Here is a 57671-nt window from a genome sequence, read left to right as displayed (position 1 = left end):
CCCCGGTCACCGGGTCGGCGACCTTCACCTCGATGTGGGGCAGGACGCGGCCGACGGTGCCGGTGCGGTGTTCGAGGTCGTCGTCCATCCGGGTCTGGAGGGAGACCGGGGAGGTCTCGGTCATGCCGTAGCAGATGGAGACCTGCTCCATGTGCATCTCGGCGACCACCCGCTTCATGACCTCCACCGGGCAGGGCGAGCCCGCCATGATGCCGGTGCGCAGCGAGGTGAGGTCCCAGGAGGCGAAGTCCGGGTGGTTCAGCTCCGCGATGAACATCGTCGGCACGCCGTACAGGGACGTGCACTGCTCCCGCTGCACCGCCTCCAGCGTGGCGGATGGATCGAAGGACGGGCCGGGGATGACGATGCAGGCGGCGTGGGAGGTGGCGCCCAGGTTGCCCATGACCATGCCGAAGCAGTGGTAGAAGGGGACGGGAAGGCACACCCGGTCCTGCTCGGTGTAGCCGACCGTACGGCCCACCCAGTAGCCGTTGTTGAGGATGTTGTGGTGGGAGAGGGTGGCGCCCTTGGGGAAGCCTGTCGTGCCGGAGGTGTACTGGATGTTGACCGGGTCGTCGCAGCTCAGCTCGGCCGCCGCCGCGGTCAGTCGCTCCGGCGGCACGGAGGCGGCGGCCGCCGTCAGCGCCTCCCAGGACGGGTCGCCGATGTAGACGGTCTCGCGCAGCGCGGGGCAGTCGCCGCGGACCTGCTCCACGATCGCCCGGTAGTCGCTGCTCTTGTGGGCGAGGGAGGCGACCAGCACGGAGATGCCGGACTGCTTGAGGACGTACTCCAGCTCGTGCGCCCGGTAGGCGGGGTTGACGTTCACCATGATCGCGCCGATGCGGGCGGTGGCGTACTGGACGAGGACCCACTCGGGGCAGTTGACCGCCCAGATGCCGACCCGGTCGCCCTTGGCGACGCCCTTCGCCAGCAGTCCGCGCGCCACCTCGTCGACGTCCGCGCCGAACTCGGCGTAGGTCCAGCGCCGTCCGGACGGTACGTCGACCAGGGCCTCGCGGTCCGGGTGGGCGGCGATCGCGCGGTCGAGGTTGGCGCCGATAGTGTCGCCGAGGAGGGGTGTGGTGCTGGTGCCGTGGGCGTAGGAGAGTCCGGTCACCGGAAGTCCTCCTCGCGGTACTCGTCCTGGGAGCCGGCCGCCGTGGCCTCGCGCAGTTCGATGCGGCGGATCTTGCCGGAGACGGTCTTCGGCAGCTCGCCGAACTCCAGGCGCCGCACCCGCTTGTAGGGGGCGAGGGTCTGCCGGGAGTGCTCGAAGAGCACCTTCGCGGTGTCGGGGCCCGGCTCCCAGCCCGCCGCCAGCACGACGTACGCCTTCGGCACGGCCAGGCGCAGCTCGTCCGGGGCCGGTACGACCGCCGCCTCGGCGACCGCCTCGTGCTCCAGCAGGGCGCTCTCCAGCTCGAAGGGGCTGATCTTGTAGTCGCTGGCCTTGAACACGTCGTCGGCCCGGCCCACGTAGGTGAGGTAGCCGTGCTCGTCGCGGGCGCCGATGTCGCCGGTGCGGTAGTAGCCGCCGGCCATCGCCTCCGCCGTGCGGTCGGGGTCGCCGTGGTAGCCGGTCATCAGGCCGACGGGGCGGTCGGCGAGGTCCAGGGCGATCTCTCCCTCGGCGGCGCCGGGCGCGCCGGTGACCGGGTCGAGGAGTTCGACGCGGTAGCCGGGGCTGGGGCGGCCCATGGAGCCGGTCTTCAGCACCTGGCCGGGGCTGTTGGAGACCTGGACGGCGGTCTCGGTCTGGCCGAAGCCGTCCCGAATGGTCCGGCCCCACACCCGGCGGACCTGCTCGATCACCTCGGGGTTCAGCGGCTCGCCGGCGGCGACGACCTCGCGGGGCGGGGTGGCGAGCTGCGCCAGGTCGGCCTGGATGAGCATCCGCCACACGGTCGGCGGGGCGCAGAAGGTGGTGACGCCCGCCCGGTCCATCTCGGCCATCAGGCGGGTCGCGTCGAACCGCGTGTAGTTGTGGAGGAAGACGGTCGCCTCGGCGTTCCAGGGCGCGAACAGGTTCGACCAGGCGTGCTTGGCCCAGCCGGGCGAGGAGATGTTCAGGTGCACGTCGCCGGGCTTGAGCCCGATCCAGTACATGGTCGCCAGGTGCCCGACGGGGTACGAGACGTGGGTGTGCTCGACCAGCTTGGGGCGGGCGGTGGTGCCCGAGGTGAAGTACAGCATCAGCGGGTCGCCGGCGGCGGTGGGGCCGTCGGGGGCGAAGGCGTCGGAGGCCGTGTACACCTCCTCGTACGCCCGCCAGCCCGCCTGAGCCGTCCCGCCGACCGCGACGCGCGTGTAGTCGCCGGGCACGTCGGCGAACTTGCCGGTGTCCTCGGAGCGCACGATCACGTGCCGCACCCGGCCCCGGTCGACGCGGTCGCGCAGGTCGGCGGGGCCGAGCAGCGGGGTGGCCGGGATGACGACGGCGCGCAGCTTCATCGCGGCGAGCGCGGTCTCCCACAGTTCGGCCTGGTTGCCGAGCATGACGAGGATGCGGTCGCCGGGGCCGACACCCCACTCGCGCAGCCGGTTGGCGACCCGGTTCGAGCGGGCGGACATCTCGGCGAAGGAGACGCGGACCTCGCTTCCGTCCTCCTCGACGATGTGCAGCGCGGTGCGCCCGTTGCCTTCGGCGATGGCGTCGAACCAGTCCAGGGCCCAGTTGAAGTGCTCGGGCCGGGGCCACCGGAAGCCCTCGTAGGCGGCGGTGTAGTCCTCGCGGTGCTCCAGCAGGAAGTCCCGTGCGCTGCGGAACAGCTCCGTGGCCGTCGTCATCTGTCCTCCTTCGTGCCGGACCTTGCCGGGCGGCTTGCTGCCATCGTGTAATCCGTGATGCAGGTCTCACTACCGTTTCTGACCAGCGCCAGGAGTGGATCTTTGACCCACTCCTGCACACTGCGGGCACCCCGAACGGTGTTGGGTGCCCTGGTCGCCCGCGTTCGCTCCGTGTCCGGTGGCACGGATCGTGTCCGTGGTCCGGGGATACGGGGGCGGGGTCCCTCACGCCCAGGGGCATGCCGGTCGGCCTGGACGGTCCGATGCCCGCATCCATCGCTCCGGTGGGTGCGGGGCGGTGCCGTCCGACGCCGGACCGGAAAGCCCTGGGCGCGTCGCCCGATCGCGATGCTCGCCGCATCGTGCCGGGTAGTCCTACGGGTGGAGCTGGTGAGGGGCTTCTGCCAGTGCTGAGCGCCCCACTTGCTGGTGTAGGCGGGGTCGACGGCGATGACGGCGATGCCGGTGGCGTCGGCCATGGAGGTCAGACGGGCACGGAGCCGTCCGGTAGGCATCCCGGAGACCAGCTGCCTGAACCGCTTCCTGCCACCGTGTTTCTCACGCGTCTTCTCGGCGGTGAAGTCCAGATCCTCGACCGCGATCGCCTTCACCCCACAGGAGTTGGCCCAGTGCAGCAGGCGGGTGAGGGCCTGGCGGACCTGGGCGTCGCGGCGGTCTGCCGGTCCGGTCAGGTCGTAGGTGAAGCGGTGCGGGTTGCCGACCGGGTTGCCGTGGACGTCGAGGCGCCAGGCGGCGAGGTGGTCGCCGTTCATGTCGACCCCGACCACCCCTTCCACCAGCGCCGCAACCAGGGGGATGGTGCGGGTGACGGGCTTCTGCCAGGACGCCGCCACATACCAGCGACCACGGGAGACATCATGGTGAATGCGGTAGGCGACGGCACGGTTGGCCGCGACACGGTCGGCCCACTCCTGCCCCCGGTGCGCGAACCGGACCCGCCCGGTCAGAACGTACCGGCCGTGCGCCGCGTTGGCCAGATGGGCGAGCGGGGCCGGGAGCCGGATGCTGACCTCACCGTCCGGGCTGATGCGGACCGTCTCGTTCCCGAACCGCTTCCCGGACTCCCCGTCCGCCTGCGGAAACCAGCGTGCCGCCTCCCACCGCGCACGCCACGCTCTCTCGGTGAGCCCGGCAGCCGCCAGGTGATGCCGGGTGCGGGCCAGCCGTTTGCCACCGCGCACCACACGCACCCGCCCGGCCGTCCAGTCGGCACGTGCCCGTGCCAGCCGGTCCTCCAGAACGTGCAGGCGCCGGGCCTTGGCATGCCACTCCCGCCGACTGCGATACCCACCCGGCCCGCGTCTCGGCCCCTTCTCGCAGACAGGAAGCGACAGACGGTGGCGCAGGGCCCGCACTCCCGCCCCGGCGACTGAAGGTGCGCGTGGGCGTTGCGTCGGGCCAGCGCCCACTGATCATGCGACGCCTTGGTGATTGCACCCGCCCACCGGGCCGACGACAACGGCGTCAATTCCCGCTTACGCAGTGCCCACGCCCCGGCGTCATGGTCCAGCCCGTCACGACAGCGCGCTGTGAGGTCACGGGAGGCCGGCGTGCCCAGATGTGCGCCGACCTGTCGCAGCACCTCCACGTCTCTGGCGGTGAGCTGCTTGAGCCGGGTCCGCACCGCTACTCCCGACGGTCCCGGCACGACGAACGGTGCCGCGAGCGCCCGCAGACCACCCATCCCGCACCCCCTAGTCAGCCGTCCGACACCCCGCCCACCACCTCAACGACGACCACCCGCCACAGGTCACGCATTCGACAGACGACCCCCTGTTCCCCATCAGCACGAGCAGGCGCGGGAGGCGCACGCGGCGCTGCGGGCGTGCGGGCTGCCGGCGCCCGGGACCGGCCCGGCGCGCCCGAGGTGCGGTTGACGCCACGCGAGGTGGACGTGCTGGCCCTGCGTGGCGGCGGGGGCGACGAACGCGGCGGCGGCCGAGCGGCTCGGGGTGGGCCCGGAGACCGTCAAGTGCTGTCCGCGCTCGACCATGCGCAAGCTGGGGGCGCGGACGCGCGGCGAGGCCGTCGCTGCCGCGCGCCGGGCGGGGCGAGTGGCAGGGAAGCGGGACAGCGGGACAACGCCGTTCGCGGCGTGGCTCGTCTGGCTGCCCCTTCGCCGTACGCCGTACTCGGTTTTGCCGCCTTGTTATTTCCCTCACCTCGTCGTCCCGCCGTCATGCACGCGACGTTTGCCTAACATTGCCCGGGACACGACATGCGGAGGGAGCGGTCACCGTGCGACGGGACTTCGCGGAGTCTGCGGGGCGCCGTTCCGACCTGGTCATCGGGCGGGAGGAGTCGTTCGGCGCGGCGCGCGAGCAGCTCGCCCGGGGCGGAAGCGTGCTGCTGCACGGCCCCGCCGGGATCGGGAAGTCGACCGTGCTGCGGACGCTGGCCGCGGAACACGCCCGCACCACGCCCACGGTGCTGCGCTGCTCCGCCACCGAGTCCGAGTCCCACCTCCCCTTCCTCGCCCTCGCCGACCTCCTGGGCGTGGTCCTGGACCAGGTGTCCGACGCCCTGCCCGCCGCCCAGCGCACCGCCCTGGAGTCGGCGCTCACCGGCCGCGGCGAGTCCACGCTCCAGCGCGACGGGCTGGCGCTGCGCCTGGCCGTGCTCTCCGCGCTGCGCGCCCTCGCCGCCGAGGGACCCGTGCTGGTCGTCGCCGACGACCTGCAGTGGCTGGATCCGGCCAGCGCCGAGCTCCTCGGCTTCGCCGCCCGCCGCCTGGGCGACACCCCGGTACGGCTGCTGTGCGCGGTGCGCACCGAGGAGCCCCGGGCGGAGGGCGCGGAGTACGACCGCCACCTGCGCGCGTCCCCGCCGGACACCCGTGCGGTACGGCTCGGTCCGCTGACCCGCGCGCAGGTGTCGGCGCTGCTCGACGAGCGGGGCTACTCGGGCCTGCCCCGCTCCACGGTCCGCGACATCCACCGCACCAGCGGCGGCAACCCCCTGTTCGCGCTGGAGCTGGGCCGGGCGCTGGCCGAGAGCCCCACCCCGCCCCGGCCGGGCGAGCCGCTGCCGGTGCCGACCTCGCTGCGCGCCCTGGTCCTGACCCGCCTGGAGATGCTGTCGGACGAGGCGCGCCGCACCCTCCTGGTCGCGAGCGCCGGCGCCCGTCCCACCCCTGCGCTGCTGCACGCGGCCGGCCGGGAGAACGCCGAGGCCGAGACGGCGCAGGCGGCGACGCTGGGTCTGCTGGCGACCGACTCGGAGGGGCCGGCCGTACGGTTCGCGCACCCGCTGATCTCGGCCGCGCTGTACGCGGAGGCGCCGGCCCCGGAGCGGCGGGCCGCGCACGCCGCGCTGTCCACGGCGGCCTCCGACCCGATCGAACGCGCCCGGCACCTCGCCCTGGCCACCACCGGCACCGACCCGGAGGTGGCGGCCCGGCTGGCCGAGGCCGCCGCGCTGGCCCGGGACCGCGGAGCGCCGTCGGTGGCCGCGTCACTGGGGCTGCTCGCGGCCCGGCACACCCCGCCGGACAGCGTGCCGGGCCCGGACGAGCGCCGGGTCACGGCCGCCGAGGACGCGATCACCGCCGGCGAGCCGGACCTCGCCCGGGACGTCGCCCGCGAGGTGCTGACCCGGGCCGGCGCGCCCGGCGAGCGGGTCCGGGCCTGGATGGTGGTGATCGAGGCCGCCGGGCAGGCGATCGGCGACGTCGACGCCGCCTTCCCGCAGGCCCTCGCCGACGCGGGCGACGACCCGCGCCTGCTCGCCCTGGTCCACTACCAGCTGGCCTGGCGTTCCCTGGTGGTGCAGGGCGACTTCGCGCAGGGCCGCGAGGAGGCCGCGCACGCCGCCCGGCTGGCGGCCGAGGCCGGGGACCGGCGCACCGAGCTGCTCGCGCTGGCGTTCCAGGCGCAGGCCGAGACGCTGATGGGGCATCCGAGCGCCCCGGCGACCATCGGGCGGGCCCTGGCGGAGCCGCAGGACGCGCGGGTGGCCTGCCATCACAACGGGGCCGGTTCCTCCCGGTTCCGGTGGCTGGTGATGAACGACCGGCTGGCCGAGGCGCGCACCGCCGTCACCGGGCTGCTGCGCGAGGTGCGCCGGCGCGGCATGGCCGAGAGCGAGGTCCACTACCTACGCTTCCTGGCCGAGACCGAGCTGCACTCCGGGCACTGCGGCCGGGCTCTGGAACTGGCCCGGGAGAGCCTCACGCTGGCCCGCGACGCGGGCATCGGGGAGGGCGCGGGCGCGATGCAGGCCGCGCTCGCCGAGGCGGCCGGCGGGGACGTGCGGCGGGCGGTCACGCTGGCGCGGGAGGCGGTGCGGCGGACCGAGGAGGACGGCGACGCCGTGTACCTGTCGCGGGCGCTGGCCGCGCTGGGGCACGCGAGCCTGGTCGCGGGCGACGCGGAGGGGGCGGTGCGGGCGCTGTGCCGGGTGCGGGAGCTGGAGGCGGGCGCGGGCATCACGGACCCGGCGCGGGGCCGGTGGCAGGGCGACCTCGCGGAGGCGCTGGTGCGGACCGGGGCGCCGGCCGAGGCCCTGGACGTCATCGAGGTCACGCGCGCGCACGCGCTGCGGCTGGGGCGCGGGAGTGTGCTGGCGGTACTGGACCGGGCCGAGGCGCTGGTGCGGGCGGCGCGCGGCGAACACCGGTCCGCCCTCACGCGGTTGGCGTCGGCGCGGGAACGGCTCGCCGGGCTGGGCTACGGCCTGGAGGAGGCGCGGGCCGCCTTCGCGCTGGCGGAACTGCGGGCGGAGCGGCCGGGACGGGCCCCGGGGGCGGGGACGGGGACGGGGACGGGGTCGTACGACGAGGCGGCACGGCTGTTCCGGCGCTGCCGGGCGCTGCCCTGGCTGCGGCAGGTGGAGGCGGCGGTCGCGGCCCGGTCGGCCGAGCCGCTCCCGGCGCCGCCCGCCGTTCCCGACGCGCTGGCGGGGCTCGCCTCGATGGAGCGTCAGGTGGCGGCGCTGGTCATGGAGGGCGCCACCAACCGGGAGATCGCCGGCCGCCTGTTCGTCAGCGTCAAGACCGTCGAGGCGACGCTGACCCGGGTCTACCGCAAGCTGGGGATCCGTTCCCGGGTCGACATCGTCAGACTGGCGGCGGGCCGGCGGGAGGAGTGACGCGCAGGGGTGACCGGCCGGGGTTTGGGGCGCGCCGACCGAGGGTTTTCCCTGCCGGGCTCACCTAGGGGGTTCCCTCATTGGGTGGTCTCCGCCGCCGGTTCTAGCGTGTGCACGTGCCGCTCGCCCGGGCATACGGGGGTCTGTCCCGAGACCCCCGTGCAACCCCCCACGCCCGTGCGACCCCCCACCGGCAGAACTTGAGGAGACTCATGTCCGGGATCGTCCGCAGCAGATCCGCGGCTCCCTCCGCCGCCGCTTCCACCACCGCCGCGCCCTCCGCCGTCGCGCCCGCGTGCCCGGCGGGGCCGCCGGCAGCGGGCCGGCCGCGCACGGCTCCTGAGTAACCCTCAGGCGACAGACCGGGGGGCGCTGCGGGCCTCCACGAGCGGCCCGCAACGCCCCCTCTCCATGCAACCGCTCCCCCTGGCCGTGGCCCGGACGGCTTCGCTCATCGGGCACGCCGGCGTCCCGGCTCCGGTCCCGGTGCGGCGCCGGGCTCCAGCAGCAGACGTACGCGGGCCCGGGACCGTTTCGCGCCGGCGGGCAGCGTCACGTGGGCGCGGGCGGCGCCGGGGGTGGCCGGTGATGGCCGCCGCGACGTGCCTGGGCGAGGAGCCCGGCGAGGCACAGCAGCAGCGCGCGCCGTGCCGGTGACGGCCACCGGGGCCCGCCGGCCGTGGTCGCGGAGGTCAGCGAGGCCGTCCGCCGCCCCGCGTGGGCCGGCCTCGCCGCCGGTGATTGCCGGACCCGCCCCGGGGCACCCGTGCGCACTGTGCACGGACGAGACAGGATCCTGGTGACCGGCTGGTTCAGCTTCCTGCACGGGGAGGCGACCGCCGGGGACGTGTTGGCGCTGCGGCGGGTGGAGGAGGTGCTGGGGGGCGCCGGGCTCGCGTACGACGTCGTGTGGAGTCCCGGTTTCCGGGCGGAGGGACTGCACTTCGCGGACGTGGACGCGGCGGCGTACTCCCGGCTGGTCTTCGTGTGCGGGCCCGCCCACGGAGCGCAGGTCGAGGAGTTGCACCGGCGGTTCGCGCACTGCCTGCGGATCGCCGTCGGCGTCTCCGTGGTCGACCCCGGCTCCCCGGCCGTCACCGGGTTCCACCGGGTGCTGGCACGGGACGCCGCCGGCACCGCTGCGACCCTGGACCTCGCCGCCCGCGCGCCGGCCCTGCCCGCCCGGCCCGTGGTCGGTGTCGTCCTCACCCACGGCCAGCACGAGTACGGCGGTCAGCGGCGGCACGAGGAGGTCGCCGCCGGGCTGACCGGCTGGCTGGCCGGCAAGGACTGCGCCCGGCTGGAGCTGGAGACCCGGCTCGACGCGCACGACTGGCGGCTGTGCGGCACACCGGCCCAGCTGGAGGCCGTACTGGCCCGGCTGGACCTGGTCGTCACCGACCGGCTGCACGGGCTGGTCCTGGCGCTGCGGGCCGGGACCCCGGCGCTGGCCGTGGACCCGGTCGCGGGCGGGGCGAAGGTGACGGCGCAGGCCCGCGCCTGCGGCTGGCCGGCGCTGGTCGCCGCCGAGGAGCTGACGGACGGGGTGCTGGAGCACTGGTGGGACTGGTGCCTGACCGGCGGGCGGGAGGAGGCCCGGCGGATCGGCGCCGGGTTCCGCGCGGCGGACGCGGCCGGGGACGCCGCGGACGGTCTCGTGACGGCGCTGGAGGCGGCGCGGCCGGCCGGTTGGACACCGGCCTCCGGGGGCACTCGGCGGTCGTCGGTCCGCCGCCGGGAGGAGACATCGTGAGCATCGGCCGACTCCCCGAGCACGAGCAGCGCATACTCGACGAGGTGGAGCGGGCGCTCAGCCGCGACCGCCGGCTGGACCGGCGCCTGCGCACCCTGCGGCTGAGCCGCCGCCCCGACCTCGCCCACCTGTTGTCCTACCGCCCGCGCACCCTCACCGTCCTCCTGCTTCTCGCCCTGTCGGTCACCTTGCTGATCACCGGCATCGTCACGTCCGCGCCCGGCGTGATCTGGGCGTTCGCCGCGGTGTGGCCGGTGACGCTGTTCGCGTCCTTCCGGCTGCTGTGCAGGTGGACGGAGGGTTAGGGCCGACCCTGCGGCGGTTTGCCCCGCGGCGGGGCCGGGGACCCGTGCGGCACAGGAGGTGATCGTCGTGCCCGAGCCCGGAAGCAAGAAGTACGACACCCGGCGGGCCCGGCTCCGCAAGGAGGCCGAGCGGTCGGGAATCTCGGATCAGGACGCCAACCGGGCGGCCAACGAGGAGCTCCAGGAAGGCGACGACTGGGGCAGCCGCGGACCGCGCACGGAACGCGGCCGGGGTCCGAAGGGCGAACGTCCCTCAGGCTCCGACTGACCCCCCGGAACCGGCCCCGCGTCCCCTCGGCGCGGGGCCGGTCCGTGTGGTGGCCGGCTGTGAGGGCCGGCGGCCGGGTCAGCCGGCGGCCGGGTCAGCCCGTGTAGCTGCGGGCCTTCGAGTCGCGCTGGGCAGGTTCCAGCGAGCGCAGGCGTGCCTCGACCTCGGGCGGCACTACCCGGCGTTCCCGCAGCACCCACGGCAGGGCGGCCGTCGCCTCGGCGAAGGCGCGCAGGGAGGCGGCGTCGCGGGGGACGGTGCGGGCCAGGTGGAGCGTGCGGCGCAGGGCGGGACCGGCCGGGCGGCGCAGCCAGGTGAACCACAGGGTGTTGCGGATGCCGTGCGCCCGCCGCAGCGTCGAGTCCCTCACCACGGACGGGTGGTGGTGGATCGTCAGGTCGTCGGCGTACGTCAGCCACCAGCCGTCCGCCGCCAGGTCGGCGGCGAGCAGTTCCTCCTCGCCGCCCAGCCACAGCCGGGGGTGGAAGCCGCCCGCGGCCCGGAAGGCGTCGGCGCGCAGCACGGTCGCGGCGGCCAGGAACGACCCGAGGGCCGGTCCCGGGAGCCAGTCGGGCCGGGGTACGGGCGAGTCGCGCAGTTCCTTGACGATGGGGTCCTCGGTGCCGTCCGGTTCGACGAGGATGCGGGCGGTGACCGAGCCGACCGCCGGGTACCGGTCGAGCAGGTCGGCGGCCCCGGACAGGGAGCCCGGCGCCCACCAGGAGTCGTCGTCGCAGAAGGCGACGTAGGGGGTGCGGACCTGTCGGACGGCGAGGTTGCGGCCCACGGCGCCGAGGTTGCGGCCGGGGCGCAGGAGTTTGACCCGCGGGTGGTGGCGGGCGACGGCGGAGGCGGTGCCGTCGGTGGAGTCGTTGTCGGTGACGATCACCGGGGGCCGCTCAGGGAGTTCGGCGAGGCGGTCCAGGGTGCGCAGGAGTTCGGGGCGGCGGTTGTGGGTGATGACGACGACGGTGGTGCGGTTGTCCGTCATGGGGTGGCTCCGTTCGCTCCGTCCAGCAGGCGGGCGGCGCGCTCCACGTGCGGGGGCAGGGGCCTGCGGGCGCGCAGGGCGGCGGGCAGGCGGGTGAGCGTCTCGCGCAGGGCGCGCCGGGCGTGCGGGTCGTGGCGGGCGTCGGCGGCGAGGTCGCGGGTGCGGGCCAGCGCGTGCGGAAGGGGGCGGCGCAGCCAGGCGGTGAGCAGTTCGTTGCGGCGCACGACGGCGGAGCGGCCGGCGCGGGGGCCGGGGTCGGGGTGGTGGTGGGCGGTGACGTCGGGGCAGTGGGTGACGCCCCAGCCGCGGGCGGCGAGGTCGTAGGCGAGGAGGGTCTCCTCGGCGCCGAAGAAGAGCAGGGGGTGGTAGCCGCCGGCGTCGAGGTAGGCGGTCCGGCGGGCGACGGCGGCGCAGCCGAGGAAGCCGAGCACCTGGGTGCCGGGCAGGTCGGTGGCCGTGCCGAGGGGCGAGCCGGCGAGCAGGTCGTTGAGGGGGTCCGCGTCGTCGCCGGGCCCGACCAGGGTGCGGGCGGAGAGCAGGCCGAGCCTCGGGTGGGCGTCGAAGTGCCGGGCGGCGGCGGCGAGGGCGCCGGGTGCCCACCAGGAGTCGTCGTCGCTGAACGCCACGTACGGGGTGTCGAGGGCGCGGACGCCGTGGGTGCGGGCGAGGGCGCCTCGGTTGAACGGCAGGGAGACCACCCGGACCTGCGGGAAGTCGCGGGCGAGCATGGTGGTGGTGTCGTCGGTGGAGGCGTTGTCGACGACGAGGACCTGGGGCCGCTCGGGCAGGGCGAGCAGGTTCCGTACGGTGACGGCGAGGCTCGCCGAGCGGTCGCGGGTGGCGATGACGACGCCGACGGGGGCGGCTTCGGTGCGGTCGGCGCGGGTTCGTTCACGGGTGGTCGAGGGGCCGTGGCCGGTGGCGTGGTTCATGGTGCCTCTTCCAGGGCGTCCAGGGCGTCGAGCGCGTCCAGGACGTCGTCGGTGCCGATCCGCAGCAGTGCGGGGTCGGTGTCGTGGCCGTGCGGGTCGCCGTCGGGGCCCGGGTGCCACAGGGCGCGGTGGCGGGGGTGGTCGGGCGGACCCCAGCGGCTGGGCGGTACGGGGCCGAAGAGGGTGACGGAGGGCGTGGCGTGGGCGACCGCGAGGTGAGCGATGCCGGTGTCGCCGCTGACGACGGCGCGGGCGCCGGCCACCAGGGCGGAGAGCCGGTCGTAGGGCAGGCCGCCGCCGAACACGTCCGTGTCGGGCAGGCCGGCGAGCTTCACCAGCCGGGCCACGAGGTCGCCCTCGTCCGCTCCCCCGGTGACGACGACCCGCCGGCCCCGTGCGCGCAGCCCTTCCGCGACGGCCGCGTACCGTTCCACGGGCCAGCAGCGCGAGGGGGCGCCGGCACCGGGGTGCAGGACGACGGCGCCGGGGGCGGGGGACGGCGCCTGCGGCCGGGGCAGGCGCAGGTCGGCCGGGTCGGCCTCGATGCCGTACGCCTCCAGCAGCCGGCACCACCGGTCCCGCTCGTGTTCCTCCGCGTACCAGGGCGGCCCGTCCACCTCCGGCGTCTGGGGGTGCGCGAAGGCCAGCAGTTCGCGCGGGCGCAGTGCCATGAGCAGGCGGTGGCTGGGCGGCCCGTTGCCGTGCAGGTCCACGGCGACGTCGGGCGGCGGGCCGGTCCAGTCGAGGGTGCGGGGAACGGCGCGGCCGGGCTCGGCGGCGGGCAGCAGCCGGTCCACGGCGCCGGTCGCGGCGGCCACGGGTGCCAGCTCGGCGGGGGTGGCCAGCACCAGTTCGTGCGCGGGGTACGCGCGCCGCAGCGCACGGAGCGCCGGCACCCCGGCGAGCAGGTCGCCGAGCCCGAGGGCCCGCAGTACGAGCACCCTGGGCCGCGAGCCGCCGCCGGTGGCTCCGTACGCCGCACCGGTCGGCGCCGCGCTCCGTCCCGCCGTGCCCTGGGTCATCGCACGCCCTCCGCCGCGCGGGCCATCAGGGCCGTCGAGGAGCGGCCGTCCAGGTAGGGCAGGAGGACCGCCTGGCCGCCCCATTCCTGGAGGAGCGCGGCCTCGGGGAGGTCCGCGCCGGCGTAGTCGCCGCCCTTGACCCACACGTCGGGGCGCAGGTCGCCCAGGAGGCGTTCGGGGGTGTCCTCGTCGAAGACGGCGACCGCGTCGACGCAGGCGAGCGCGCGCAGCACGCGGACGCGGTCGGCCAGGGGGTTGACGGGGCGGCCGTCGCCCTTGCGGCGCTGGACGGAGGCGTCGGAGTTGACACAGACGACCAGGCAGTCGCCGAGCCGCCGGGCGGCCTGGAGGAGGCCGACGTGTCCGGCGTGCAGCAGGTCGAAGCAGCCGCCGGCGGCGACCACCGTGCCGTGCTGGGCGCGGACGCGGTCGGCCAGGGCGTGCGGGTCGTCGGTGTCGGGGGCGGCGGTCGCCGGGCCGTCGGCGGCGGGGGGCAGGGCGCCCGCGCCGCCGGCGGCGACGAACGCCGTCGCGGCGGCCACCGCGCCCTCGACGGCCTCCCCCACCAGCGCCCCGTCGGCGAGCAGCCCGGCCGCGGTGGCGGCGAAGCGGTCGCCGGCGCCGCAGGAGTCGCCGTGGTGGGCGGCGGGTGCGGGGACGAGCAGCGGGTGTTCGCCGTAGGAGAGGAGGGCGCCGCGGGAGCCGAGCGTCACCGTCACCGCGGCCACCCGCCAGTCCCGTACGAGGGCGGCGGCGTTGTGCGCGGCGGCGCGCAGGCCGCCGCCCGGGTGGCCGTCGCGGGGTGCGAAGCCGTGCGCCTCCTTCTCGGCGGGCGTCACCAGCCGGGTGCCGGCGACCGGCGGACCGCCGCGCGGGTGCGGGTCCCAGACGAGCGGCGGGCGCTCGGCCAGGACGTCCCGCAGGGCGTCGGCGGCGCCGCGGCCGTAGTCGGAGACGAGCACGGCCCGGGCGGAGCGCAGCGCCGCGCGGGCCTCGTCGGTGGCCTCGCGGACCCGGCCGCCGCCGCGGTCGAGCCGGACGACGGGACGGTCCTGAGCCAGGACCCGGGTCTTCTCGGGCAGGGTGCCGGCCAGGGGCAGCGGGATCAGCGTCAGCCAGGGTTCCAGCAGTTCGCGCAGGGCCCGGCCGGCCGGGTCGTCGCCCAGGCCGGTGATCAGCGTGACGTCGCGGCCGTCGCGGGCGGCGAGGTACGCGGCGAGGGCCGCGCCGCCCGGCCGTACGCGTTCCGCGCACTCGGCGACCACCGGGACCGGCGCGTCGGGGGCGAGCCGGTCCGCGGAGCCGGACAGGTCGCGGTCGAGCAGAGCGTCGCCGACCACGACCAGCGGGGCCTTGCCGGTCGTGCGTCCCGTCGTCGTGCGTCGCGTCACCGTCCCGGCCCCTTTCCGCTCGCGCCCCGTTCCAGGGCCGCGTCGAAGGCCGCGCAGATCATGTGGACGGCGACCAGGTGGATCTCCTGGACGGTGGCCGTCGAGGCGGCGTCCACGCACAGCGACTCGTCGCTGCCCGCCATCAGCGGGTTGGGCGCGCAGCCGGTCAGCGCCCACACCCGTACGCCGGCCGCGCGGGCCGCGTCGGCGGCGGACAGCAGGTTGGCACTGGCGCCGGAGGTGGACAGCAGCATCAGCACGTCGCCCTCGCGGCCGTGGGCGCGGACCTGGCGGGCGAAGACCTCGTCGACGCCGTAGTCGTTGGCGATGGCGGTGGTGGAGGAGGTGTCGGCGTGCAGGGCGATGGCGGAGAACGGGGGCCGGTCGTCGCGGTAGCGGCCGACCAGTTCGGCGGTGAGGTGCTGGGCCTGGGCGGCGCTGCCGCCGTTGCCCGCGGCCAGCAGCCGGCCGCCGCCGCCGAGGACGGCCGCGAGCCGGTCGCCCCAGCGCTGGGTGACGTGCGCGGAGGCGCGGAACGCCGCCAGCGCGTCCTGGAGTTCGTCGCAGTGCCCCACGACGGGCGGGTGCACGGTCATCACGCCACCTCCTTGGACAGTGCGTGGTCGGCGAGGGTCAGGCGGTACACCTGTTCCGCGCCGTCGGCGACGCGCGTCCAGGTGTAGTGCCGAAGGACGCGTTCGCGGCCGTTCCTGCCGTACTGGCGGCGCAGCCGTTCGTCGGCGAGGAGTTCGCGGGCGGCTTCGGCGATGGCGCCGGGGTCCTGCGGGGTGACGAGGCGGCCAGTGGTGCCGTCGGCGACGGAGTCGCGGTGGCCGCCGACGTCGGTGGCGAGGACGGGCACGCCGCAGGCCATCGCCTCCAGCGGCACGATGCCGAAGGGCTCGTAGAGAGGGGTGCAGAGCACCACGTCGGTGCTGCGGAGCAGGGCCGGCATGTCCTCGGGGTCGACGGCGCCGAGCAGCCGGACCCGGTCGGCGACGCCGGTGCGGCGGGCGAGCGCGGTCAGGCGCTGGGCCTCGGGGTCGGCGTCGAGGCCGCCGGCGGGCGGGCCGCCCGCGATGAGGAGTTCGGTGTCGGGGACGTCGGCCAGCGCGCGGATGGCCTGGTCGTAGCCCTTGCGCGGCACGAGCCGGCCGCAGGCGAGCAGCCGGTGGCGCTGCTTGCGGTCGGGGGTGCGGCCGGTGTCGGCGGTCGGGCTGAAGTGCTCGGCGTCCACCCCGCAGGGCACGACGGAGACCTGGCGGGGCGGTACGCCCATGTCGCCGAGTTCCACGACCTCGTCGGTGCAGGTGGCCAGGACCCGTTCGCAGGAGCGGCCGATCTGCCGTTCGATGCCGATGCGTTCGTAGGGGCTGGTGTCGCGCATGCCCTGGTGGCGGCGCTTGACGGTGCCGAGGGCGTGGAAGGTCTGCACGAGCGGGATGCCGAGCGGCCGGGCACCGATCTGGGAGGCCATCCCGGACATCCAGAAGTGGGCGTGCACGACGTCGGGCCGCTCCCGGGCCCAGGCGCGGGCCAGGTGGGCGCCGAAGGCGGGCATGTGCGGGAAGAGTTCGTCCTTGGGCACCGCCGCGGGTGGTCCGGCAGGCACGTGCTCGACGACCGCGCCGCCGGGCAGCGGCACCCGGTCGGGCAGGTCGGTGGCGTCGCGGCGGGTGTAGACCGTGACGTCGTGGCCGCGCTTGGCCAACTCCTCGGTGAGGCGGGCCACGTAGACGTTCTGTCCACCGGCGTCGACGCCGCCGAGCGCGGCGAGCGGGCTCGCGTGCTCGGACACCATGGCGATCCTCATCGGGTCACCTCCTTCAGCAGCCGCTCCCAGTCGTCCAGGAAGCGGGACAGCCCGTAGCGGGACAGGGCCGCCGCACGGGCCCCGTCGCCGACGGTCCGCGCGTGCAGCGGGTCGGCGAGGAAGTCGCGTACGGCGTCGGTCAGTACGTCGATGCGGTTGGAGACCACCCCGGCGCCCGGGGGCACGGCCTCGGTCACCTCGGTGGTGGCGAGGGCGACCACGGGCATGCCCAGGTGCATGGCCTCCAGCAGGGACAGCCCGAGGGACGTCCAGCGGACGGGGTGGACGTAGACGCGGCGGCGGGCCAGCTCGGTGTGCAGGTCGCTCTGGGGGACGTCCTGCGTGCGGCAGCGGCCGGGGTCGACGCCGATGTGCTCGGCGAGGCCTTCGGTGCGCATGCCGAACACGTCGAGCGGGGCCGCCCTGGAGAACTCGGGCAGCAGGTCGGTTCCGGTCGTACGACCGCGCCGGATCGGCTCGTTGACCACGACGGCGGCGCGGTCCAGCTCGCCGGTCCAGCGGTGGCCGGGGTCGACGATGCCGTGCTCGATGACGGTGGTCTCGGCCGTCCCCGCGTCCCACATCAGCCGGTTGAAGTGGGTGACGTGGACGAGGGTGACGCCGGGGAGGCCGGCGGCGGGGTGCCGGGTGTCGGGCACGTCGCCGTCGGGGGCGTTGTGCTCCAGGTACACGAGGGGCGGCCGACGTCCCAGCCACTGGTCGACCAGGGCGATCTCGTGCGGCCGCTGGACGATCACGAGGTCGACGTGCTCGTCCCGCAGCCGCTCCGGCGGTACCTCGATCACGGAGTCGGGCCAGTCCCAGGTGCGGGCGCGGCCGAGGCCGTCGGGTCCGCGGTCCGGGGTGACGGGGACGAGGTAGGTGTGCGGGCCCTGCACGAAGGCCGTGGTCCACGACCCGTGCACGTGCCAGATGAGGATCCTCATGCCTCCCCCAGGAGTTTCTCGACGGCGGCCGCCACGTCGGTGGCCGTGACGGTGTTCAGGCAGGGGTGGCCGGGGACGGGGCAGTCCCGGGCCCGGCTGTCGGCGCAGGGCGCGTCCTGGTCGCCGAGCAGGACGTACGGGACGCCGTACGGCCGCCAGCGTTCCGCCGGTACGACGGGGGCGAACAGGGACACGACCGGGGTGCCGACGGCCGCCGCGAGGTGGGCGGGCGCGGTGTTGCCGGTGACGACGACGGACGCGCCCGCGAGCACGCCGGACAGCTCCGGTGCCTCGGTCCGGCCGCCGAGGTCGGTGCCGTGCTCGCCGGCGACGTACGCGGTGAGGTCGCGCTCGTCGGGGCCGCCGGTGACCAGGACGCGGTGCCCGGCGGCGGCCAGCTCGCGTACCGCCTCGGCGCAGCGCTCGGCGCTCCAGGCCCGGGCGGGGACGCTGGCGCCGGGATGCAGGACGACGTACGGGCCGGGGCCGGTCAGGTCGTCGGTGCGGGGCGGTGTGCGCACCCGCAGCCGTCCGTCGTCGGGCCGCGGGAAGCCCGCCGCCTCGGCGAGGTCCAGCGCCGCCTCGGCCTCGTGGGCGTGCGGGGCGCGCTGGTGGCGCAGGTCGAGCAGGGAGCCGGGGTAGTCCACGCTGTCCGCGGCGATGTGACGGACCCCGGCGAGGCGCAGCACCAGGGCGGTGGGCAGCGGGGACTGGTGGAAGGAGGTGAGGACGAGTGCCGCGTCGGCGTCGATCCGCGCCACCAGCGCGTCGATGTCGGCCCGGTCGACGTCGGGCGGCCGGAACCCGCCCCACGGCGCGTCCCACACCAGCACCTCGTCCACGCCGGGCAGCAGGCGGGCGGCGGGCGCGCCGCGCGATCCGCACAGCATGGTGACGTGGCCGGCGCGGGCGGCGACGGCGCGCACGGCGGGCCCGGCGAGCAGCACGTCGCCGAAGCTGTCGAGCCGGGTGACCAGTGCCTTCATCGCGGCCTCCCACGGGTGTCCACGGCGGTACGCGTGCGGGCCGCCTCGGCGCCGGGGGCCGCCCGGCGGGGGTGGTGAGCGGAGCCCTGGGTGTCCGGGGTGCCGCCCCCGCCGGTGCTCACGCTCCCGTCCGGCGCGGTGGCCGAGCGGTCCGCCGCGCAGTCGCGGCCGTCGGTACCGGGGGCGGCCTCGCGGCCTTCCGCACGGTCGCCGGCAGGCCCGCCCGGCCCTGCGACGTCGCCGCCCGCATCAGGGGCGGTGGTGCAGCCGCCCGCACCCGGTGCGAGCCCGCCGCCGTGCAAGTCACGGCCACCCCGGTCGGGACCATCGGCCCCCGGGGCACCATCGAGACCGACAGCCACCGCAGCGGCCTCACGGCCTTCCGCACGGTCACCGGCAGGCCCACCCGGTGGTGGAACGTCGCCGCCCGCATCAGGGGCGGCGGGCGATCGACGGCCGACGCCACCCGGCTCGTGCGGGGCGGGCACTTGCCCGTCCAGGTCGTACGCGGCTCCCCCGGAGCCCTCGTCCACGAGGACGTGGCCCGTGGGCGGGCCGGCCAGTACCGCGCGTACCGCGGTCAGGAGGTCGGGGGCGACATGGGCGGCGGCCCTCGTCTCCTCGGGGCGGGTGCGGTCGTTGGGGACGAGGATGCCGTGGGCGCCGGCGCGTTCGGCGGCCTCCATGTCGGCGGCGATGTCGCCGATGACGACGCAGTCGGCGGGGCCGGCGCAGACGCGGCCGGCGGCCCAGAGGATCATGCCGGGACTCGGCTTGCGGCAGTGGCAGCCGTCGTCGGGGCCGTGCGGGCAGACGGCCCACACGTCGAAGGGGCCGACGAGTTCATCGATCCGCCGGTTGACGTGGCGGACGTCGGCGTCGGTGATCAGGCCGCGGGCGACGCCGGACTGGTTGGTGACGACGCCGACGCGGATGCCGTGTTCGCGCAGCAGCGCCACCGCCTCGCGGGCGCCGTCGACGGGGCGGACCCGGCCGGGGTCGCCGTTGTAGGGCACGTCGTGGACGAGGGTGCCGTCGCGGTCGAAGAGGACGGCCTTGACGGGGCTCATGCCGCCACCTCCCGCCAGGCGGGCGCGGAGCGGTGCCGCCACTCGCCGGTCAGCCGGTGCCAGGTGGCGGCGGGCGGGATGAGGGCGCTGGTGGTCAGCATCGTGACGATCTCGTCGCGGCTGCGCGGTCCGGGCGCGATGCGGGCCCAGGCGAACTCGGCGGTGCCCGCGGCCCAGCCGAGCCCGGCGACCGCGGCGACCCGGGGGCGGCCGGCGGCGGCGAGGGCGAGGGCGGCGAGTCCGGCGGCGGTGATCGCCGCGTGGCGGCGGATGCGGCCACGGGGGGCCACCGCCTTGGCCCACCAGTCGGGGCCGTGCAGCCGGCGCATCAGCGCGTCGTCGGCGTTGCCGCGCTGCTGCTTGAGGGACACCCAGCGGGAGGCGTCGCGCACGGGGTGGCGGGTGGTGCGGCGGCCCCGCCGGATGCGCCAGCCCGCGTCCAGGACGCGCAGCGCCAGGTCGGCGTCCTCGCGGAAGGCGCGGGGGAAGCGTTCGTCGAAGCCGCGCACCTGCTTCAGCACGTCGGTCCGGTAGGCCATGTCGGCGGTGATCCACCGGGCCTGCGCGAGGCCGGCGGTGCCGCGCTCCCAGTCGGTGGGGCGGCGTTCACCGGGCAGCGGCACGGCGATCACACCCTGCACGGCCCCGGTGTCGGGGGCCGCCTCGGCGAGGTCCTGGACCAGTTGGTCGCACCAGTGCGGGCCCACCTGGACGTCGTCGTCGAGGAAGGCGGTCCAGGGCGAGGTCACCGCGCGGATGCCGGTGTTGCGGGCGGCGGCCGGACCCCGGCCCCCGCTGCGCAGCACCACCGTGCGCTCGCGCAGGTCGCCCAGGACGCTCAGGGGGTGTTCCAGCGCGGCCGGGTCGGCGTCGGGTCCGGGCCGGTCGTCGACGAGGACGATCTCGTCGGGGCCGGGACCGGTCGCGGCGGCCAGCGCGGCCAGGCAGTCGGCCAGCGTCTGGCGGGCGAGCGTGGGGACGACCACGGCGTAGCCGGTCATGGCGCCGCCGGTCACGGGATCGCCGCTCATCCGAACGCCCTCCCCCGGCGCACCGCGAACGGGCCGATGGCCAGCAGGTCCACCGGCGCGGAGCCGAAGCACTCCAGGGCGTCGCGCGGGTCGTCGACCATGGGCCGCCCGGCGGTGTTGAGGCTGGTGTTGACGACGACGGGCAGTCCCGTGCGCTTCTCGAACGCGGCCAGCATCCGCGCGACCAGCGGCTCGCGGCGTTCCTCGACGGTCTGGATGCGGGCGGTGCCGTCGACGTGGACGACGGCCGGGATGCGGTCCCGCCAGGCGGGGGCGACGTCGTGCACGAAGAGCATGTACGGGCTGGGGACCGGGCCGGTGAAGATGTCGGTGGCGCGGTCGGCCAGCACCATCGGCGCCACGGGCCGGAACTCCTCGCGTCCCTTGACGTGGTTGAGGCGTTCCAGGTTCTCGGCTCGGCCGGGGTGGGCCATCAGGGAGCGGTGCCCGAGGGCGCGGGGCCCGAACTCGCTGCGGCCCTGGAACCAGGCGACGACGCCGTCGCGGGCCAGTTCCTCGGCGACCGTCTCGGCGATGTCGTCGGGCTCCTCGTAGGGGATCGCGGCCGTCTGAAGCCAGGCGCGGATCTCGTCGTCGCTCCAGCCGCGGCCGAGGTCGGCGCCGGGCATGGGTTCGGGGGCTGCGCCCTCCTGGGCGGCGGCGACGTGCAGGGCGCCGCCGAGGGCGGTGCCCGCGTCACCGGCGGCGGGCTGCACCCACACGTGGCGGTACGGGCCGCGCGCGGCGATCTTCGAGTTGGCGACGCAGTTCAGCGCGACGCCGCCCGCCATGGTGAGGGCCTGTCCGCCGGCCTCGCGGTGCAGCCAGTGGACGAGTTCGAGGAGCAGTTCCTCCAGGACGGCCTGGGTGCTCGCGGCGAGGTCCGCGTGGTCCTTGGTCCAGTCCTCGCCCTTGGCGCGCGGCGGCGCGAGGGCCGCCCAGTCGACGCCGTGGGCGCGAAAGCCGCCGTCGCCGGTGGCGTGGACGCGCTCGCGCAGCTGGTCCGCGAACCGGGGTTTCCCGTAGGAGGCGAGGGCCATCACCTTGTACTCGTCGCTGCTGCGCAGGAAGCCGAGGTGCTCGGTCAGTTCCTCGTAGACGAGGCCCAGCGAGTGCGGGAGCGCCTGCGTGGCGAGGGTGTCGAGCTTGCCGTCGCGGTAGCGGCCGGCCAGGTGGGAGGCGGACTCGCCGCGTCCGTCGAGGACGAGGACGTCGTTGTCGGGGTGCGGTGAGGCCGGTCCGGCGGAGGCGGCGTGTGCCACGTGGTGCGGGACGAAGACCACCTGGTCGGGGTCGAGGCCGGGCAGCGCCTCGGCGAGGAACTCGGGCGCCCGCCGGGCGTACTCCAGCCGCAGCGGGTCCCAGGGGTCGTCGAGGCCCATGTCGCGGGCGGGCCGGGCGAGCCCCGGGTCGAAGGAGTACGCGACGGCGTCCAGCTCCTCCGGCCGCACCCCGGCGTGCTCCAGGCACCACCGCGCCGACAGCTCCGGCACCTCCCACGCCGAGAACGGCACCGGCCGCTTGCCGTGCTTGCGGCGGCTGAAACGCTCTTCCTCGGCGGCCGCGACGGTCCGGCCGTCGACGACGAGCGCGGCGGCCGGGTCGTGGAACAGGGCGTTGATACCAAGGATGCGCATGGGTGGTGCTCCGTCCCGGGCGACTGCTGGGGTCTCTCCGACTTCTGTGGTCTCTGCCGTCTCGCGGGTGCCGCAGGGCGGCTGGGTCAAACACTTGGAGACAGCTCACTTCCAGGAATGAACGGACATGTCACGCAGTGTGATGGTCTGCGGGTCCGCTCCAGGGGCTTACGCGGCGACGGAGTGCGCGAACCAGCCGATGGTCCGCTCCAGCCCTTCGCTCCAGCCGACCCGCGGCTGCCAGCCGAGCCGTTCCCGGGCCAGGGTGGTGTCGGGCTTGCGTCGGCCGGGGTCGTCCACGGGGCGGTCGACGAAGCGGATGCGGGAGCCGGAGCCGGTGAGCTCGACGACGCGGCGGGCCAGCTCCAGCATGGTGATCTCGTCGGCGCCGCCGATGTTCACCGGCCCGGTCTCGCCGGACGCGGCCAGGGCCAGGACGCCCTCGACGGTGTCGTCGACGTAGCACAGGGAGCGGGTCTGGCCGCCGTCGCCGGCGACGGTGAGCGGCATGCCGTCCAGGGCCTGGGCGATGAAGGTGGGCACGGCACGGCCGTCGCCGGTGCGCATGCGGGGGCCGTACGTGTTGAAGATCCGCACGATGGCGGCGTCGGTGCCGTGCACCTGGCGGTGGGCGGTGACCAGCGCCTCGGCGAAGCGCTTGGACTCGTCGTAGACGCTGCGCGGGCCGATCGGGTTGACGTTGCCCCAGTACGTCTCGCGCTGCGGGTGCTCCAGCGGGTCGCCGTAGACCTCGGAGGTGGAGGCGAGCACGAAGCGGGCGCCGTCGGCGCGGGCCCGCTCCAGGGCGTTGCGGGTGCCGGTGCTGCCGACGTCGAGGGTCTGAAGCGGCAGCCGCAGGTAGTCGGCGGGCGAGGCCGGGCAGGCGAAGTGCAGGACCAGGTCGAAGCGTCCGGGCAGGCGGCGCAGGGCGGCCGGGTCGGTGGCGTCGGCGTGGACGAACCGGAAGCCGCGGTGCCGCTCCAGTTCGGCCACGTTGGCCCGGGAGCCGGTGGCCAGGTTGTCGAGGCACACGACGTCCGTGCCGGCGTCGAGCAGCCGGCCGCACAGGTGGGACCCCACGAATCCGGCGCCGCCGGTCACCAGGGCCCGTCGCCAGAAGCTTCCGCTCACCGGGCCGCCGCCCACGGGGCTCTCGCTCACGAGGTCCTCCTCACTCTCGGCGTCACTTGCGTGTCGCCTGAGTAACCCGGTGAGGACCCCCACTACCTCGAACACACATTCGACAGGGTCACTATAAACTGCGTATATACTCGCTGTGTATAGTCCTCGCATGCTTTCGCTGACCAGGAAGATGACGAAAACGGGGACCGGGTTGCGCGCCGCCGCGACCTTCGCGGCGGCCGCCTCACTGACGCTCGCGCTGAGCGGCTGCACCAAACTGGAGACGACCTCGCCCAGCTCCGTCCGGGGCGCGGCCGGTCCTCAGGCGCGGGCGGCCGAATTCGGCACCGTCGACTGCCGCCGCACCAAGTGCATCGCGCTGACCTTCGACGCCGGACCGAGCGAGAACTCCGCGAGACTGCTCGACATACTCAAGGAGAAACAGGTCCCGGCGACCTTCTTCCTGCTCGGCAAGCGGCACATCGACACCTATCCCGAACTTGTCAGGCGCATGGCCGACGAGGGACACGAGGTGGCGAGCCACACCTGGACCCACAAGATCCTCACGGACGCCGAGCCGGAGGAGATACGCGAGGAACTGGAGCGCCCGAACAAGGAGATAGAGCGCCTGACCGGGAAGCGCCCCACCCTGATGCGCCCGCCGCAGGGCCGCACGGACGACACGGTCCACGAGATCTGCCGCGAGCTGGGGCTGGCGGAGGTGCTGTGGAGCGTGACCGCGAAGGACTACAAGACGAACGACTCCGACCTGATCACGGAGCGCGTGCTGGACCAGTCGTCCCGGGACGGCATCATCCTGCTGCACGACATCTACGACGGCACCGTCCCGGCGGTGCCCGGGATCATCGACGCGCTCAAGGAGCGGGGGTACGCGTTCGTGACGGTGCCCCAGCTGCTGGCGCCGGGGAAGGCCGAACCGGGCAAGGTCTACCGCTAGAACCAGGGCCTGTCCGACAATCCCCGTCGTCGCCCGAAGGGCGGCCGCGCGGCGTCAGGTGCGTGCTCTGGGGCCCCGGCCGGAGGCTGAGGAGTGCCGGCCCCAGACCCGCGTACTGGCCGTGCTCGGGTCTGGGGCCGGTGCGGCGAGAGTGCGTGCACGGCGTCGCGCGGCAGACGGCATTTGTCCGACAGGCCCCAGGGCACGCCGGTCAGGGCGTGGATTCGCCGGTCGCGGTCCTTACGATCGTCGCGTGGTCATCTTCTCGCTCGAACGCACCGCCCCGCTCCCCCTGGGCGAGGCCTGGCGCAGGCTCACCGCGTGGCGGCGGCACGGCGACTCCGTGCCGCTGACCCGCGTCACCGTCGCCACGCCGGGCCCCACCCGAACGGGCACGGTGATCGTGGCCCGCACCGGCGTCGGCCCGCTCGCCTTCGACGACCGGATGGAGGTGACCGTCTGGGAGCCGCCTCAGGACGACTCCCCGGGCCGGTGCCGGCTGGACAAACGCGGCCGGCTGGTCGGCGGCTGGGCCGAGATCGAGGTGCGGCCGGGGCCCGGCGGACGCAGCCGGGTCGTGTGGCGCGAGGAGCTGACGGTCCGTCTTCTTCCGTCCGCCTTCGACGGTGTCCTGGGCCGCGCGGGACGGTACGTCTTCGGCCGCACGGTGAACCGGCTGCTCCGGCACCCGTGAACCACCGGTGGCGCACGGGGGACGGGACACGGTCGGGCCGGCGCCGCACGTCCCGCGACGACCGTTTCCCGCGTACCGTGCCGGCATGTCTCTCAGAGCGCGCACTTGCGTCCAACTGTCTCTCTCGGGTGCCCTGTTGAGCCTGGCGGTGGCGGCGCCGCCGGCCTCGGCCGGGCACGGGCACGCCGTGCCGCTGCGCGTCGCCACGTACAACATCCACGCCGGAACGGGATCGGACGGAGTCTTCGACCTCGACCGCCAGGCCGCCGCGCTGCGCGCCCTCGACGCGGACGTGATCGGCCTCCAGGAGGTCGACGTGCACTGGGGCGGGCGCAGTCAGGGCCTCGACGTCGCCGAGGAGCTCGCGCGGCGGCTCGGCATGCGGGTGTCGTTCGCGCCGATCTACAGCCTCGACCCGGTGGAGGCGGGCGGCCCCAGGCGTGAGTACGGCGTGGCGGTGCTGTCCCGCTTCCCGGTCCGCTCCGCGGAGAACCACGAGATCACGCGTCTGTCCACGCAGGACGAGAACCCGGTGCCGGCCCCGGCGCCCGGCTTCGGGGAGGTCACCCTCAAGGTGCGCGGGGTGCCGGTGCAGGTGTTCGTGACGCACCTCGACTACCGGGGCGACCCGGCGGTGCGGGTGGCCCAGGTCGCCGACACACGGCGGATCATGGCGCGGGAGCGGGCGGAGCTGCCAGGTGCCCGGCAGGTGCTGCTCGGCGACTTCAACGCCGAGCCGTCGGCGCCGGAACTCCGGCCGCTGTGGCGGGAGCTGGACGACGCCGGGGCCGGGACCGGCGGCACGTATCCGGCCGCGGCTCCCGTGAAGCGGATCGACTACGTGGCGGTGGGCGAGGGCGTGCGGGTGCGGGGCGCCTCCGTGCCCGAGGAAGCGGTGGCCTCGGACCACCGGCCGGTGGTCGCTGACCTGACCCTCACCAGGAAGGGACCGGGACGGGACTGACGTGCCGGAGGGGGCGGCCTGACGAGGGGCGGCCTGACGGGGGGCGGCCTGACGGGGCGGGCTCAGGCCACCGAGCCGATGCGGCCCGCCGGGGACGCCGGACCGTCGTGGTGGATGGGGGTGCGGGCGCCGGTCAGTGCGGCGCCCGTACCGCCGCGGCGGGCCGCGACGATCTCGGCGGCGATGGACAGGGCCGTCTCCTCCGGGGTGCGGGCGCCGAGGTCGAGGCCGATCGGGGACCTGAGGCGGGCCAGCTCCAGGTCGCCCACGCCGGCCTCCCGCAGGCGTGCCTCCCGGTCCAGGTGGGTGCGGCGGGAGCCCATCGCGCCGACGTACGCCACCGGCAGCCGCAGCGCCAGCTCCAGCAGCGGTACGTCGAACTTGGCGTCGTGGGTCAGGACGCACAGCACCGTACGGGCGTCCACGGACGTGTGCGCCAGGTACTCGTGCGGCCACTCGACGACGATCTCGTCCGCGTCGGGGAAGCGGGCCCGCGTCGCGAAGACGGGGCGGGCGTCGCACACGGTGACGTGGTGGCCGAGGAACTTGCCGGCCCGTACCAGGGCCGAGGCGAAGTCGATCGCACCGAAGACGATCATGCGGGGAGCGGGTACCGACGACTCGACCAGCAGGGTGAGCGGTGCCCCGCGGCACGAGCCCCGCTCACCGGTCTCCAGCGTGCCGGTGCGGCCGGCCTCCAGGAAGGCGCCCGCCTCGGCGGCCACCGTGCGGTCCAGCTCCGGGTGGGCGCCGAAACCACCCTCGCGGGAGCCGTCCGGGCGGACGACGAGCGCGCGGCCCGTCAGCTCCGCCGGACCGCTCACGATCCGCGCCACCGCCGCCGCCTCCCCCCGGGCGGCGGCGGACAGCGCGGTCGCGAGCACCGGCCTGGCGGGAGAGTCCGCCCGCACCGGCACGACCAGGATGTCGACGGCCCCACCGCAGGTCAGGCCCACGGCGAAGGCGTCCTCGTCGCTGTATCCGAACCGCTCGAGCACGGTCAGGCCGTCCTGGAGGGACCGCCGGCACAGCTCGTACACGGCCCCCTCCACGCAGCCGCCGGAGACCGAGCCGACCGCCGTGCCGTCGGCGTCCACCGCGAGGGCGGCGCCGGGCAGGCGCGGGGCGCTGCCGTCGACGGCCACCACGGTGGCCACGGCGAAGTCGCATCCCTGCTCGACCCACCGGTTCAGCTCCTCGGCGATGTCCAGCATCCGTCGGTCTCCTCGCACTGCTCGTACTGCCCGACTCCTCGTACGGCGGTGGTGGAAGGGTTCCCGCCGAGGCGGCTAGTGCACCCCCATCCAGCTCTCGATCGGGTTGAGGGCGAAGTAGACGATGAAGATCACCGTCAGGCCCCACATGAACGCGCCGATCTCCCGGGCCTTGCCCTGGGCGACCTTGATGGCGACGTAGGAGATGACACCGGCGGCGACACCGGTCGTGATGGTGTACGTGAACGGCATCAGGACGACGGTCAGGAAGACCGGGATCGCGGTGGCCCGGTCGGCCCAGTCCACGTGCCGGGCGTTCATCATCATCATCGCGCCGATGACGACCAGCGCCGCCGAGGCGACCTCCTGCGGCACGATCGCGGTGATCGGTGTGAAGAAGAGGCAGGCCGCGAAGAACAGGCCGGTGACGACCGAGGCGAGCCCGGTGCGGGCGCCCTCGCCGACGCCGGTCGCGGACTCCACGAAGACGGTCTGGCCGGAGCCGCCCGCGACACCGCCGATGGCACCGCCGGCGCCGTCGATGAACAGCGCCTTGGACAGGCCCGGCATGCGGCCCTTCTCGTCGGCGAGCTTGGCCTCGGTGCCGACGCCGATGATGGTGGCCATCGCGTCGAAGAACCCGGCCAGCACCAGCGTGAACACGATCATGCCGACCGTCATCGCGCCGACGTCGCCCCAGCCGCTGAACTCCAGCTCGCCGAAGAGCGAGAAGTCGGGCATGGAGACCGCGCTGCCGTGCAGCTCGGGGGCTCCGTTGGCCCACTGCTTGGGGTCGATGACGCCGGTGGCGTTGAGCAGGGCGGCGACGACGGTGCCGGTGACGATACCGATCAGGATGGCGCCGGGGGTGTTGCGCGCCTGGAGCATGAAGATCAGGAGCAGGGTGCCCGCGAAGAGCAGCACGGGCCAGCCCGCGAGTTCGCCGACGGGGCCGAGCTGGAGCGGGGTCGCCTTGCCGGCGTGGACGAAGCCGCCCTTCACGAAGCCGATGATGGCGATGAACAGGCCGATGCCCATGGTGATGCCGTGCTTGAGCGCCAGCGGGATCGCGTTCATGATCATCTCGCGCAGCCCGGTGACCACGAGCAGCATGATGACCACGCCGTACATCACGCACATGGCCATGGCCTGGCCCCAGGTCATCTGGGGGACGACCTGTCCGGCGAGCACGCCGGACACCGAGAGTCCGGCGGCCAGGGCGAGCGGCACCTTGCCGATGAAGCCCATGAGGAGCGTGGTGACCGCCGCGGCGAGCGCCGTCGCGGTGATCACGGCCTTCTGGCTGAGGGTGTTGCCCGCGACGTCCTCGCCGCCGAGCAGGATCGGGTTGAGCAGGACGATGTACGCCATCGCCATGAAGGTGGTGATGCCGCCGCGCACCTCACGCGCGACCGTCGATCCCCGGTGGGTTATGTGGAAGTACCGGTCGAGCCAAGACCGGCCGGAGGGGACGCGGGAACCCGCGCCCGCGTCCTCGGCGGTGGTCTTGGGCTCCACGGACTGCTGGGTCATGGGGCCGTCTCCCAAGGTTCATAGGGGCACCCGCGCGAGCCGCTGGGGCGGCCGCGGGATTTGGGATGTGCACGACGACCCGGGGGACGGCCCGAGACGAACGCATGGTGTGGTGCTGGGTCCGCGAGCGGTGCGGACCCGGGTTGTGCTCCGGGCGGCGCGGAGTGTGTGACGTTCCGTGCGCCGCCCGGAGGTCTGGTCACGCCGTACCGGTGAGGTGTTCCGGCCGTACCGGCGTGCGGTCGAGCGCCGGCCCGGTCGCCTCCCCGACGGCCGCGAGGACCGTCGGGGTGGACGAGGGGGCGGGGGTCTCGCCGACGCCGCGCGGCCCGTACGGCACGTGGTCGTCGGCGAGTTCGAGCACGTCGACCGGGATCGTCGGCGTGTCGAGGATCGTGGGAGGCGGGTGGTCCGTGACGGAGGAGTTCCTCACCTCGGCGGTCTGCGGGTCGGCGACGATCTCCACCGTCACGTCCGTGCCACCCGCGATCGGCGCAGCGGCGGGGTGCTCGGCCTTCGCGCCGAGCACCACCACCCGGCTGGCGGGGCGAAGGAAGTCCATGACCGGCTCTCTTCATCGTCGTCTGGCGGGTGTACGGATCAAGCCAATCCCGGTGCTGCGGGCCCGGCTCGTTCATGTGCTGTTCATGTGGAGTGGGCCCAGTACACCGCCCGCCGCTCCACCAGGGTCAGTCGCAGAAACACTGAAGGAGTTGGCTGGCCAGGGAGGTCATCTTGTAGATTCGTATGAATGGAGGCTCTCGGTAACCTCCTCGCTTTCCTCCGGAAACGGGCGACACAGCCGCGTGACCTGGAACACTTCGAGACAAAGAACGGCGGCGACGAGAATGCGGCTGCGCGCACTGCTGGACACCGACGCGCTGGGCCTCAAGCTGCTCGGCGGCGAGGGCGAGCTGGACCGCTCCGTGCGGGGCGTGATGACCACCGACCTGCGGGACCCCAGCCGCTATCTGTCGGGCGGCGAGCTGGTCCTGTCCGGCTTGGCCTGGCGCCGGGACGCCGACGACTCGGAACCTTTCGTGCGCATCCTGGTGCAGGCCGGCGTGGCCGCGCTCGCCGCCGGTGAGGCGGAGCTGGGGAGCGTGCCCGAGGATCTGGTGGTGGCGTGCGCGCGGCACCGGCTGCCGCTGTTCGCGGTGAACGAGTCGGTGGCCTTCGCGACCATCACCGAGCACGTGGTCCGGCAGGTCTCGGGCGAGCGGGCCGGGGACCTGGCGGCCGTGGTGGACCGGCACCGCCGGATGATGACCTCGGGCCCGGCGGGCGGCGGCCCGGACGTGGTCCTGGACCTGCTCGGCACCGACCTGGACCTGCGCGCCTGGGTGCTGTCGCCGACCGGGCGGCCGGTGGCCGGCCCGAAGGACGCGGGCCCCGCCCTGCCCGCCGAGGTGTGCGCGAAGCTGGCGGCGGAGCACCTCGCCGCCACCCGCGCGGGCCGGCGCGCGCCGCACCGGGTGCCGCTGGGCGGGACGACGTACAGCCTCTTCCCGGTACGCGGCTCGGGGCATCCCCCGGCGACGGCCGCCGCGGGGCGCGCGCCGCAGGCGGCCGTGCCCGGACGGGACGTGCGCGAGACGGTGCTCTCCGACTGGCTGCTGGTGGTGGAGGCGGACGCCGGGGACTGGGCCGAGGAACGGCTCGACCTGCTGTACGGCGTCACCCAGCTGATCGCCGTCGAGCGGGACCGGCGGGACGCGGCGCGCACGGTGCGGCGGCGGCTCGCGCAGGAGGTGCTGGAGCTGGTGCAGACGGGCGCGGCACCGGCCGAGATCGCTGCCCGGCTGCGGGTGGCGGCGCCGGTGCTGCTGCCGGGCCTGGGCGCGGCCCCGCACTGGCAGGTGGTCGTGGCCCGCGTCGAGTGGGAGGAGGACGCGGAGACCGGGGCGGTCGCCCAGACGCTGCTGGAGGAGATCCTCGTCGACCCGCTGGCCACCGGACCCGAGCACTCCGACCGCATCGCGGTGGCGCACACCGGCGGCGAGGCCGTCGCCCTGGTGCCGCTGCCGGCGGTCTCCACCGAGCACGACGGCTCGGAGACCGGCATCCTCGCGGACGCGCTGCTGGAGTCCGTGCGGGAACCGCTGTCGGCCGGGCTGGACGGCGACGGGCGGGTCACCCTCGGCGTCAGCGCGGCCGTCCACTCGGCGGAGGGGCTGCGCGGCGCGCTGGAGGAGGCCCGGCACGCGCGCCGGGTCGCCGCGGCCCGCCCCGGCCGGGTCTGCGCGGCCGGCCACCAGGAGCTGGCGTCGCACGTCCTGCTCCTGCCGTTCGTCCCCGACGACGTCCGCCGGGCCTTCACCGCCCGGCTGCTGGACCCGCTGCGGGACTACGACCGCCGCCACCGCGCCGAGCTGATCCCGACGCTGGAGGCCTTCCTCGACAGCGACGGCTCCTGGACGCGCTGCGCCACCCGGCTCCACCTGCACGTCAACACGTTGCGCTACCGCGTCGGCCGGATCGAGCAGTTGACGGGGCGTGACCTGTCGCGCCTGGAGGACAAGCTGGATTTCTTCCTGGCCCTGCGCATGAGCTGAGGCGCGAGCCGCACAAGTCGGCTTCCCGGCCGCCAAACCTCGGCGCCGGGAAGTCCCACGACTTTGTGAAATCTTTCACCCATCCCCTTGGCCGGGCCACCGCATCCGTGCTGAGATGCCGCCACCACTCGTGAGCTCGATGGCGTGCTAAGGGGAGGGCGACGTGGCGCATTCCGCCATGGCTGGTTCTGGTTGGGGAACGACCGAAGGTGACGATCCGCTCCAGACGGCCGTGTGGCGGTTGCGTTCGCGCGCCTGCTGGGCCGACGCGGCGGCACTGCTGGAGCCGGTGACCGCGGCGACCGCGTTGCAGCGGACGGCGCTGCTGGTGGAGCGGTGTCTGTACACCGAGCAGGGGTGGGCGGACGCCGAGGACGCGCTGCGCACCGCCGAGGCACTGGCCCACAGCGACGACGAACGCGGCGCCGCCGCCTGCGAACGCGGGCAGCTCGCGTACGCCGCGACCGTGCACGGGGTGCGCGACCGCTCCGACGAGGCGCGGGCCGCGCTGGGCCGGGCGGCGGCGCTCATCCCTCCGGGGGCGGCGGGGCGGGCGCTGCTGGACTTCCGCCGCGGGCTGCTCGCGGAGAACCTGACCCGGTCGCCGCAGGCCGCCCGCGCGGCCTACCGGCGGGCCCACGCCGGCGCGACCGCGCACCCCGATCCGCTGCTGCAGTCCTTCACTTGGCGGCACCTGGCCGGACTCGCCCTGCGGGAAGGGGAGTTGGCCGAGGCCCGGCACGGCTTCGCCGAGTCGCTGCGGATTCGGGAGGAACTGGGCTACCTCGTCGGTACGGCACCGGCGCTGGTGTCGCTGGCCGACGCGGAGTCCGAACCGGAGGCGTCGCGGCTGAGGGAGGAGGCGCGACGCCTGTTCCGGCTGCTGGGCGGGGTACCGACATGGCTGGCCCGACACCTGACACCGCCGGCGACCGGCGCGGCGACGGCCTGACCACGGTGGCGGCGGGTACGAGGTCCGTCAGTGGCATCTGCTTGTTCACCACTTCACCGTTTCTTTCCAGTGCGCAGGAATGGGTCTTGGACCCATTCCTGCGCACTGCGGGCACCCCGAACGGTGTTGGGTGCCCTGGTCGCCCGTGTTCGCTCCGTGTCCGGCGGCACGGATCGTGTCCATGGTCCGGGAATACGGGGGCGGGATCCCTCACGCCCGGGAGCATGTCGGTCGGCCTGGACGGTCCGATGCCCGCATCCATCGCTCTGGTGGGTGCGGGGCGGTGCCGTCCGACGCCGGACCGGAAAGCCCTGGGCGCGTCGCCCGATCGCGATGCTCGCCGCATCGTGCCGAGTCGTTTTACGAGTAGTGCTGGTCAGCGGCTTCTGCCAGTGGTGGGCGCCCCACTTGCTGGTGTAGGCGGGGTCGACGGCGATGACGGTGACGCCGGTGGCGTCGGCCATGGAGGTCAGACGGGCCCGCAGCCGTCCGGTGGGCATGCCGGAGATCAGCTGCCGGAACCGCTTCCGGCCGCCGTGCTTCTCCCGGGTCTTCTCGGCGGCGAAGTCCAGGTCCTCGACCGCGATCGCCTTCACACCGCATGTCCGGGCCCAGTGCAGGAGCCGGGTCAGAGCGTGGCGGACCTGCGCGTCACGGTGCTCGGCCGGTCCGGTGAGGTCGTAGAAGAACCGGCGGGGGTTGCCGGTCGGGTTGCCGTGGACGTCCAGGCACCAGGCGGCGAGGTGGTCGGCGTTCATGTCGACCCCGACCACCCCCTCCGCCAGCGCCGCAGCCAGGGGGAGGGCGGGGGTGGCGGGTTTCTGCCAGGACGCGGTCACATACCAGCGGCCACGCTGGACGTCGTGATGGATGCGATAGGCAACAGCCCGGTTCGCCGTGACACGGTCGGCCCACTCCTCCCCCCGGTGCGCGAACCGGGCCCGCCCGGTGAGGACGTACCGGCCGTGCGCCGCGTTGGCCAGATGGGCGAGCGGAGCTGGGAGGCGGATGCTGACCTCACCGTCCGGGCTGATGCGGACCGTCTCGTTCCCGAACCGTTTCCCGGACTCCCCGTCGGCTTGCAGAAACCACCGTTCGGCTTCCCACCGCGCACGCCATGCCGTCTCGCTGAGTCCGGCTGCCGCCAGGTGATGCCGTGCGCGGGCCAGCCGCTTGCCGCCCCGCACCACACGCACCCGCCCAGCCTTCCAGTCCGCGCGCGCCCGCTGAAGACGGTCCTCCAGCACCCGTAGGCGCCGGGCCTTGGCATGCCACTCCCGCCGACTGCGATACCCACCCGGCCCGCCCTTCGAGCCCTTCTCGCCCACGGGCAGAGACAGCCGGTGCCGCAGGGTCCGCACCCCCGCCTCCAAAGACTGGAGGTGCGCGTGGGCACCACGGCGGGCCAGTGCCCATTGATCATGAGTGGCCTTGGTGATCGCACCCGCCCACCGGGCCGACGATTGAGGTGTCAGCGCCCGCTTGCGCACCGCCCAAGCCGCAGCGCCATACCCCAGGCCGTCATTGCAGCGCGCCTTCAGGTCACTGGACGCCAGCGAGCCCAGATGCGCGCCGACCTGCCGCAACATCTCCACATCCCTGGCGGTGAGCTGCTTGAGCCGGGTCCGCACCGCCACCCCCGACGGTCCCGGCACGACGAACGGCGCCGCAAGCTGCCGCAGACCACCCATCCCACACCCCCGCTCAGCCGTGTCCCCGCGCCTGCTCCACTCAACGACGACCACCCACCACAGGTCACGCATTCGACAGACGGACTTCCGTTCCCGCGGGACATGGAGCCCTCTGGCCTAACCTCCGTACTCACTCATTCAAGCCAAGACACACTCGTGCGCAGTCAATGTCAGCGACTCCCGCCCTCTCGGGCAGGGCGGGAGACGAAGACTGGACGGACGACGGTCAGAAGGCGGCGCGGCGCTGGCAGGCCACGCAGTACCGCGTGTAGGGGAGGATCTCCAGCCGCTCCCCCGGCACCGGCTTGCCGCAGCCCAGGCAGGCACCGTAAGTGCCGGCGTCGATACGGGCGAAGGCCGCGTCGATCTCCTTGAGCACCCGCGCGATCGCGTCCTGCTGGGCGGACATCAGCTGGTCGTCCGCCTGGCCGCTCTCCCGGAGGGCCTGGAGCTGGGTCATACGGGTGCTGCGGGCGTGCTCGAGGCGCTGGCGTGCCTCGTGAGCGGTCAGCCGCTCGGGGCGGGGTTCGATGCGGGAGGCGTCGAGCGACACGGTGCGTCCTTTTCTCGCAAGGTTCTGCGGGTACTTCCCGGAAGGTTCTGCGGGTACTTCTCGCAAGGTTCTGCGGGTACTTCTCGCAAGGTTCCGCGGGTACTTCTCGCAAGGTTCCGCGGGTACGGCGAGCGCCGGGCCGATCGGACCCGGTCAGCCTCAACCATGGCTGCGGCTGCCGGAGAAACCCATCGGGCGCAGACCCCATTTGCCGGGGGCCGCGGGATCCACTCGGCGGTGTGCCGGGACCCACGTATGGGTGTGCCGCAGCCCGGAAATGGGGGTCGGACCCCATCGACCCGGCGGCGCCCGGCGAGGGACGCTGGTCGCTTGCTCGGTCGCGACCAGGGTCCGCTTCGCCGGACGGGTCCCTGGACCGCGGCTCCCACCGAGGGTGCGCGATGACCGACAGTGGAGGCGTACCAGTCGACGCGTCGCAGAAGGAGGCGTACCCCCCGGTGTCCCTGTTCTGGCGGATCTTCGGGCTCAACTCGGTGGTGCTGGGCTTCGCCACGGCACTGCTGCTGTGGGCACCCGTGACCGTCTCCGTGCCGGTGCTGCTGACCGAGGCGGTCGTCCTGGTGGGCGGCATGGCCGTCATGCTGGTGGCCAACGGCGCCCTGCTGCGCTGGGGTCTGGCGCCCCTGGACCGGCTCACGAAGCTGATGACCACCGTCGACCTGCTGCGTCCCGGCCAGCGGCTGCCGGTGTCCGGCGGCGGCGAGGTGCCCGAGCTGATCCGCACATTCAACGCGATGCTCGACCGGCTGGAGCACGAGCGGGCCACGAGCAGCGCCCGGGTGCTGCTCGCCCAGGAGGCGGAGCGCCGCCGTATCGCGCAAGAGCTGCACGACGAGGTCGGGCAGAGCATGACCGCGATCCTGCTCGTGCTCGGCCGCGCCGCGGACGACGCCGACCAGCCGTTGCGCGAGGAGTTGCTGCAGGCGCAGGAGATCACCCGGGAGAGCCTGGACGAGGTGCGCCGGCTGGTGCGCCGCCTGCGGCCCGGCGTCCTGGACGACCTCGGGCTGATCAGCGCGCTGTCCTCGCTCACCCACGACTTCGCCACCCACACCGGGCTGCGGGTCGTGCGCCGCTTCGACGCCGGCCTGCCCGCCCTGGACCAGGAGACCGAGCTGGTCCTCTACCGCGTGGCGCAGGAGAGCCTGACCAACGCGGCCCGCCACGCGGACGCCGAACGCGTGGAGGTGAGCCTCGGCCGGGCCGACGGCGCGGTGGCCCTCACCATCACCGACGACGGCCGGGGCACCGCCGAGGCGGTCCGCGAGGGCGCCGGCATCCGCGGCATGCGGGAGCGGGCCCTGCTCATCGGCGCCACCCTCGACGTCACCTCGGCAACCGGCGCCGGCACCAGCATCCGGCTCACCGCACCCGTCCCCAGGAAGCAGCCCTGACCATGTCCGACCCCTCCCTGTCCGACCCGTCGCTGCCGGAACCGGCCCCGTCGGCCCCCTCCGGCACGTCCTCGCCCGACCCGTCGAGGATCCGCATCCTGCTGGCCGACGACCACGCGCTGGTGCGGCGCGGGGTGCGGCTCATCCTCGACCGGGAGCCGGACCTGGAGGTCGTCGCCGAGGCCGGGGACGGGGCGGAGGCCATCGGCATGGCCCGGGCGCACGCCGTGGACCTCGCGGTCCTGGACATCGCGATGCCCCGCCTGACCGGGCTCCAGGCCGCCCGTGAGCTGGCCGCGCTGAAGCCGGGGCTGCGCATCCTGATGCTGACGATGCACGACAACGAGCAGTACCTGTTCCAGGCGCTGAAGTCGGGGGCCTGCGGATACGTCCTGAAGTCCGTCGCCGACCGCGATCTGGTCGCCGCCTGCCGGGCCGCGGTGCGGGACGAGCCGTTCCTGTACCCGGGTGCGGTGACCGCCCTGATCCGCAACTTCCTGGACCGGGTCCGGCACGGCGAGGAGAACGCCGACCACATCCTCACCCCCCGGGAGGAGGAGGTCCTCAAGCTCGTCGCCGAGGGCCACTCCTCGAAGGAGATCGCGGAGATCCTCTTCATCAGCGTCAAGACCGTCCAGCGGCACCGGGCGAACCTCCTCCAGAAGCTCGGCCTGCGCGACCGCCTGGAACTGACCCGGTACGCCATCCGCGCCGGGCTCATCGAGCCCTGACCCGCCCAGCCGACCGCCCCAACTCACCAACCCGCCAACCCACCAACCACACGAAAAAGGGACGGTGCATGCGCCCCACACCTCGCACCGCCCCCGGTCACCGCCTCGCCGCGACGCTCACCGCGCTGCTGGCCGTCCTGCTGACCCTGGTCCCGGCCGGGCCGCTGGCCGGTGCGGGCCTGGCCCTGCCGGGGACGGTCCCCGCGGCGACGACCGTCCCCCACCCGGACACCGGTTTCCACGCCGACGACGGGTGCGCCACCTCCTGTGCCACCCAGGCCAGGCCCCGGCACGACCACCTCGCGGAGCGCACGGCGCCCCCGGACCGCCTCGCGACGGCCGCGCGCCCCGCGGGCGTCGCCCCCTCCGCTCACCGGCGGACCACGGCGCCGTCCGGCTCCGTGTCCGTCTCCCCCGGCCGCACGAGCCACGACCGTGGACGGGCGCCTCCCGCCTCCTCCGGCACCTGAGGCACCCGTACACCCCATTCCTTCTCTCGCCGCCGGCCGCGCTGGGCCGCTGCCGCGGCGTGCCTGCCGGAGGCCCGTGTTGAAACGTTCCCGTCCCCGCTCACGCCCCAACTCCCTGAGGGGCCGGGCGCTCGTCGCCCTCCTCGTGATGGCCGGCGCCGTGGCCGTCGCCCTGACCATGCCGGTCCGCCTCGGGCTCGACCTGCGCGGCGGCACCCAGATCGTGCTGGAGACCAAGTCCACCAAGACCACCAAGGCCGACCGCGAGGCCACCGACCGCACCGTGGAGGTGCTGCGCGGCCGCATCGACGCGCTCGGCGTCGCGGAGCCGACCATCGTCCGCTCCGGTGACAACCGGATCGTCGTCGAGCTGCCCGGCGTCCAGGACCCGAAGCAGGCCGCCGACGTGCTGGGCCGCACCGCACAGCTCACCGTCCACTCGGTGCTCGGTGCGGCCGAGGGCACCGAGAAGGACCCCGGGTCCGGGTCCGGTGCGGAAGGCGAGCGCGTGCTGCCCGACGAGGACGGACAGCCCCTGCGGCTGAAGACCGCCTCGCTCACCGGTGAGGACGTCAAGGGCGCCGACGCCCGCTTCGACCAGCAGGGCGGCGCCGGCTGGCTCGTCACCGTGGACTTCAAGGACGCGGGCGGCGACCGCTGGGCGAAGGTGACCGGCGAGGCCGCCTGTCACCCGGCCGGCGACCCGCAGCGCCGGGTCGCCATCGTGCTCGACGACAAGATCATCTCCTCGCCGCAGGTCGACCCCTCGGTGACCTGCGGGGCGGGCATCGCCGGCGGCTCCACCCAGATCACCGGCTCCTTCGACGACGCCGAGGCCCGCGAACTGGCGCTGCTCATCAAGGGCGGCGCCCTGCCCGTGCCGGTCGAGACCATCGAGCAGCGCACCATCGGCGCGACCCTGGGCGACGAGGCCATCTCGGCCGGTGCGTGGGCCGCCGTCATCGGTACCGCGCTCACCGCGCTGTTCATCATCGTCGTCTACCGCCTGATGGGCGCCCTCGCGACCCTGGCCCTGCTCTGCTACGGCCTGATCTCCTACGCCGCGCTGGCCGCGGTCGGCGCCACCCTCACCCTGCCCGGCCTGGCGGGCTTCGTGCTGGCCATCGGCATGGCGGTGGACGCCAACGTCCTCGTCTTCGAACGCGCCCGCGAGGAACAGGCCTCCCGGACCCGCCCGAGCACCCGCTCCTCGCTGACCGCCGGGTTCCGCAGCGCCTTCAGCGCGATCGCCGACTCCAACATCACCACGCTGATCGCCGCCGCCCTGCTCTTCTTCCTGGCCTCCGGGCCGGTGAAGGGCTTCGGCGTCACCCTGGGCATCGGTGTCCTCGCCTCCATGGTCAGCGCCCTGGTGATCACCCGGGTGCTCGCCGAGTTCGCGGCGAGCCGTCCGGCGGTCTTCCGCCGTCCCCACATCACCGGCATCTCGACGACCGGTCCGGTCCGGGACGCGCTGCTGCGCCGCGACCCGTTCCTGATGCGCCGACCGCGCCGCTGGCTGGCCGCTTCCGCGCTGGTCATGGTGGCGGCCGGTGCCGGCATCCTGGTCCGCGGCCTCGACTTCGGCATCGAGTTCACCGGCGGACGGCTGATCGAGTACTCCACGGCCACCCAGGTCGACGCCGACCGGGCCCGGGACGCCCTCGCCGACGCGGGCTTCCCCCGCGCCGTCGTCCAGTCCTCCGGCGACGGCGACCTGTCGGTACGCACCGAGGAGCTGACCGACGCCGAGGCGGAGAAGGTCACCGAGACCGTCGGCGGGCTGGGCGGTGAGACCGAGAAGGTCCGCGACGAGCTGATCGGCCCCAGCCTCGGCGAGGAGCTGAGACGGGACGCCCTGATCGCCCTGGGCCTGGCCCTCGGCGCGCAGTTGCTGTATCTCGCCGTCCGTTTCCGGCTGCTGTTCGGCACGGCGGCGGTGGGCGCGCTCGCTCACGACGTGGTCATCCTGGTCGGCGTCTTCGCGTGGCTGGGCAAGCCGATCGACGGGGTGTTCCTGGCCGCGCTGCTGACCGTGATCGGCTACTCGGTCAACGACTCGGTGGTCCTCTTCGACCGCATCCGGGAACTGCTCGCCGGCAAGGACCGCAAGACGCCGTTCGCCCGGCTCACCAACCGGGCGATCCTGCAGACCCTGCCGCGCACGGTCAACACCGGTATGGGCGCGGTGCTCATCCTCGCCTCGCTGGCCCTCCTGGCCGAGGACTCGCTGACGGACTTCGCGCTCGCGCTGCTGATCGGCGTGGGGGTCGGGACGTACTCCTCGGTGTTCACCGCGTCCCCGCTGGCCGTCGAGATGTACGACCGAGGCAACGGGTCCCGTCGCTCCCGCCGCAGGGGACGGACCGCGGAGAAGACGGTGCCGGCGAGCCGCACCGAACGGCAGGAGGTGTCGTAGGCGGCCCGCCCCTGCCTGGGGGAACGCTCAGGGCACCGCCCTCGAGCGCTCCCCCACCATAGCCCGCACCACATCCATGATCAGCGGCGACCAGCCCGGCCACCGATGGCCCCGGCCCACGGCCACCAGATCACCAGCCACACCAACGAGCTGTTCGTCACCCGGCCCACCCTCCCCGGGGGTAGGACTCAGGGCGCCGCGCCGAAGTGCTCCCCCACCAGGGCCCGCACCACGTCCTGGTCGCCGGCGATCAGCGCGTCCAGCAGTGCCGTGTGTTCGTGCGCGTCGGCGATCAGGTCGGCCCGCCCCCGCCCCGCGGGGGTCCCGGCCCGCGGCCACTGGGCGCGACGGTGCAGGTCGCCGGCGACGCCGACGAGCTGTTCGTTGCCGGCGAGCGAGAGCACCGCGCCGTGGAAGGCGCGGTCGGCCTCGGCGTAGGTCGCCGGGCAGCCGGACGACGCGGCCCGGACCGTGGCCTCGGCGAGCGGCCGCAGCCGCGCCCACCGCTCGGCGGGCACCGTGCGGGCCAGGCGGAGCCAGACCGGGGCCTCCAGCAGCGCCCGGACCTCGGCGAGCTCGGCCAGTTCCCGGTCGCCGCGCCGGACGACGCGGAAGCCGCGGTTGGGGACGACCTCGACGGCGCCCTCCACGGCCAGCTGCTGCATGGCCTCGCGCACCGGCGTGGCCGAGACGCCGAACCGTTCCCCGAGCGCGGGCGCCGAGTAGACCTCGCCGGGCCGCAGCTCCCCGGCCATCAGCGCGTCGCGCAGGGCGTCGAGTACCTGACCGCGCACGGAGGAGCGCTGGACGAGGACACGTGGCCGGGGCGCGGGGGGTTCGCCGTGCGTGTGCTCACCGCGCACGGCCCCGCCCGGCTCCCCGGCACCGCGGGCCCGCCCGTCACCACCGTCCCGGCGCTCACCGCCGTCCCGGCCCGGCTCCCGCTGCTCCCGGTCCACGTCCACGGCACCGGGCTGCGCCGGGACCCGCGCCGCCCCGGACGCTCCCGACGACGCCACGGACACCGCCGACGCCCCCGACACGGCGGACGCCCAAGACCCCTGCGCGCTCGGCTTCACGGGTCCTCCCGGGGGACGTGTCGGTACTTGAGGTCATTACGGCGGGTTGTCACTTGTCCGTCAAGCACCATAAAGGCACCGGCCGCCAGTTCAAATCCCGAGGATCTTCGGTAAGGTAAGGCTTACCTCAAGTTGCCCGTTCGTTCCGACGTGGATCGGTGGTCCCGCATGCCTGTCACCCGCACGGCCCTCACGGACGCCTACGCGCGCCTGACCGAGGTCCTTCCGGGGCTGGGCGTCACCGAACTGGACCCGGCCGGCGAGGTCCCGGCCGGCGGCGGCTGGGTCGCGGCCGGCTCGCTCGCCGAGGGCGGCGCGGAGCTGGAGGCGTTCCTCGCCTGGGACGACGCCCAGGTGCTGCGGGACTACGGGCAGCGGGCCCGCCCGGACGTCGTGGCGAGCTTCGGTCTGCACCGGTACGCGTGGCCGGCCTGCCTGCTGATCACCGTGCCGTGGTTCCTGCACCGCCGGGTCCCCCGCTACCCCGCCACCCACGTCGCCTACGACCGCTCCGCCGCGGGTCTGCCCCTCGGCCGGATGGCCGTGCGCCCCGCCGGCTTCGCCTGCCTGCCCGGCGACCCGGCCGCCGCCCTGCCCGGCGCCCGCGTGGTCGCCGACGAGGAGGCGCTGCGGGTGGAGGTGCGGGCGGCGGTCGCCGAGCACCTGGAGCCGGTACTGGCCGGATTCGGCCCCCGGATGCGGCGGCGCGGACGCGCCCTGTGGGGCATGGCGACCGACGAGGTCGTCGAGGGCCTCTGGTACGTCGCCCATCTGCTCGGCGAACAGGAGCGGGCCCGGCACGAGCTGGAGCTGCTGCTGCCGGGCGCGACCAAGCCGTACGTCGGCGACGCGGCGTTCCGCGAGCTGACCGGACCGGACGGCGAACCGCTGCACACCCGGGACCGTGCGAGCTGCTGCATGTTCTACACGGTGCGCCCCGAGGACACCTGCGCGACCTGCCCGCGCACCTGCGACGCGGACCGCGTCGGCAAGCTGCTCGCCACGGCGGGCTGACCCGCCCAGGCGGCGCGGGTATTTCTCCCGGAACCACCCGCACGGGTGGTCTTAATCGAACTCATCTCACGCTCTCTGCAAGGCAGTTCGAGCGGAACACCGCCCTGGGCACCCCCTCTCACTTCCTTGGCGGCCTCTTGCCCCGAAACCCCCTGAGGGCCGCCGGGTTTGGGCCACCATGGCGGGCGTTACGCCCTATCGCAAGGCAAAGGGACCCCAGATGAGATTGACCGACATATCGCTGAACTGGCTGCTTCCGGGCGCCGTGCTGCTCCTGGGCATGCTGGCGGCGGTGGCGGTGCTCGCGCGAGGCAGGCGTTCCTCGGGGAAGGACGAGGGCGCGGACGACTCGTGGGAGCGCATGGAGGAGCGGCGCAGACGCAAGGAAGCCCTCTACGGCAGCGTCTCCTATGTCCTGCTCTTCTGCTGTGCCGCGGTCGCCGCGGCGCTCTCCTTCCACGGTCTGGTCGGCTTCGGCGAGCAGAACCTCGGCCTGAGCGGCGGCTGGCAGTACCTGGTCCCGTTCGGGCTCGACGGGGCGGCGATGTTCTGCTCCGTCCTCGCGGTGCGCGAGGCCAGCCACGGTGACGCGGCGCTCGGCTCCCGCATACTCGTGTGGACCTTCGCGTTCGCGGCGGCGTGGTTCAACTGGGTGCACGCGCCCCGCGGCATCGGTCACGCGGGTGCCCCGCACTTCTTCGCGGGCATGTCCCTGTCGGCGGCGGTCCTGTTCGACCGCGCCCTGAAGCAGACCCGCCGGGCCGCGCTGCGCGAACAGGGGCTGGTGCCCCGCCCGCTGCCGCAGATCCGCATGGTGCGCTGGCTGCGGGCCCCCCGGGAGACGTACCGCGCCTGGTCGCTGATGCTCCTGGAGGGCGTGCGCAGCCTCGACGAGGCCGTCGAGGAGGTGCGCGACGACATGCGCAAGAAGGAGGAGGCCAAGCAGCGCCGGCGCGAGCAGGAGCGTCTGGAGCGGGCCCAGCTCAAGGCGATCAGCCGGGGCCACGGCCACCGGGGCTTCCCCGGGCGCGGCGGCCGGCAGGTCGAGGTCGAGGTGCAGCAGGTGGAGCGCGGCACCGAACGGGCCACCGCGGAGCCTGCCATATCGACCCCGGAGCCCCTGCCCGGACGCCGGCGGCCCTCCTTGCAGCCCGTGCGCAACGGCGCTGACCCGGTCACCGTCGACCTCACCGCGGAGGACGACACGCAGACCCTGCCGCGGCTGGACTCCCTGGAGCGCAAGCTCAAGGACCTGGAGCAGCAGTTCGGTTAGTCGCGGTCAGGTCTGACGGGCCGCCGGGAGCCCGGCGGCCCGTCACGCCGCCTCGGCGTCCAGTTCGAACCAGACCGACTTGCCCGTCCCGCAGAGCCGCACGCCCCAGTCGTCCGCGAGGGTCTGCACGAGGAGCAGGCCCCTGCCGCCGGTGCTCTCCTGCGGGGGCGGCGTGCGCGGCCGGGGCAGGCCGTCGGCGCGGTCCCGCACCTCGACCCGCAGCGCGCTCGGTCCGACCGTGGCGGTCAGGACCGCGCCCTCGTCGGTGTGGACCAAGGCGTTGGTGACGAGCTCGCTGGTCAGCAGCTCCGCGATCTCCGACCGTCCGGGACCGCCCCAGTGCCGCAGCAGCTCACGCAGGGCCCGCCGGGCCTCGGGCACCGCCCGCAGGTCCGCCCGTCCGAGTCGTTGGCTGAGCTGTGGCACCGCCTTCCTTTCCATGTCCCCCGTCCACGTGCTGATGTCGTTCCCTCCCTGTTCGAACACCTTCACGGAGGAAGCCTTGCCCGTTCGGACCCCGGGCAGTCATCTCGATTCGCCGGATTCCCCCACGACGGCCGTGCCGCCGGTCACGGGCGCGGCACGTTCCGCAGGTTCGAGCGGGCCATCTGGAGCATCCGCCCGACGCCGCCGTCCAGCACGATCTTGGAGGCGGACAGTGCGAAGCCGGTGACCATGTCGGCGCTGATCTTCGGCGGGATGGACAGGGCGTTGGGGTCGGTGACGACGTCGACCAAGGCCGGTCCCTTGTGCTTGAACGCGGCCTTCAGCGCCCCGGCCAGGTCCTTCGGCTTCTCCACCCGCACCCCGAAGGCGCCGCAGGCCTCGGCGACGGCGGCGAAGTCGGGGTTGGCGTTGGAGACGCCGTGCGAGGGCAGGCCGGCGACCAGCATCTCCAGCTCGACCATGCCGAGCGAGGAGTTGTTGAAGAGCACGACCTTCACCGGCAGGTCGTGCTGGACGAGGGTGAGGAAGTCACCCATCAGCATGGTGAACCCGCCGTCGCCGGACATCGACACGACCTGCCGGCGCCGGTCGGTGAACTGGGCGCCGATCGCCATGGGCAGCGCGTTCGCCATCGAGCCGTGCGAGAAGGAGCCGATGACGCGGCGCTTGCCGTTGGGCTGGATGTAGCGCGCGGCCCAGACGTTGCACATGCCGGTGTCGACGGTGAACACGGCGTCGTCGTCGGCCATCTCGTCCAGCACTGCGGCGACGTACTCGGGGTGGATCGGGACGTGCTTGTCGACCTTGCGGGTGTACGCCTTGACGACGCCCTCCAGGGCATCCGCGTGCTTCTTCAGCATCCGGTCGAGGAAGCGGCGGCTCTTCTTCTCCTTCACCCGCGGGATCAGGCACCGCAGGGTCTCCTTCGCGTCGCCCCACACCGCGAGGTCCAGCTTGGAACGCCGGCCCAGGTGCTCGGGCCGGACGTCGATCTGGGCGATCTTCACGTCGTCGGGCAGGAAGGCGTTGTACGGGAAGTCGGTGCCTAGCAGGATCAGCAGGTCGCACTCGTGGGTGGCCTCGTAGGCGGCGCCGTACCCGAGCAGCCCGCTCATCCCCACGTCGTACGGGTTGTCGTACTGGATCCACTCCTTGCCCCGCAGGGCGTGCCCGACCGGGGACTTGACCTTCCCGGCGAACTCCATCACCTCGGCGTGCGCGCCCGCCGTGCCGGCGCCGCAGAACAGGGTGACCTTGTCGGCGTCGTCGATCAGCCGCACCAGCCGGTCGATCTCCTCGTCGCCGGGCCGTACGGTCGGCCGGGAGGTGACCAGTGCCGTCTCGGCGGCCGTCTCCGGCGCGGGCTCGTCGGCGATGTCGCCGGGCAGCGAGACGACGCTGACGCCGCCCTGGCCGACGGCGTGCTGGATGGCGGTCTGGAGCAGCCGGGGCATCTGCCTGGGGCTGGAGATCAGCTCGCTGTAGTGGCTGCACTCGCGGAAGAGCTGGTCGGGGTGGGTCTCCTGGAAGAAGCCGAGGCCGATCTCGCTGGAGGGGATCTGCGAGGCGAGGGCGAGGACGGGGGCCGCGGAGCGGTGGGCGTCGTAGAGGCCGTTGATGAGGTGGAGGTTGCCGGGGCCGCAGGAGCCGGCGCAGGCGGTGAGCTTGCCGGTGATCTGGGCCTCCGCCCCGGCGGCGAAGGCGGCGGTCTCCTCGTGCCGCACATGCACCCACTCGATGCCCGAGTGGCGGCGCACGGCGTCCACCACCGGGTTGAGGCTGTCGCCGACGACTCCGTAGAGGCGCTTGACTCCGGCGCGGGTGAGGATGTCGACGAACTGTTCCGCGACGTTCTGTTTGGCCATGGCTCCAGCTATGGCACACCGAGCGGCGTCACGCCTCCCAAACGGCGGCGGCCGTACGGTCGTCGGCGTAACCCTTGACCCGGACGCCGCTGTCGGCGAGGAACTCCGCGAGGCCGGGCGGGGTGCGGCCGGACCACCGCCGGGCGAGGAGTGTGCCCAGCTCGGGCTCGCTGAGCAACGGCTCGGCGAGGCCCGCCGTGCACATCAGCAGCACATCACCCGGGCGGGCTACGGAGGCGCGGAAGCGGAAGGGTTCGCGGGGCGGCCCGGCGGGCGGGTCGTGGTGGGGGCCGGGCGGGGCGGTGACGCCGAGGTCCATGGTGAGCCGGTCCCCCTCGGGTGTCTCGGCGGGCGGCGACCCGAACCCGACGACGGGTTCGCCGGCGACCTCGCCCGCGCTGGGCTCCATGTTCTGCCAGGCCCCGTCCCGCAGCCGCAGCAGTCCGCCCGCGCCGACGCCGAAGTACACCCGCGTACGGCACTCGGGGTCGGCGGGCAGCAGCAGGCAGCGCAGGGTGGCGGCGTACTCGTCGGGGCTCAGGCCCTGGTCGGCGGCGCCCGCGCGGAGCCGGCCGAGGCTGCGGTCGGTGAGCCGGTGCAGCCCGGACTTCAGCTCGCCGCGGCGCCCGGCCCTCAGGTCCTGACCGAGCCGGTCGTGGCTGCGGCCCACGGCCCGCCCGATCCACCGGCAGACCTCGGCCGCCGCCCGGTGCGCTCCGGCGCTCGCGCGGGCCCCGGTGGCCATCGCCACCAGCACCAGCGCCTGCTCCCCCGCGCCGAAGCGGGCGACGAGCAGCGCGTCGCGGCGCGGCTCGCCCCGGTAGCGCGCGGAGTCGCCCCGCACGGAGACGGCCCGCAGGGTGCAGTTCCCGTACCGGGCGCCGTCCAGCACCGTGTCCGCCACCAGCCCGTCCAGCCCCTCGGGGTCGGCGGGCGGCAGGGCGGTGGGCTCGGGGTCGTAGGTGGGCGGCCCGGAGCCGACGTAGTCGGGGCCGGCGGGCGCGGGCGGGGCCGAGGGCAGGAACGGGGGCGGCAGCGGCGGCAGAACGGGAGCGTCCCCGGCCGGCGGCGGTGGCGCGGAGCCGCCGGCGGCCGGCTCCGAGAGATCGGCGTCCCCGGTCCCCGAGGTCGTACGCCCACGCGTCCACACCCGACGCCCGCCGCCGGGCGGGGGCAGCGGAGGGCCGGGCCGGTCGCTCCGAGGGGAGGGCGGGGCGGGCTGTCCGCCCTGCCGCCCGGCCGGGAAGCTCACCGGTCCGGTGGGTATGGCCGGTGGGGGTTCCCACGGGGCCCGTGGCGGGGGCGGGCCGGGGTGGCCCGAGGTGGTGCCGGCGGGGGAAGGCGGCCCGGTGCGGGGAGCGGGGACGCCGACGGGCGCGGGCGTCGGCGGCGGAGGCGTCGGCCCGCCCCGTGTGCCGTGGTCCGGGCCGCGGGCCACCGTCCCCGCCGCCGAGGTGAAGCGGTCGTCCAGGGAATCGGGCGCGGTCGTGGGGCCGGTGTCGTCGGCGGAGTCGTCGTACAGCTGCGCCCACCAGTCGTCGTCATGACCGGCGGGACTTCCCCCCTGCTGACTCATGCTCCTGATTGTCCACCGACGGAGCCGGATGAGAACGGGGCATCGGGAAAATCCGGCGCACCGGCGTGCGCCGGGACGGCGTGTCGGGGGACGGCTCGAACGGTGTTGCGAGGCGGGGTGGCCGAGCGGTCCCACCCCCCACGGGAGAACCGCCCGGCGACGCCACCTTGGCAGAGTGACCGGCGGTACGGCGATGATGTCCCGAGGCGGTTTTGCGCCGTGGCCGTTTTCCGCCACGGGCGGCACCGCGGGCAGTGGTGAGGTTGGTGCTCGGGGAGGGGCGAGGCTGATGCTGGGAGTACTGGGGCTGGAGGACACGCACGAGTCGGCGTACCGGGCGCTGGTGTCCGTGGGCGCGGCCGACGTGCCCGATCTGGCCCGCCGGCTCGCGCTCGGCGAGCAGGAGACGGAACGTGCGCTGCGCCGGCTGGAGCAGAACGGTCTCGCGGCCCAGTCCTCGGCCCGGCCGGGCCGCTGGGTCGCCGCGCCGCCGGGGGTGGCGCTGGGCGCGCTGCTCGCCCAGCAGCGGCACGAGCTGGAGCGGGCGGAGCTGGCGGCGGCGCTGCTGGCCGAGGAGTACCGCGCGGCGGCGGCCGAACCCGCGGTGCACGACCTGGTGGAGGTGGTGACCGGAGCCGCGGCGGTCGCCCAGCGCTTCGTCCAGCTCCAGCTCGGGGCGACCGACGAGGTGTGCGCGCTGGTCACCGACAAACCGGTCGCCGTGACCGGCATGGAGAACGACGCCGAGGAGCAGGCCGCCGGACGCGGCGTCCGCTACCGGGTGGTGCTGGAGCGTTCGGTGCTGGACCTGCCGACCGGCATCACCGAACTGTCCGCCGCGCTCGGCCGCGAGGAGCAGGTGCGGGTGGTGGACCGGGTGCCGACCAAGCTGGTCGTCGCCGACCGGTCCCTCGCCCTGGTCCCGCTCACCGCGCGCTCCTCGGAGCCCGCCGCGCTGGTCGTGCACGCCAGCGGCCTGCTGGAGCTGCTGTCGGGACTGTTCGAGGCGGTGTGGCGCCAGGCGCTGCCGCTGCGGCTGGGCGCCTCGGGGGTGACCGAGCACGGCCCGGACGGGCCCGACGCCACCGACCTGGAGATCCTTTCCCTGCTGCTGGCCGGCCTGACCGACGCGAGCGTCGCCAAGCAGCTCGACCTCGGGCTGCGGACCGTGCAGCGCCGGGTCAAGCGGCTGATGGAACTGACCGGCGTCAGCACCCGGCTCCAGCTGGGCTGGCACGCCTACGAACGGGAGTGGGTGTCCAGGAGGCACTGACCGGCGCCCGCCGCACCCGCCCGCACATCTGCGGACCGCGCGCGGCTCCGGCACCCTGGAAAGATGGGAGCGTGGGACCTCCTGCTGTCCGGGCTGGTGATACTGCTCGGGCTGTGCGGGGTGCTGTTCCCCGGCATGCCCGGGTCGTGGCTGGTGTGGGCCGGGGTCCTGTGGTGGGCGCTGAAGGACCCGCGGCCGCTGGCGTGGGCCGTGCTCGTCGGCGCCACCGTCGTCCTGCTGCTGTCCCTGGCGGTGCGCTGGGCGCTGCCGTCCCGGCGCCGGCGGCTGCGCGCGGACGACGCCACCCGGCGGCTCACGCTCTACGGGGGCGCGGGCGCGGTCCTCGGCTTCGTCCTGATACCGGTGGTCGGCGCGGTACCCGGTTTCATGGGCGGCATCTACCTCGCCGAGCGGCTGCGGCTGGGCCGGCACGGCGAGGCGAGGGCGGCGCTGCGTACGGCGATGCGCGCGGGCGGTTACGGGGTGCTGACGGAGTTCTTCGCCTGCCTGCTGATCACCGCGGCGTGGCTGGGGGCGGTGCTGGCCGGTTAGGGCCTGGGCAGGGTGCCCTCCAGGGCCAGCAGCCGCGTCTTGCGCTCCAGGCCGCCCGCGTACCCGGTCAGGGAGCCGTCGGCGCCGATCACCCGGTGGCAGGGGCGCAGGATCAGCAGCGGGTTGGCGCCGATCGCGCCGCCGACGGCCCGTACCGCGGGCCGGGAGGCCCCGATGCGGGCGGCGATCTCGCCGTACGTCGTGGTCGACCCGTACGGCACGTCGTCCAGGGCGGCCCACACCCGCTCCCGGAAGGCGGTGCCCTCGGCCCGCAGCGGCAGCCGGAACGCGGTCAGCTCCCCGGCGAAGTAGGCGGCGAGCTGCTCCCCGGCGGCCCGGAAGGGCCCGGCGTCGTGCCGCCACCCCTCCTGGACGCCACGGCCGCCCTTCTGCCCGGGCACGGACAGGGAGGTGAGCGCGCCGTCCGCGTCCGCGGTGAGGAGCAGCGGGCCGACGGGGCTGGGCACCTCGGTCCAGTAGGTACCGGTGGTCGCGGCTGTGGTCGTGGTCATGGTCGTCTTCGTCATCGGTGGTTCTCCCACTCTCCTGCTGCGCGCAGGTGGCTCAGGGCGTACGAGCGCCAGGGGCGCCAGGTGTCGGGGACGGCCGCGCCGGGCGGGGCGACGTCCGGGTCGCCGAGGGCGCGGGCGCGGACGACGGCGGCCGTGGCGGCGTCCACGCCCGGTACGGCGAGCAGCGCGCGTTCGGCGTCGCCCCGGTCGGCGCCGGGGTCGAGGCGGACGGCGCCGTCGGCGAGGGCGGCGGCGAGTGCGCCCGGCGCTCCGTACGGCTCCGCCTCGGCGAGGACGCCCGGTTCGGGGAACAGGTGGGTGAGGGTGCCGCACGGCGCGTCCAGTGTCTTGCCGTACCGCTGGACCAGCCGCTCGGCCTCCGCCCGCCCCGCCAGGGCCCGTACGGCGAACTCGTCGGGATCAGCGGTGCCCGGCGAGCGCAGTCCGGGGCGGGCGGCGACCAGCGGGGCCAGACGGGGGTCGGCGCCGAGGCGTTCGTCGACGGCGTACGGGTCGGCGTCGAGGTCGAGGAGCCGGCGCAGCCGCTGTACGGCGGTGGTCAGGTCACGCAGGTCGGTGAGGTGGAGGCGGGCGTCGAGCCAGCCGCCGCTGCCGTTGCGCGTCCCGCCCGGACGCTCGTCGACGGCGACGATCCCGGTGCCGTACGGCAGGCGCAGGGTGCGCCGGTACAGGCGGCGGCCGGTGGGGCCGCTCACCTCCTCGACCCCGGCGACGGCCTCCCGCTGGAGCAGGTCGAAGACCGGCCCGGCCTGGTAGGGCCCCCGGTGGGCGAGGCGCAGCGGGATGCCGGCGGAGGGGGCGCCGGTGCGTGAGCGGGCGGGCGCGGCGGCGCGCAGCTCGCTCGGGGTGGCCGCGTACACGGCCCGGATCGTCTCGTTGAACTGCCGCACACTGGCGAATCCCGACGCGAACGCGATCTCGGTGACCGGCAGGGCGGTGGTCTGCAGCAGGACGCGCGCGGTGTGCGACCGCTGGGCGCGGGCCAGGGCCACCGGCCCGGCCCCGAGCTCGGCGGTGAGCTGCCGCTGCACCTGGCGGGCGCTGTAGCCGAGCCGGCCGGCGAGTCCGGCGACGCCCTCGCGGTCGACGACTCCGTCCCCGATCAGCCGCATGGCGCGGCCCACGACGTCGGCGCGGACGTTCCAGTCGGCCGAGCCCGGCACGGCGTCCGGGCGGCACCGCCGGCAGGCCCGGAACCCCGAGCCCTGCGCGGCGGCGGCGGTCGCGAAGAACCGCACGTTGCTCCGCTTCGGTGTGACTGCCGGGCAGCTGGGCCGGCAGTAAATGCCGGTCGTCTCGACGGCGAAGAAGAACGCCCCGTCGAACCGGGCGTCCCGGCTGCGTACGGCCTCGTACCTGCTGTCCCGCGCCTTCTCGAGCGCCACGTCGTCCGTCTTCACGCCGTCCAGTCTCCGCCAGGCCCGAGGGCCGGGCTGGCGGAAATCGGACATCGCGTCGGCGGGTGTGGCGCAGGTCGCCGGTCTGCCCGGCGGCCGCACCGGCGGCCGTCGCAGCCCGCCGCCGCGGCCGCGGGCGTGTCGTCCGCACGACCGCCGCGACGGAGACGTGCGGACGACGGCGGTCGACGCCCGTCAGAAGGCCGGGGTCAGGCAGCCCGACGCACCGGTCGGGTGCGCCTGGCAGCACACACCGGTCGTGGCCCCGCGCCCCGCGGCGACGTGGCCGCCGGGCCGGCGGAGCCGGGCGGCCGACGGCCGCCCGGCACACGCCCGCGAGACCTCAGCCCGCCAGCGCGCCGCTACCGAAGACGCCCCCGCTTGGCCTCCATCGCCGCCTTCCCGATGGCGTCCCGACGCTTCCACTCCTTGCGCATCTCGGCGCGGAGCCGGGCGTCGGTCTTGGCGACGATGCGCTGGTTCTCCCGCATGAGCTTGCGGAAGCTCTCCAGCCGCCGTTCGGACAGTTCGCCGCCGTCGATGGCGGCGAGGACGGCACAGCCCGGCTCGCTCTCGTGGGCGCAGTCGTGGAACCGGCAGTCACGGGCCAGCTCCTCGATCTCGGCGAACACCTGGCCGACGCCGCCGCCCGCGTCCCAGAGCCCGACGCCCCGCAGCCCCGGGGTGTCGATCAGCACTCCCCCGCCGGGCATGACGAGGAGGTTGCGGGTGGTGGTGGTGTGCCGGCCCTTGCCGTCCATGTCCCGGGTGGCCTGGACGTCCATGACGTCCTCGCCGAGCAGCGCGTTGGCGAGGGTGGACTTGCCCGCGCCGGACTGCCCGAGCAGTACCGCCGTACCGCCGCCGACGACGGCGGCCAGGGCGTCCAGCCCCTCCCCGTGCGCGGCGCTGACGGGCAGCACCGGCACCCCGGGCGCGGCGGTCTCCACGTCCTGGACGAGGTGGGCGAGCGTCACCGGGTCGGGCACCAGGTCGGCCTTGGTGAGGACCACCAGGGGCTGCGCCCCGGACTCCCACGCCAGCGCGAGGAACCGTTCGATCCGGGCGAGGTCGAGTTCGACGGCCAGCGACACGGCGACGATCGCGTGGTCGACGTTGGCCGCGAGGATCTGCCCCTCGGACCGCTTGGAGGAGGTGGAGCGCACGAACGCCGTACGGCGCGGCAGGTACGCGCGTACGTAGCGCGGGGTGCCGTCCGGTTCGACGGCGGCCCAGTCGCCGGTGCAGACGACGCGCAGGGGGTCGTGCGGGGTGACGAACGCGGTGTCGGCCCGCAGGACGCCGTCCGCGGTGACGACGTCGCACTGGCCGCGGTCGACCCGCAGGACGCGGCCGGGCAGCAGCCCTTCGGCGGCGTGCGGCCCGAACGCGTCGGCCCAGTCCTCGTCCCAGCCGTAGGGGGCGAGGGCACAGTGGGCGGTGAAGAGGGAGGTGGAACGGGACGTGGAAGTCAAGGGGTTGGCCCTTCAGGGGGCGGCCCCGGCGACCGGACTCAGCGGGCTGAGGTCAGCCGGTGGCCACGGAGGTGGACGTGATGGGTTCCTGGATGCGGGCAGCGCCCGTCGCAATGACAGCCATCGGTCGACACCTCCTCACTCCTGTGTTCCGCGCCCACGGCGATCACCGTGTGACGTGTGTCAGATTAGCCCGTGGGTACCTCGCCCCGTCAACGCCTTTTCTCGCCGCCGGACCACCCGCCCGCTCACACCTCCACGGGCGCGTCCTCCGGCAGGCTGTCCATGAAGGAGCTGACGGAGAAGACCGCGTTGCCGGCGCCGGGCGGGCCGTAGCCGGGGGGCGAGGAGAGGCCGTAGTCCTCCATGGTCTGGCGGTAGGCCTGGAGGAGGCGGATGTGGTACTCCAGCGGGGCGCCGTCGGGGTTGGTCTTGCCGAGCGGGGTGGTGGGCTCGGGGCACCAGGTGGTGAAGCGGGGCGTGATGCCGTGCGACATGAAGAAGCGCAGGCCCTCGGTGGTGGAGTCGATGGCCTCGTCGACGGTCTTGAAGCCGAAGGGCTCGGCCATCTCCACGCCCGCGACGAAGTTGGGGATGACGTTGCGGGCGCCGAAGACCTCGGTGGAGTCCAGGATGCGCCGGTGCCACTCGTCGCGGCCGACGTAGCGCTCCTTGCCGGGGCAGTACATCTTGAACAGGTACTCGTCCCACACCTCGAAGTTGGGGTGGTAGATCTGCACCCCGTAGTCCTTGAAGCGCTGGACGTCCGGCTTGGGCAGGGCCTGGGCGACGACCTTGCCGATCCAGCGGCCGGGGAAGTGCTCCTCGATGGCCTTGGCGTACCGGCCGTAGAAGTCGGCCTCGTCCAGGCCCTGGACCTTCGACGTGATCGCGCCGCCGGTGAGCGTGTACGCGGTGGAGATCTTGGCGGTGTCGTACTTGTTGATGATGTCCAGCGCCTCGAGGACCTCGTCGACGTCCTTCACGCCGGTGTACGGCCGCCCGGCCGCCTTGTGCTGGCGCCAGTTGTGGTTGATGTCGCAGTACTGGCACTCCTCCTTGGCGCCGAAGTACTGGCAGACGCGGAACGCGGTCAGGTAGATCAGGTAGCCCCACTGGATGGTCGGGGCGACCTCCATGACCGACTTCCCGTTGGAGAGCTTGTGCCGGTAGTACTCGGGCATGGGCGGCACGCCGACGTCGGAGATCCGCTTGCCGTCGAGGTAGAGGCCGAGCTGGTTGTGCTCGTCGGCGGCTACCCGGTAGGGCGAGGACGGGTTCACCCGGACCGAGACGACGGTGCGGCGCAGGTCGTAGGGGCCGCCGGTGAGGATGATCTCCTCGGGCGGCCGGCGCAGCGCGGCCTCGCCCAACTCCGGCAGGGTGCCGTGGTCGAAGGAGAAGATGAAGTACGACTTCGGCTTCACCTCGCCGTCCTCGTTGTCGCTGAGGGCGGAGGGGTCGAAGGCGACACCGCCGCGCAGCAGGTCCTCCTTGAAGACGGCCTCGCGCGGCACGTGCGGGAACCGCTCCATCAGATCCTCGACCAGCGCGGTACGGCTGTCCATCCCGTGTCTCCTCCCAGCTCCGGCGTTCGACTTCTCACGGTATGCCCCCGCCGGTGCGGCTTCCCGCGCGGGGGCCCTCCAGACGCGCGGGGTAGGTTTCCGCGGTATGACCGACATCACCGTGACCAACTGGGCCGGCAACATCACCTACACGGCCAAGGAACTGCTCCGGCCGCGCACCCCGGCCGCGCTGCGGGCCCTGGTGGCGGACAGCGCGCGGGTGCGGGTGCTGGGCAGCGGGCACTCCTTCAACGAGATCGCGGAGCCGGGCGCCGAGGGGGTCCTGCTGTCGCTGGCGGACCTGCCGTCGGAGGTGGACGTCGACTCGGCGGCCCGCACGGTGCGGGTGGGCGGCGGGGTCCGGTACGCGGAGCTGGCCCGGGTGGTGCACGGGCGGGGGCTGGCGCTGGCCAACATGGCGTCGCTGCCGCACATCTCGGTCGCCGGGTCGGTGGCGACCGGCACCCACGGTTCGGGCGTCGGCAACGGGCCGCTCGCCTCGTCCGTGCGCGAGGTGGAGCTGGTGACGGCGGACGGCTCGACGGTGACCGTGGCGCGCGGCGACGCACGCTTCGGGGGCGCGGTGACCTCGCTCGGCGCGCTGGGCGTCGTGACCGCGCTCACACTCGACCTGGAGCCGGCCTACGAGGTCGAGCAGCACGTCTTCACCGAGCTGCCGCTGGACGGGCTGGACGCGGCGGCGTTCGAGGCGGTGATGTCGGCGGCGTACAGCGTGAGCCTGTTCACGGACTGGCGGGCGCCGGGGTTCCGGCAGGTGTGGGTGAAGCGGCGCAGCGACCAGCCGCTGCCCGACTTCCCGTACGCCGCGCCGGCCGCCGATAAGAAGCACCCGGTGCCGGGCATGCCCGCGGTCAACTGCACGGAGCAGTTCGGTGTGCCCGGTCCCTGGCACGAGCGGCTGCCGCACTTCCGCGCCGAGTTCACGCCCAGCAGCGGTGCCGAGCTGCAGTCGGAGTACCTGATGCCGCGCGAGCACGCGCCGGCCGCCCTGCGCGCGATGGACGCGATACGGGAGGTCGTCGCGCCGGTGCTGCAGACCTGTGAGATCCGCGCGGTCGCCGCCGACGGGCAGTGGCTGAGCCCGTCCTACGGGCGTGACACCGTGGCGGCGCACTTCACCTGGGTCGAGGACACGGCGGCGGTGCTGCCGGTGGTGCGGCGGCTGGAGGAGGCCCTGGCCCCGTTCGCGGCCCGCCCGCACTGGGGGAAGGTGTTCACCACCCCGGCCGGTGAACTGGGCGCCCTCTACCCGAGACTGGGCGAATTCCGCGCGCTGGCACATGACCTGGACCCGGCGGGGAAGTTCACGAACGCGTTCGTGCGCGGGGTGCTGGGCGGCTGAGGCGTCGTTGGGGATGTCAGGCCCGTCCGGCCCGGCGGATCGGTGTGAAGAGCGCCGCCACCGCGATGAGGACGCAGCAGGCGCCGGCCGCCAGGGCGACCGGGGTGGTGCCGCGCCGCTCCGCCGCCCAGGTGAGGACGGCCGCGCCGACGGGGGCCACCGAGTACTGCAGGGTCCAGAAGGCGGAGGTGACCCGGCCGAGCAGGTGCTCGGGGGTCACTTCCTGGCGCAGGGACATCGAGCAGGTGCCCGCCATGCCGACGCAGGCCAGGAAGACGGCGCTCAGCAGGGCGACGGTGGCGACGTCGGTTGCCCGGCCCATCCCGGCGAACGCCAGTCCGCAGACGGCGACCGCACCGGTCCAGGTCGGGCCGAAACCCAGCCCGCGGCGCACCCGGGCCACCAGCAGCGCGCCGGTGATGGTGCCGAGGGCGCCGACCGCCATGACGGTGCCGACCGTGCCGTCGTCGTGGCCGAGGTCGTGCTTGAGGTGGTAGATGACCAGGTCGTTGAGGCCGAGGGTGAGGAAGCTGAAGCAGCACAGCAGGGCGGTGAGCGCGCGCAGCACCGGGTGCCGGCGGAGAAAGGCCACGCCGGTGCGCAGGTCCTGCCACAGCCCGGGGCGCTCCCCCTTGTCCGCGTCGGCCCGGTCGTCGGCCGGGCGGGACCGGAAGCGGACGAGGGCGACGAGGGCGGCCGAGACGCCGAAGCTGGCCGCGTCCACGCCGACGGCGGCGGCCGGGCCGGACCAGGCGGCCACCACGCCCGCGCACAGCGGCCCGAGGACACCGGCCGCGGCGGCGGTGGCGTTGAGGCGTCCGTTGGCCTCGGTGAGCTGCTCGGTGCCGACCAGGGAACGCACGACGGTGACGTAGCCGACGGCGAAGAACATGCCGACGGCCTCGCACAGCGGCAGGACGGCGTAGAGGAGCCAGACCTGCGGGCCGAGCAGCCACACCAGGGGGATCAGCCCGTACAGGACCATCCGTACGAGGTCGCAGCCGATGAGCAGCCTGCGGCGGTCCACCCGGTCGACGACGGTCCCCGCGAACACGGCCGCGAGGACCGCGGCGGCACCGCCGACGGCCGTCAGCAGTCCCATCCGCGCGATCGACCCGGTCGCCTCCAGCACCAGCAGCGGCAGGGCGATCAGCGCGAAGGAGTCGCCGAGGACGGAGAGGGTCTGCGCGGCCCAGAAGACGCCGAAGTCCCGTTGCCGCCACAGCGGACGGGTCTTCCCGGAGGAGCGCCCGGCCGCTCGCCCCGTGTCCCGTGCCTCGTGCGTCACCGGGCCGCCGCCGTCCGCCGCCGCCACCCCATGCCGGTCGCCTCCCCCGCGCCGCCCGCTGCCGGGTCCGCGACCACCTTACGGAGCTGTCGTGCCCCGTGCTCGATGGTTACGGAACCGTCAGTGGTCCGCGCAGCACGGTGTCGGGTCCGGGTCCTCGAACGGTACGAGCGTGCCGCCCGCGGCGGGCATGGCGGCCAGGACGAGGCGGCCGTCCTGCCACTGCGGGCGCACGTGGTCCCGGGTCACCAGCGGGGTGTCCGGGGCCGGTTCGCCCGGCGAGCCCAGTACCGTCACGCGGTCGATCGCGGAGCGGGCCAGCAGCTCGGCGACGGTCAGCGTGCCGGTCAGCGCGTCCGCGCCCGGGTAGCGGACGGCCCGGCCGACGGCGTCCCAGGCGCCGTCGCGGACCTCGTGCCCCTGCTCGCGGAGCCGGTCCCGGGCGGCGCGCAGGACCGGCTCCTCGGCGGCGGCCAGCGACAGGGCGACGCGCGGGCGGCCGTCCCGCACCAGGTGTGTGCAGCCGAAGACTCCGTCCGGGAGCCCGAGTTCGGCCACGAGCGCCCGGAGCAGGTGGTCGGCCTCGCGCAGCGTCGTCGCGCCGGTGTCGATGCCGATGGCGTGCGGCGCGGGGGCGGCGGCCGGTGTCATGACGGCAGGATCCACACCGGGTTCGAGTAGAACCACAGGTCGCGCCACGGGTCGGCGTCGCCGACGACGTCGATGGCGGGGCCCGCCGGGTCGACCTTCGCGCCCAGCGCGCCGACGGCGGAGCGGTTGCCGTCGGTGCCGCGGGTGCGGAGGTAGACGGGGCGGTCGACGCGGCCGAGGTCGTAGGTGAGGCGGACGGTGCCGGTGTCCTTGCCGACCTCGTACGACTTGACGACGCGGGCGGTCGGCGCGGTGAAGGTGTCCTGGTCGGCGACCGGGCCGGTCACGTCGCCCTGGATGACGTCGACGCGGGCGAGCTTCGGTGTGAACCCGGCCCAGTTGGGGCCGCCGGCGAGGGCGACGTCCATGGACAGGGTGACGCGGGTGCCCTTGCGGACGTGCAGGGCGCCGCCGAGGGTGGCCCAGCGGCCGCCGCCCGAGACGCGGACGTCGAGGCCGCTGATGAGCTGCCCGTGGTCGACCCAGATGCGGCCGGCGCGGATGCCGTCCATGACGGCGGCGTAGGAGAAGCCGTCGGAGCCGACGTGGGTGCGGCTGTACTGACCCGGCCAGTAGTCGCCCTGGGTGACGTCGATCTGCCCGGCGTAGACCGGATCGTCGTAGCGGCCGTCGGCGTTGAAGTCGCCGCCGCCGCGGGCCGCGGTGTCGGCGTACACCTGGTGGGAGTCGGAGTTGGCGGTGATCCACCAGGGGCGGCCCTCGGCGATGAGACTGTCCCACAGGCCGCCGACGGTGGCGGTCATCCAGTCGAAGCCGCCCCAGGTGCGGTAGCTCTCCAGCGGGTAGCCGGGGAAGGAGTTGGCGCCGGGGCTGCCGTCGTAGATGCCGCGGGCGCGGCCCATGCCGAGCGGCTTGGGGAGGCCGGCGGCCTGGTGGCCGGGGGCGCCCTCGAAGCCGACGGCGATCTGGTGGTGGCGGGAGGTGGCGTCGCGCCAGGCGCGGATCTCGTGCGGGGAGTCGATGCCCTTGCGTGCCGGGTG

46 protein-coding genes and 3 pseudogenes (2 of these 49 only partly in view) are annotated in these 57671 nt (G+C 74.5%); 18 read left to right on the top strand and 31 right to left on the bottom strand.

Annotation, left to right across the window (positions count from 1 at the left end; all coding sequences use genetic code 11):
• From M6G08_RS18800 to M6G08_RS18790, 3 genes and pseudogenes are all read right to left on the bottom strand, one after another.
• Positions 1–1120, bottom strand: the 5' portion of a protein-coding gene (locus M6G08_RS18800) for an AMP-binding protein (RefSeq protein WP_272588319.1). Its footprint begins 488 nt before the window's first position; only the first 1120 of its 1608 coding nucleotides appear in the window; it begins with the start codon at positions 1118–1120; the stop codon falls past the left edge of the window.
• Positions 1117–2790, bottom strand: a complete 1674-nt coding sequence (ibuL, locus tag M6G08_RS18795) for an isobutyrate:CoA ligase IbuL (protein WP_272588318.1) — start codon at positions 2788–2790, stop codon at positions 1117–1119. Before ibuL ends, M6G08_RS18800 begins: the two co-directional genes overlap by 4 nt.
• Positions 2791–2879: 89 nt before the next feature.
• Positions 2880–4495, bottom strand: a pseudogene (locus tag M6G08_RS18790) (nuclease/transposase family protein); the annotation flags it as partial.
• 554 nt (positions 4496–5049) lie between these two features.
• On the opposite strand from M6G08_RS18790, the gene M6G08_RS18785 reads away from it, so the two are divergent.
• The 4 genes from M6G08_RS18785 to M6G08_RS18770 all read left to right on the top strand — a co-directional run bounded on the left by M6G08_RS18785 (position 5050) and on the right by M6G08_RS18770 (position 10225).
• Positions 5050–7899, top strand: coding sequence for a helix-turn-helix transcriptional regulator (locus tag M6G08_RS18785; RefSeq protein WP_272588317.1), 2850 nt, complete (start codon positions 5050–5052; stop codon positions 7897–7899).
• Positions 7900–8698: 799 nt separating this feature from the next.
• On the top strand, positions 8699–9652 hold the full coding sequence (locus M6G08_RS18780) for a polysaccharide pyruvyl transferase family protein (protein WP_272588316.1): 954 nt from the start codon (positions 8699–8701) through the stop codon (positions 9650–9652).
• Positions 9649–9957 (top strand): DUF3040 domain-containing protein, encoded by a 309-nt coding sequence (locus M6G08_RS18775; protein ID WP_272588315.1) that lies wholly within the window; start codon positions 9649–9651, stop codon positions 9955–9957. The genes M6G08_RS18780 and M6G08_RS18775 overlap by 4 nt, the downstream gene beginning before the upstream one ends.
• Positions 9958–10024: 67 nt before the next feature.
• Positions 10025–10225, top strand: a complete 201-nt coding sequence (locus tag M6G08_RS18770) for a hypothetical protein (protein ID WP_272588314.1) — start codon at positions 10025–10027, stop codon at positions 10223–10225.
• A 94-nt stretch (positions 10226–10319) separates the two neighbouring features.
• Here M6G08_RS18770 and M6G08_RS18765 read toward each other — a convergent pair whose 3' ends face one another.
• From M6G08_RS18765 to M6G08_RS18710, 12 genes and pseudogenes are all read right to left on the bottom strand, one after another.
• On the bottom strand, positions 10320–11216 hold the full coding sequence (locus M6G08_RS18765) for a glycosyltransferase family 2 protein (protein ID WP_272588313.1): 897 nt from the start codon (positions 11214–11216) through the stop codon (positions 10320–10322).
• Entirely contained in the window at positions 11213–12148 is a 936-nt protein-coding gene (locus tag M6G08_RS18760; RefSeq protein WP_272588312.1) for a glycosyltransferase family 2 protein, read from the bottom strand. Before M6G08_RS18760 ends, M6G08_RS18765 begins: the two co-directional genes overlap by 4 nt.
• The gene (locus M6G08_RS18755) at positions 12145–13170 is read right to left on the bottom strand and encodes a glycosyltransferase family 9 protein (protein ID WP_272588311.1); all 1026 of its coding nucleotides are present in this window, start codon (positions 13168–13170) and stop codon (positions 12145–12147) included. The genes M6G08_RS18760 and M6G08_RS18755 overlap by 4 nt, the downstream gene beginning before the upstream one ends.
• Entirely contained in the window at positions 13167–14561 is a 1395-nt protein-coding gene (gene rfaE2 / locus M6G08_RS18750; RefSeq protein ID WP_272588310.1) for a D-glycero-beta-D-manno-heptose 1-phosphate adenylyltransferase, read from the bottom strand. Before rfaE2 ends, M6G08_RS18755 begins: the two co-directional genes overlap by 4 nt.
• Positions 14558–15157 (bottom strand): D-sedoheptulose-7-phosphate isomerase, encoded by a 600-nt coding sequence (locus M6G08_RS18745; protein ID WP_073730365.1) that lies wholly within the window; start codon positions 15155–15157, stop codon positions 14558–14560. The genes rfaE2 and M6G08_RS18745 overlap by 4 nt, the downstream gene beginning before the upstream one ends.
• The gene (locus M6G08_RS18740) at positions 15157–16374 is read right to left on the bottom strand and encodes a glycosyltransferase family 4 protein (protein WP_272588309.1); all 1218 of its coding nucleotides are present in this window, start codon (positions 16372–16374) and stop codon (positions 15157–15159) included. The genes M6G08_RS18745 and M6G08_RS18740 overlap by 1 nt, the downstream gene beginning before the upstream one ends.
• Positions 16371–17321: a glycosyltransferase gene (locus tag M6G08_RS18735; protein ID WP_272588308.1), complete on the bottom strand. Its 951-nt coding sequence runs from the start codon at positions 17319–17321 to the stop codon at positions 16371–16373. Before M6G08_RS18735 ends, M6G08_RS18740 begins: the two co-directional genes overlap by 4 nt.
• Positions 17318–18307 (bottom strand): glycosyltransferase family 9 protein, encoded by a 990-nt coding sequence (locus M6G08_RS18730; RefSeq protein ID WP_272588307.1) that lies wholly within the window; start codon positions 18305–18307, stop codon positions 17318–17320. The genes M6G08_RS18735 and M6G08_RS18730 overlap by 4 nt, the downstream gene beginning before the upstream one ends.
• A gap of 524 nt (positions 18308–18831) precedes the next feature.
• Positions 18832–19377 (bottom strand): annotated as a pseudogene (locus M6G08_RS18725) (D-glycero-alpha-D-manno-heptose-1,7-bisphosphate 7-phosphatase); the annotation flags it as partial.
• Positions 19374–20408: a glycosyltransferase gene (locus M6G08_RS18720; RefSeq protein ID WP_272588306.1), complete on the bottom strand. Its 1035-nt coding sequence runs from the start codon at positions 20406–20408 to the stop codon at positions 19374–19376. The pseudogene M6G08_RS18725 and the gene M6G08_RS18720, both read right to left, overlap by 4 nt.
• Positions 20405–22045 carry a carbamoyltransferase family protein gene (locus M6G08_RS18715; protein ID WP_272588305.1) on the bottom strand — a complete coding sequence of 547 codons (1641 nt, stop codon included), beginning with the start codon at positions 22043–22045 and terminating at the stop codon, positions 20405–20407. Before M6G08_RS18715 ends, M6G08_RS18720 begins: the two co-directional genes overlap by 4 nt.
• Positions 22046–22213: 168 nt before the next feature.
• Positions 22214–23206 (bottom strand): UDP-glucuronic acid decarboxylase family protein, encoded by a 993-nt coding sequence (locus tag M6G08_RS18710; protein WP_272588304.1) that lies wholly within the window; start codon positions 23204–23206, stop codon positions 22214–22216.
• A 130-nt stretch (positions 23207–23336) separates the two neighbouring features.
• Here M6G08_RS18710 and M6G08_RS18705 point away from each other — a divergent pair, with 130 nt between their 5' ends.
• The 3 genes from M6G08_RS18705 to M6G08_RS18695 all read left to right on the top strand — a co-directional run bounded on the left by M6G08_RS18705 (position 23337) and on the right by M6G08_RS18695 (position 25783).
• On the top strand, positions 23337–24125 hold the full coding sequence (locus M6G08_RS18705; RefSeq protein WP_443048842.1) for a polysaccharide deacetylase family protein: 789 nt from the start codon (positions 23337–23339) through the stop codon (positions 24123–24125).
• A gap of 253 nt (positions 24126–24378) precedes the next feature.
• Positions 24379–24819: an SRPBCC family protein gene (locus M6G08_RS18700; RefSeq protein ID WP_272588303.1), complete on the top strand. Its 441-nt coding sequence runs from the start codon at positions 24379–24381 to the stop codon at positions 24817–24819.
• An 85-nt stretch (positions 24820–24904) separates the two neighbouring features.
• Positions 24905–25783, top strand: a complete 879-nt coding sequence (locus tag M6G08_RS18695; protein ID WP_272588302.1) for an endonuclease/exonuclease/phosphatase family protein — start codon at positions 24905–24907, stop codon at positions 25781–25783.
• Positions 25784–25845: 62 nt separating this feature from the next.
• Here M6G08_RS18695 and M6G08_RS18690 read toward each other — a convergent pair whose 3' ends face one another.
• From M6G08_RS18690 to M6G08_RS18680, 3 genes and pseudogenes are all read right to left on the bottom strand, one after another.
• Positions 25846–26997, bottom strand: a complete 1152-nt coding sequence (locus M6G08_RS18690) for an XdhC family protein (protein ID WP_272588301.1) — start codon at positions 26995–26997, stop codon at positions 25846–25848.
• 75 nt (positions 26998–27072) lie between these two features.
• Entirely contained in the window at positions 27073–28530 is a 1458-nt protein-coding gene (locus M6G08_RS18685) for an NCS2 family permease (RefSeq protein ID WP_272588300.1), read from the bottom strand.
• A 199-nt stretch (positions 28531–28729) separates the two neighbouring features.
• Positions 28730–29011 (bottom strand): annotated as a pseudogene (locus M6G08_RS18680) (xanthine dehydrogenase subunit D); the annotation flags it as partial.
• A 367-nt stretch (positions 29012–29378) separates the two neighbouring features.
• On the opposite strand from M6G08_RS18680, the gene M6G08_RS18675 reads away from it, so the two are divergent.
• Positions 29379–31085 (top strand): PucR family transcriptional regulator, encoded by a 1707-nt coding sequence (locus M6G08_RS18675; RefSeq protein ID WP_272588299.1) that lies wholly within the window; start codon positions 29379–29381, stop codon positions 31083–31085.
• Positions 31086–31248: 163 nt separating this feature from the next.
• Positions 31249–32037, top strand: a complete 789-nt coding sequence (locus M6G08_RS18670) for a hypothetical protein (protein WP_272588298.1) — start codon at positions 31249–31251, stop codon at positions 32035–32037.
• A 53-nt stretch (positions 32038–32090) separates the two neighbouring features.
• Here M6G08_RS18670 and M6G08_RS18665 read toward each other — a convergent pair whose 3' ends face one another.
• Positions 32091–33728 carry a transposase gene (locus tag M6G08_RS18665; RefSeq protein ID WP_272588297.1) on the bottom strand — a complete coding sequence of 546 codons (1638 nt, stop codon included), beginning with the start codon at positions 33726–33728 and terminating at the stop codon, positions 32091–32093.
• 226 nt (positions 33729–33954) lie between these two features.
• Positions 33955–34281 carry a TraR/DksA family transcriptional regulator gene (locus M6G08_RS18660; protein ID WP_272588296.1) on the bottom strand — a complete coding sequence of 109 codons (327 nt, stop codon included), beginning with the start codon at positions 34279–34281 and terminating at the stop codon, positions 33955–33957.
• Positions 34282–34739: 458 nt separating this feature from the next.
• On the opposite strand from M6G08_RS18660, the gene M6G08_RS18655 reads away from it, so the two are divergent.
• The 4 genes from M6G08_RS18655 to secD all read left to right on the top strand — a co-directional run bounded on the left by M6G08_RS18655 (position 34740) and on the right by secD (position 39316).
• A complete protein-coding gene (locus tag M6G08_RS18655; protein ID WP_272591373.1) occupies positions 34740–35696 on the top strand; it encodes a HAMP domain-containing sensor histidine kinase in 957 nt (318 codons plus the stop codon).
• 2 nt (positions 35697–35698) lie between these two features.
• Positions 35699–36427 (top strand): response regulator, encoded by a 729-nt coding sequence (locus M6G08_RS18650; RefSeq protein ID WP_272588295.1) that lies wholly within the window; start codon positions 35699–35701, stop codon positions 36425–36427.
• A gap of 68 nt (positions 36428–36495) precedes the next feature.
• Complete coding sequence (locus M6G08_RS18645; protein ID WP_272588294.1) at positions 36496–36897, top strand: hypothetical protein; 402 nt, start codon at positions 36496–36498, stop codon at positions 36895–36897.
• A gap of 79 nt (positions 36898–36976) precedes the next feature.
• Positions 36977–39316 (top strand): protein translocase subunit SecD, encoded by a 2340-nt coding sequence (secD, locus tag M6G08_RS18640; RefSeq protein ID WP_272588293.1) that lies wholly within the window; start codon positions 36977–36979, stop codon positions 39314–39316.
• Between the two features lie 188 nt (positions 39317–39504).
• Here secD and M6G08_RS18635 read toward each other — a convergent pair whose 3' ends face one another.
• Complete coding sequence (locus M6G08_RS18635; RefSeq protein WP_443048841.1) at positions 39505–40395, bottom strand: GntR family transcriptional regulator; 891 nt, start codon at positions 40393–40395, stop codon at positions 39505–39507.
• A 168-nt stretch (positions 40396–40563) separates the two neighbouring features.
• Between M6G08_RS18635 and M6G08_RS18630 the strand changes: the two genes are divergently transcribed.
• Positions 40564–41409, top strand: coding sequence for a (2Fe-2S)-binding protein (locus tag M6G08_RS18630; RefSeq protein WP_272588292.1), 846 nt, complete (start codon positions 40564–40566; stop codon positions 41407–41409).
• Positions 41410–41629: 220 nt separating this feature from the next.
• Positions 41630–42682 (top strand): DUF2637 domain-containing protein, encoded by a 1053-nt coding sequence (locus tag M6G08_RS18625; RefSeq protein WP_272588291.1) that lies wholly within the window; start codon positions 41630–41632, stop codon positions 42680–42682.
• Between the two features lie 42 nt (positions 42683–42724).
• On the opposite strand, the gene M6G08_RS18620 is transcribed toward M6G08_RS18625, so the two are convergent.
• The 3 genes from M6G08_RS18620 to M6G08_RS18610 form a co-directional block, all read right to left on the bottom strand.
• Positions 42725–43123 carry an ATP-binding protein gene (locus M6G08_RS18620; protein WP_272588290.1) on the bottom strand — a complete coding sequence of 133 codons (399 nt, stop codon included), beginning with the start codon at positions 43121–43123 and terminating at the stop codon, positions 42725–42727.
• Between the two features lie 128 nt (positions 43124–43251).
• Positions 43252–44994 (bottom strand): pyruvate dehydrogenase, encoded by a 1743-nt coding sequence (locus tag M6G08_RS18615; protein WP_272588289.1) that lies wholly within the window; start codon positions 44992–44994, stop codon positions 43252–43254.
• 28 nt (positions 44995–45022) lie between these two features.
• Positions 45023–46570: a protein phosphatase 2C domain-containing protein gene (locus tag M6G08_RS18610; RefSeq protein ID WP_272588288.1), complete on the bottom strand. Its 1548-nt coding sequence runs from the start codon at positions 46568–46570 to the stop codon at positions 45023–45025.
• Between the two features lie 289 nt (positions 46571–46859).
• Here M6G08_RS18610 and M6G08_RS18605 point away from each other — a divergent pair, with 289 nt between their 5' ends.
• Both M6G08_RS18605 and M6G08_RS18600 read left to right on the top strand, forming a co-directional pair.
• Positions 46860–47843, top strand: coding sequence for a helix-turn-helix transcriptional regulator (locus tag M6G08_RS18605; RefSeq protein ID WP_272588287.1), 984 nt, complete (start codon positions 46860–46862; stop codon positions 47841–47843).
• Positions 47844–47906: 63 nt separating this feature from the next.
• A complete protein-coding gene (locus tag M6G08_RS18600) occupies positions 47907–48395 on the top strand; it encodes a DUF456 domain-containing protein (protein ID WP_272588286.1) in 489 nt (162 codons plus the stop codon).
• Here M6G08_RS18600 and M6G08_RS18595 read toward each other — a convergent pair.
• From M6G08_RS18595 to M6G08_RS18580, 4 genes are all read right to left on the bottom strand, one after another.
• Positions 48392–48907, bottom strand: coding sequence for a methylated-DNA--[protein]-cysteine S-methyltransferase (locus tag M6G08_RS18595; RefSeq protein WP_272588285.1), 516 nt, complete (start codon positions 48905–48907; stop codon positions 48392–48394). The two genes, M6G08_RS18600 and M6G08_RS18595, sit on opposite strands and share 4 nt — an antisense overlap.
• An 11-nt stretch (positions 48908–48918) precedes the next feature.
• Entirely contained in the window at positions 48919–50379 is a 1461-nt protein-coding gene (locus M6G08_RS18590; RefSeq protein WP_272588284.1) for a DNA-3-methyladenine glycosylase 2 family protein, read from the bottom strand.
• Between the two features lie 308 nt (positions 50380–50687).
• Entirely contained in the window at positions 50688–51800 is a 1113-nt protein-coding gene (gene rsgA / locus M6G08_RS18585) for a ribosome small subunit-dependent GTPase A (protein ID WP_272588283.1), read from the bottom strand.
• 248 nt (positions 51801–52048) lie between these two features.
• Entirely contained in the window at positions 52049–53368 is a 1320-nt protein-coding gene (locus M6G08_RS18580) for a radical SAM protein (protein ID WP_272588282.1), read from the bottom strand.
• Between the two features lie 106 nt (positions 53369–53474).
• Between M6G08_RS18580 and M6G08_RS18575 the strand changes: the two genes are divergently transcribed.
• Complete coding sequence (locus M6G08_RS18575) at positions 53475–54731, top strand: FAD-binding protein (protein WP_272588281.1); 1257 nt, start codon at positions 53475–53477, stop codon at positions 54729–54731.
• Positions 54732–54747: 16 nt separating this feature from the next.
• Here M6G08_RS18575 and M6G08_RS18570 read toward each other — a convergent pair whose 3' ends face one another.
• The 3 genes from M6G08_RS18570 to M6G08_RS18560 all read right to left on the bottom strand — a co-directional run.
• A complete protein-coding gene (locus tag M6G08_RS18570) occupies positions 54748–56019 on the bottom strand; it encodes an MFS transporter (protein WP_272591371.1) in 1272 nt (423 codons plus the stop codon).
• Between the two features lie 120 nt (positions 56020–56139).
• A complete protein-coding gene (locus M6G08_RS18565) occupies positions 56140–56670 on the bottom strand; it encodes a hypothetical protein (RefSeq protein WP_272588280.1) in 531 nt (176 codons plus the stop codon).
• Positions 56667–57671, bottom strand: partial view of a PHP domain-containing protein gene (locus M6G08_RS18560; protein ID WP_272588279.1) — the 3' portion only. It continues 693 nt past the right edge of the window; only the last 1005 of its 1698 coding nucleotides appear in the window; its start codon lies beyond the right edge, outside the window; it ends in the stop codon at positions 56667–56669. Before M6G08_RS18560 ends, M6G08_RS18565 begins: the two co-directional genes overlap by 4 nt.

The sequence above is a fragment of the Streptomyces sp. M92 genome (assembly GCF_028473745.1).
Lineage (GTDB): Bacteria > Actinomycetota > Actinomycetes > Streptomycetales > Streptomycetaceae > Streptomyces.
This window is presented reverse-complemented; position numbering and strand designations above follow the sequence as displayed.

Bases quoted from the DNA above. Each gene is read 5' to 3' on its own strand.
- ibuL (WP_272588318.1), bottom strand. From the start codon at position 2,790: ATGACGACGGCCACGGAGCTGTTCCGCAGCGCACGGGACTTCCTGCTG.
- M6G08_RS18765 (WP_272588313.1), bottom strand. From the start codon at position 11,216: ATGACGGACAACCGCACCACCGTCGTCGTCATCACCCACAACCGCCGC.
- M6G08_RS18760 (WP_272588312.1), bottom strand. From the start codon at position 12,148: ATGAACCACGCCACCGGCCACGGCCCCTCGACCACCCGTGAACGAACC.
- M6G08_RS18755 (WP_272588311.1), bottom strand. From the start codon at position 13,170: ATGACCCAGGGCACGGCGGGACGGAGCGCGGCGCCGACCGGTGCGGCG.
- M6G08_RS18745 (WP_073730365.1), bottom strand. From the start codon at position 15,157: ATGACCGTGCACCCGCCCGTCGTGGGGCACTGCGACGAACTCCAGGAC.
- M6G08_RS18740 (WP_272588309.1), bottom strand. From the start codon at position 16,374: ATGAGGATCGCCATGGTGTCCGAGCACGCGAGCCCGCTCGCCGCGCTC.
- M6G08_RS18735 (WP_272588308.1), bottom strand. From the start codon at position 17,321: ATGAGGATCCTCATCTGGCACGTGCACGGGTCGTGGACCACGGCCTTC.
- M6G08_RS18730 (WP_272588307.1), bottom strand. From the start codon at position 18,307: ATGAAGGCACTGGTCACCCGGCTCGACAGCTTCGGCGACGTGCTGCTC.
- M6G08_RS18720 (WP_272588306.1), bottom strand. From the start codon at position 20,408: ATGAGCGGCGATCCCGTGACCGGCGGCGCCATGACCGGCTACGCCGTG.
- M6G08_RS18715 (WP_272588305.1), bottom strand. From the start codon at position 22,045: ATGCGCATCCTTGGTATCAACGCCCTGTTCCACGACCCGGCCGCCGCG.
- M6G08_RS18705 (WP_443048842.1), top strand. From the start codon at position 23,337: ATGCTTTCGCTGACCAGGAAGATGACGAAAACGGGGACCGGGTTGCGC.
- M6G08_RS18695 (WP_272588302.1), top strand. From the start codon at position 24,905: ATGTCTCTCAGAGCGCGCACTTGCGTCCAACTGTCTCTCTCGGGTGCC.
- M6G08_RS18690 (WP_272588301.1), bottom strand. From the start codon at position 26,997: ATGCTGGACATCGCCGAGGAGCTGAACCGGTGGGTCGAGCAGGGATGC.
- M6G08_RS18685 (WP_272588300.1), bottom strand. From the start codon at position 28,530: ATGACCCAGCAGTCCGTGGAGCCCAAGACCACCGCCGAGGACGCGGGC.
- M6G08_RS18675 (WP_272588299.1), top strand. From the start codon at position 29,379: ATGCGGCTGCGCGCACTGCTGGACACCGACGCGCTGGGCCTCAAGCTG.
- M6G08_RS18665 (WP_272588297.1), bottom strand. From the start codon at position 33,728: ATGGGTGGTCTGCGGCAGCTTGCGGCGCCGTTCGTCGTGCCGGGACCG.
- M6G08_RS18650 (WP_272588295.1), top strand. From the start codon at position 35,699: ATGTCCGACCCCTCCCTGTCCGACCCGTCGCTGCCGGAACCGGCCCCG.
- M6G08_RS18645 (WP_272588294.1), top strand. From the start codon at position 36,496: ATGCGCCCCACACCTCGCACCGCCCCCGGTCACCGCCTCGCCGCGACG.
- M6G08_RS18630 (WP_272588292.1), top strand. From the start codon at position 40,564: ATGCCTGTCACCCGCACGGCCCTCACGGACGCCTACGCGCGCCTGACC.
- M6G08_RS18625 (WP_272588291.1), top strand. From the start codon at position 41,630: ATGAGATTGACCGACATATCGCTGAACTGGCTGCTTCCGGGCGCCGTG.
- M6G08_RS18620 (WP_272588290.1), bottom strand. From the start codon at position 43,123: ATGGAAAGGAAGGCGGTGCCACAGCTCAGCCAACGACTCGGACGGGCG.
- M6G08_RS18615 (WP_272588289.1), bottom strand. From the start codon at position 44,994: ATGGCCAAACAGAACGTCGCGGAACAGTTCGTCGACATCCTCACCCGC.
- M6G08_RS18610 (WP_272588288.1), bottom strand. From the start codon at position 46,570: ATGAGTCAGCAGGGGGGAAGTCCCGCCGGTCATGACGACGACTGGTGG.
- M6G08_RS18605 (WP_272588287.1), top strand. From the start codon at position 46,860: ATGCTGGGAGTACTGGGGCTGGAGGACACGCACGAGTCGGCGTACCGG.
- M6G08_RS18600 (WP_272588286.1), top strand. From the start codon at position 47,907: ATGGGAGCGTGGGACCTCCTGCTGTCCGGGCTGGTGATACTGCTCGGG.
- M6G08_RS18595 (WP_272588285.1), bottom strand. From the start codon at position 48,907: ATGACCACGACCACAGCCGCGACCACCGGTACCTACTGGACCGAGGTG.
- M6G08_RS18590 (WP_272588284.1), bottom strand. From the start codon at position 50,379: ATGTCCGATTTCCGCCAGCCCGGCCCTCGGGCCTGGCGGAGACTGGAC.
- M6G08_RS18580 (WP_272588282.1), bottom strand. From the start codon at position 53,368: ATGGACAGCCGTACCGCGCTGGTCGAGGATCTGATGGAGCGGTTCCCG.
- M6G08_RS18575 (WP_272588281.1), top strand. From the start codon at position 53,475: ATGACCGACATCACCGTGACCAACTGGGCCGGCAACATCACCTACACG.
- M6G08_RS18565 (WP_272588280.1), bottom strand. From the start codon at position 56,670: ATGACACCGGCCGCCGCCCCCGCGCCGCACGCCATCGGCATCGACACC.